The sequence below is a fragment of the Alteromonas sp. KUL106 genome, assembly GCF_009811415.1.
Classification (GTDB): Bacteria; Pseudomonadota; Gammaproteobacteria; order Enterobacterales; family Alteromonadaceae; genus Alteromonas.
This window is the reverse complement of the sequence record NZ_BLIG01000017.1, coordinates 1-43,314: the sequence shown is the minus strand read 5'-3', so window position 1 is coordinate 43,314 and position 43,314 is coordinate 1. Positions and strand designations below refer to the sequence as shown.

The 43,314-nt window shown below is 44.9% G+C and carries 40 protein-coding genes and 2 tRNA genes; 32 read left to right on the top strand and 10 right to left on the bottom strand.

Going from position 1 to position 43,314, the window contains the following annotated elements:
• The 3 genes from GVO63_RS06400 to GVO63_RS06390 all read right to left on the bottom strand — a co-directional run.
• Window positions 1-252: efflux RND transporter permease subunit (locus GVO63_RS06400; protein ID WP_159578572.1), on the bottom strand; the 252-nt coding region annotated here is incomplete at its 3' end.
• Window positions 245-1,300, bottom strand: a complete 1,056-nt coding sequence (locus GVO63_RS06395; RefSeq protein WP_159493358.1) for an efflux RND transporter periplasmic adaptor subunit — start codon at window positions 1,298-1,300, stop codon at window positions 245-247. The genes GVO63_RS06400 and GVO63_RS06395, both read right to left, overlap by 8 nt.
• Before the next feature lie 140 nt (window positions 1,301-1,440).
• On the bottom strand, window positions 1,441-3,225 hold the full coding sequence (locus tag GVO63_RS06390; protein WP_159578570.1) for an ABC transporter transmembrane domain-containing protein: 1,785 nt from the start codon (window positions 3,223-3,225) through the stop codon (window positions 1,441-1,443).
• A gap of 381 nt (window positions 3,226-3,606) precedes the next feature.
• Here GVO63_RS06390 and rpsP point away from each other — a divergent pair, with 381 nt between their 5' ends.
• The 5 genes from rpsP to GVO63_RS06365 all read left to right on the top strand — a co-directional run bounded on the left by rpsP (window position 3,607) and on the right by GVO63_RS06365 (window position 6,497).
• A complete protein-coding gene (gene rpsP, locus GVO63_RS06385; protein ID WP_105931878.1) occupies window positions 3,607-3,858 on the top strand; it encodes a 30S ribosomal protein S16 in 252 nt (83 codons plus the stop codon).
• Between the two features lie 23 nt (window positions 3,859-3,881).
• On the top strand, window positions 3,882-4,403 hold the full coding sequence (rimM, locus tag GVO63_RS06380; protein WP_159493356.1) for a ribosome maturation factor RimM: 522 nt from the start codon (window positions 3,882-3,884) through the stop codon (window positions 4,401-4,403).
• Window positions 4,404-5,165, top strand: a complete 762-nt coding sequence (trmD, locus tag GVO63_RS06375) for a tRNA (guanosine(37)-N1)-methyltransferase TrmD (protein ID WP_159578568.1) — start codon at window positions 4,404-4,406, stop codon at window positions 5,163-5,165.
• Window positions 5,166-5,183: 18 nt separating this feature from the next.
• Window positions 5,184-5,543 (top strand): 50S ribosomal protein L19, encoded by a 360-nt coding sequence (gene rplS / locus GVO63_RS06370; protein ID WP_024015986.1) that lies wholly within the window; start codon window positions 5,184-5,186, stop codon window positions 5,541-5,543.
• A gap of 303 nt (window positions 5,544-5,846) precedes the next feature.
• The gene (locus tag GVO63_RS06365; RefSeq protein ID WP_159578566.1) at window positions 5,847-6,497 is read left to right on the top strand and encodes a trimeric intracellular cation channel family protein; all 651 of its coding nucleotides are present in this window, start codon (window positions 5,847-5,849) and stop codon (window positions 6,495-6,497) included.
• 84 nt (window positions 6,498-6,581) lie between these two features.
• Here the strand turns inward: GVO63_RS06365 and GVO63_RS06360 are convergent, their stop codons facing one another.
• A complete protein-coding gene (locus GVO63_RS06360; RefSeq protein WP_159578564.1) occupies window positions 6,582-7,298 on the bottom strand; it encodes an enoyl-CoA hydratase/isomerase family protein in 717 nt (238 codons plus the stop codon).
• 651 nt (window positions 7,299-7,949) lie between these two features.
• On the opposite strand from GVO63_RS06360, the gene GVO63_RS06355 reads away from it, so the two are divergent.
• Window positions 7,950-9,038, top strand: a complete 1,089-nt coding sequence (locus GVO63_RS06355; RefSeq protein ID WP_159493352.1) for a 3-deoxy-7-phosphoheptulonate synthase — start codon at window positions 7,950-7,952, stop codon at window positions 9,036-9,038.
• Between the two features lie 42 nt (window positions 9,039-9,080).
• Entirely contained in the window at window positions 9,081-10,235 is a 1,155-nt protein-coding gene (tyrA, locus tag GVO63_RS06350; RefSeq protein WP_159578562.1) for a bifunctional chorismate mutase/prephenate dehydrogenase, read from the top strand.
• Between the two features lie 61 nt (window positions 10,236-10,296).
• Here the strand turns inward: tyrA and pheA are convergent, their stop codons facing one another.
• From pheA to yciH, 3 genes are all read right to left on the bottom strand, one after another.
• A complete protein-coding gene (gene pheA / locus GVO63_RS06345; protein WP_105931885.1) occupies window positions 10,297-11,478 on the bottom strand; it encodes a prephenate dehydratase in 1,182 nt (393 codons plus the stop codon).
• A 312-nt stretch (window positions 11,479-11,790) separates the two neighbouring features.
• Complete coding sequence (locus tag GVO63_RS06340) at window positions 11,791-12,591, bottom strand: response regulator (protein ID WP_159578560.1); 801 nt, start codon at window positions 12,589-12,591, stop codon at window positions 11,791-11,793.
• Window positions 12,592-12,651: 60 nt separating this feature from the next.
• Window positions 12,652-12,984, bottom strand: coding sequence for a stress response translation initiation inhibitor YciH (yciH, locus tag GVO63_RS06335; RefSeq protein ID WP_159493348.1), 333 nt, complete (start codon window positions 12,982-12,984; stop codon window positions 12,652-12,654).
• 170 nt (window positions 12,985-13,154) lie between these two features.
• Here yciH and GVO63_RS06330 point away from each other — a divergent pair, with 170 nt between their 5' ends.
• The 8 genes from GVO63_RS06330 to GVO63_RS06295 all read left to right on the top strand — a co-directional run bounded on the left by GVO63_RS06330 (window position 13,155) and on the right by GVO63_RS06295 (window position 22,264).
• Complete coding sequence (locus GVO63_RS06330; RefSeq protein WP_159493347.1) at window positions 13,155-13,460, top strand: STAS domain-containing protein; 306 nt, start codon at window positions 13,155-13,157, stop codon at window positions 13,458-13,460.
• 21 nt (window positions 13,461-13,481) lie between these two features.
• Window positions 13,482-15,158 carry a fused response regulator/phosphatase gene (locus GVO63_RS06325; RefSeq protein ID WP_159578558.1) on the top strand — a complete coding sequence of 559 codons (1,677 nt, stop codon included), beginning with the start codon at window positions 13,482-13,484 and terminating at the stop codon, window positions 15,156-15,158.
• Between the two features lie 155 nt (window positions 15,159-15,313).
• Window positions 15,314-15,760: a TerB family tellurite resistance protein gene (locus GVO63_RS06320; RefSeq protein WP_159578556.1), complete on the top strand. Its 447-nt coding sequence runs from the start codon at window positions 15,314-15,316 to the stop codon at window positions 15,758-15,760.
• 167 nt (window positions 15,761-15,927) lie between these two features.
• Window positions 15,928-17,997 (top strand): EAL domain-containing protein, encoded by a 2,070-nt coding sequence (locus tag GVO63_RS06315; RefSeq protein WP_159578554.1) that lies wholly within the window; start codon window positions 15,928-15,930, stop codon window positions 17,995-17,997.
• 600 nt (window positions 17,998-18,597) lie between these two features.
• Window positions 18,598-18,879 carry an EF-hand domain-containing protein gene (locus tag GVO63_RS06310; RefSeq protein WP_236552073.1) on the top strand — a complete coding sequence of 94 codons (282 nt, stop codon included), beginning with the start codon at window positions 18,598-18,600 and terminating at the stop codon, window positions 18,877-18,879.
• 62 nt (window positions 18,880-18,941) lie between these two features.
• On the top strand, window positions 18,942-20,339 hold the full coding sequence (locus tag GVO63_RS06305; protein ID WP_159578574.1) for a sensor histidine kinase KdpD: 1,398 nt from the start codon (window positions 18,942-18,944) through the stop codon (window positions 20,337-20,339).
• A 3-nt stretch (window positions 20,340-20,342) separates the two neighbouring features.
• The gene (locus GVO63_RS06300; RefSeq protein WP_159578552.1) at window positions 20,343-20,927 is read left to right on the top strand and encodes a hypothetical protein; all 585 of its coding nucleotides are present in this window, start codon (window positions 20,343-20,345) and stop codon (window positions 20,925-20,927) included.
• Window positions 20,924-22,264 carry a sigma 54-interacting transcriptional regulator gene (locus GVO63_RS06295; RefSeq protein WP_105931894.1) on the top strand — a complete coding sequence of 447 codons (1,341 nt, stop codon included), beginning with the start codon at window positions 20,924-20,926 and terminating at the stop codon, window positions 22,262-22,264. The genes GVO63_RS06300 and GVO63_RS06295 overlap by 4 nt, the downstream gene beginning before the upstream one ends.
• Before the next feature lie 78 nt (window positions 22,265-22,342).
• Here GVO63_RS06295 and GVO63_RS06290 read toward each other — a convergent pair whose 3' ends face one another.
• Both GVO63_RS06290 and GVO63_RS06285 read right to left on the bottom strand, forming a co-directional pair.
• Window positions 22,343-22,834: a GAF domain-containing protein gene (locus tag GVO63_RS06290; RefSeq protein ID WP_159578550.1), complete on the bottom strand. Its 492-nt coding sequence runs from the start codon at window positions 22,832-22,834 to the stop codon at window positions 22,343-22,345.
• A gap of 291 nt (window positions 22,835-23,125) precedes the next feature.
• A complete protein-coding gene (locus tag GVO63_RS06285; RefSeq protein WP_159578547.1) occupies window positions 23,126-23,977 on the bottom strand; it encodes a DUF72 domain-containing protein in 852 nt (283 codons plus the stop codon).
• Window positions 23,978-24,224: 247 nt separating this feature from the next.
• Here GVO63_RS06285 and aspS point away from each other — a divergent pair, with 247 nt between their 5' ends.
• The 15 genes from aspS to GVO63_RS06210 all read left to right on the top strand — a co-directional run bounded on the left by aspS (window position 24,225) and on the right by GVO63_RS06210 (window position 36,346).
• Window positions 24,225-25,985 (top strand): aspartate--tRNA ligase, encoded by a 1,761-nt coding sequence (gene aspS / locus GVO63_RS06280; protein ID WP_159578537.1) that lies wholly within the window; start codon window positions 24,225-24,227, stop codon window positions 25,983-25,985.
• 3 nt (window positions 25,986-25,988) lie between these two features.
• Window positions 25,989-26,429 (top strand): dihydroneopterin triphosphate diphosphatase, encoded by a 441-nt coding sequence (gene nudB / locus GVO63_RS06275; protein WP_159494379.1) that lies wholly within the window; start codon window positions 25,989-25,991, stop codon window positions 26,427-26,429.
• A complete protein-coding gene (ruvC, locus tag GVO63_RS06270; RefSeq protein ID WP_014948862.1) occupies window positions 26,429-26,947 on the top strand; it encodes a crossover junction endodeoxyribonuclease RuvC in 519 nt (172 codons plus the stop codon). The genes nudB and ruvC overlap by 1 nt, the downstream gene beginning before the upstream one ends.
• Before the next feature lie 36 nt (window positions 26,948-26,983).
• A complete protein-coding gene (ruvA, locus tag GVO63_RS06265) occupies window positions 26,984-27,604 on the top strand; it encodes a Holliday junction branch migration protein RuvA (protein ID WP_159578536.1) in 621 nt (206 codons plus the stop codon).
• 68 nt (window positions 27,605-27,672) lie between these two features.
• A complete protein-coding gene (ruvB, locus tag GVO63_RS06260; protein WP_159494381.1) occupies window positions 27,673-28,677 on the top strand; it encodes a Holliday junction branch migration DNA helicase RuvB in 1,005 nt (334 codons plus the stop codon).
• Window positions 28,678-29,278: 601 nt separating this feature from the next.
• A complete protein-coding gene (gene ybgC / locus GVO63_RS06255) occupies window positions 29,279-29,677 on the top strand; it encodes a tol-pal system-associated acyl-CoA thioesterase (protein ID WP_159578535.1) in 399 nt (132 codons plus the stop codon).
• On the top strand, window positions 29,667-30,356 hold the full coding sequence (gene tolQ / locus GVO63_RS06250) for a protein TolQ (protein ID WP_014948866.1): 690 nt from the start codon (window positions 29,667-29,669) through the stop codon (window positions 30,354-30,356). The genes ybgC and tolQ overlap by 11 nt, the downstream gene beginning before the upstream one ends.
• 29 nt (window positions 30,357-30,385) lie before the next feature.
• A complete protein-coding gene (gene tolR, locus GVO63_RS06245) occupies window positions 30,386-30,805 on the top strand; it encodes a protein TolR (RefSeq protein ID WP_159494383.1) in 420 nt (139 codons plus the stop codon).
• A 7-nt stretch (window positions 30,806-30,812) separates the two neighbouring features.
• A complete protein-coding gene (gene tolA / locus GVO63_RS06240) occupies window positions 30,813-31,694 on the top strand; it encodes a cell envelope integrity protein TolA (protein ID WP_159578534.1) in 882 nt (293 codons plus the stop codon).
• 4 nt (window positions 31,695-31,698) lie between these two features.
• On the top strand, window positions 31,699-33,054 hold the full coding sequence (gene tolB / locus GVO63_RS06235) for a Tol-Pal system beta propeller repeat protein TolB (RefSeq protein ID WP_159578533.1): 1,356 nt from the start codon (window positions 31,699-31,701) through the stop codon (window positions 33,052-33,054).
• A 40-nt stretch (window positions 33,055-33,094) separates the two neighbouring features.
• The gene (pal, locus tag GVO63_RS06230) at window positions 33,095-33,661 is read left to right on the top strand and encodes a peptidoglycan-associated lipoprotein Pal (protein WP_159494386.1); all 567 of its coding nucleotides are present in this window, start codon (window positions 33,095-33,097) and stop codon (window positions 33,659-33,661) included.
• Window positions 33,661-34,455 carry a tol-pal system protein YbgF gene (gene ybgF / locus GVO63_RS06225; protein WP_159494387.1) on the top strand — a complete coding sequence of 265 codons (795 nt, stop codon included), beginning with the start codon at window positions 33,661-33,663 and terminating at the stop codon, window positions 34,453-34,455. The genes pal and ybgF overlap by 1 nt, the downstream gene beginning before the upstream one ends.
• A 292-nt stretch (window positions 34,456-34,747) precedes the next feature.
• Window positions 34,748-34,823 (top strand) — tRNA-Lys (locus GVO63_RS06220).
• A 255-nt stretch (window positions 34,824-35,078) separates the two neighbouring features.
• A complete protein-coding gene (gene nadA, locus GVO63_RS06215; RefSeq protein WP_159494391.1) occupies window positions 35,079-36,134 on the top strand; it encodes a quinolinate synthase NadA in 1,056 nt (351 codons plus the stop codon).
• A gap of 122 nt (window positions 36,135-36,256) precedes the next feature.
• Window positions 36,257-36,346 (top strand) — tRNA-Ser (locus GVO63_RS06210).
• Between the two features lie 193 nt (window positions 36,347-36,539).
• On the opposite strand, the gene GVO63_RS06205 is transcribed toward GVO63_RS06210, so the two are convergent.
• Window positions 36,540-36,974, bottom strand: a complete 435-nt coding sequence (locus GVO63_RS06205; protein ID WP_159578532.1) for a hypothetical protein — start codon at window positions 36,972-36,974, stop codon at window positions 36,540-36,542.
• Between the two features lie 449 nt (window positions 36,975-37,423).
• Here GVO63_RS06205 and GVO63_RS06200 point away from each other — a divergent pair, with 449 nt between their 5' ends.
• Both GVO63_RS06200 and GVO63_RS06195 read left to right on the top strand, forming a co-directional pair.
• Window positions 37,424-39,937, top strand: a complete 2,514-nt coding sequence (locus GVO63_RS06200) for a TonB-dependent receptor (protein ID WP_159578531.1) — start codon at window positions 37,424-37,426, stop codon at window positions 39,935-39,937.
• A 475-nt stretch (window positions 39,938-40,412) separates the two neighbouring features.
• Window positions 40,413-43,314, top strand: a 2,902-nt coding sequence (locus GVO63_RS06195; RefSeq protein ID WP_201281882.1) for an invasin domain 3-containing protein, incomplete at its 3' end; no start/stop codon positions are given.

Here is a 43,314-nt window from a genome sequence, read left to right as displayed (position 1 = left end):
GACCCGAGCGACCGCCCCTTCAAGCCGGCCTGTTACTTCTGCGTCCACCGTTTCGGGCGAAGCGCCAGGGAACTGAGCGGTGACAGTAACGCGGGGTGTATCGACGTCAGGAAGTTCACGCACCTCAAGCCCGCTAAGCGCGGCAAGACCTGCAATGGCAATTAATAAATTCAATACAACAATTAGAACGGGACGTCGTATTGACAAAGAGGGTAAATCGTTCACCGAAGAAGCTAGATTAGGATCACTCACCTTGAGGCCCTCCGGCCAATTCAGTCGTTATTTCCTGACCAGTGCGCAAACGCTGGACACCTTCAGCAATGAGTTTATCGCCTTCTTTAATTTCACCAGAAACTAATATCGTGCCTCTTAACCTTTGATGAACGCTAACGTCTACCTTTTTGGCTTTTCCATCCTCAGCGAGCCAGATATATGCGCCGGTAGCGCCCCAAAGTAGCGCAGCTTCAGGGATGGCGGCATAGCGATCGCCTTCGATGCTTAAGTTCACGCGAAAACTCATGCCAGGACGAAATTGATCAGATGAATTATCCAGTAGTGCCCTTGCACGAAGGGTGCGGTCTGCTTCGTTAATGCGAGAGTCAACCTGAGCAATTTCAGCATTGACAAGCGTCTCTCTATCACTCCATGGCTCGAGGGTAACATTGGGTGCGTTGAGTAACACCGGCAACGCCGCTTCGGGCGCTTTGAAGTTAATGAAAAGTTTGCTCCTGTTATCCAATGTAGTGATAACCGTTTGCTCGTTAATGCGATCACCCACTTCAATATCAGTAATGCCGACAACGCCATCAAACGGAGCAATAATATGTCTGTCTTCCAAGTCGGCCTGAGCTTCTTCCAATGCGACTTCTGCAAGGTCACGCTGTGTGCGAGCTAGATCCAGTTCACTGATAGGCACCGCGCCTTGCTTATAACTAGAAGCAAGCCTTTCTACCGTGCGTTGTGCATCTTCTAAATTTAATCTGGCGCGTTTTAGCGACGTTTGCTGACGTCGGTCATCCAGACGAACCAGCACTTTACCTTTCTCAACCGCTTGGCCGGGAACGAAATTAATTTCAGTTACTTCGTCAGAGACAGCAGGATACAAAATAATCGAGCGCACGGCTTCAGCACTGCCAACAGCCTCGACTTTGCGGGATTCGTTCATAAATTCTATGGGCTTAGTGACAACAAGCTTTGCTTGTCTATCGCCCATAAACTGAGCATTGGCAACTGGTGTTATTAAAAGAAGAGCACAAAGACCTATCGCTGTCTTCATTGCACCGTTTACAGAATTTTTCATTTTAAACCCGAAGCGTTATTGAACTCGCCCATCGTTGTTATTTTTTTGACAGCGAGCTCTTTGTTGTTTTCTTACCAACGTGTCTAATTATTAGACTATTGGTTGACCTTACATTTGTACCGTATAGCACCATAGGCGGTTCAGCTAAGCAATTGCAGTTCAGCGTATTCCTTATACAAGGTATCGCTTTTCATCAAAGACGCATGATCACCACTTCCCACCACCTTACCTTTATCCATCACTAGTATTCGATCTGCATGTTGCACGGTTGCTAGCCGGTGGGCGATGACGATACTGGTTTTTCCAACCATTAACCGGTCTATAGCTTGCTGAACCATACGTTCACTCAAGGCATCAAGCGCGCTGGTAGCTTCGTCTAGAAGTAAAATGGGTCGGTCTGCCAAAATAGCGCGAGCGATGGCAATGCGTTGCTTTTGCCCGCCTGAGAGTTTTACACCTCTTTCGCCCAGTTGTGTGTTGTAGCGATCGTCAAGGTTATCGATAAATTCGTGGGCGAATGCTTGCTTGGCCGCGTTTATTACAGCGTCATTGGTTGCTTGTGGATTACCATAGCGAATATTTTCTAAAACCGTATCTGCGAATACCACCGGTTCCTGTGTCACAACTGCAATATGCTGGCGTAGAGTGTCTAGTGGCATCTTATTGATGGGGTGGCCATTAAATAAAATTTGCCCAGCGGTAGGGTCGTAAAAACGCATTAATAATTGAAAGAGGGTGGTTTTACCAGCGCCACTGGCCCCAACTAATGCAAGGCGCTCTCCGGCCCGTATATCAATAGTCAGGTTAGTAAATAGCGGTTTACTATTTGGGTACGAGAAATTCACATTTTCCAACTGGATCCTTGGCGCTGCTTTAGGCACGTCAACGTTTGCTGAAGATGACTCTGACGTCATTTTCGTGCCAGCATTAACGTGTTTAATTGTAGATTCAGTGGTCATTAATTCAAACAAACGCTCACTAGCGCCAACGCCGCGCTGCACTTCGCCTATGACTTCGCTGATAGTGGCGACACTGCCACCCGCCATAACAGCATAGAAAAGAAAGGCTGAGAGCTCGCCTACTGTCATGGTCCCATCAAGTACTTGTCTTGCGCCTACCCAAGCAATGAAAATAATAGCGGTCATACTGATGCACATAATGCAGCCGATAAGCAGCGAGCGATAGTGAATACGCTTTTTGGCCACGTCCATGGCAAGCTCGACCTTTTTAGAGAAATGCAATCGTTCGGCATTTTCAGCGGTATAGGCCTGTACGGTCATTATTTCGTGAAGGCTTTCATCAATTCGTGCACCTAAGTCTGCCACTTTGTCTTGGCTTTCCTTTGCATATCGACGCACCTGAGGCGCCAGTACCTTGATAGGAACCAATACAGCTGGAACGGCGACAATGACACAGAAGGTAAGAAGGGGACTGGAAAACGTCATAAGCGCCAACGCGCCCAAGAAAGTCACTACAGAACGCAGTGTCATCGACAAACTCATTCCCACCACGGTTTGAATAATGGTTGTATCACTTGTGAATCGAGAAATAACTTCGCCAGTTCTCAGCTCGGCAAAAAATGAAGGCGGAAGAGACAGCAAGTGCGCATATACTTGGTTTCGAATATCAGCACTAACGCGCTCGCCAAGCCAAGTCATTAAGTAGAAACGTGCGTATGTTGCCAAACAGGCCACGATAGTAATAGCGAGCACTAATACTGTAGCTTCGTTTAAGGTATCAGCTGCATTTTCAACGAAACCGCTGTCGATAGCGTACTTAATGCCTTGCCCAAGTAAAAGCCATGCAACGGCTGCGGTAAAAAGGGCTATTACTGCGCCAACAACTCGCGCTTTATACTGAAGTAAATGTGAGCCAATCCACTGTAAAACTTGCTTTGTTGATACGGTTGCTAGCGGTGTTGTCAAAATTACCTCGTTGTGCGCGTGACTTCTTTATGGCGTTGTTTTTACAACGTTACTTATCATTCATGCTTTGATTATACGTTAAAGGACGTGCATTGGACGTGAGTAATGCGATTACAGTGACAGTATTTACGCTAAGATGTGAATCGAGTAGCGCTTCTCAGGTTTATTGTTTATGAGTGCGCAGTTCGTGCTCAGCGTTAACGCCTGTTTGGGTGCAAATACAGCGCGAATTACCCAACTAAACAAAGGATAAATCAGGTTTTTACTTGCATTGGGCGGTGATATCCGTATAATTCGGCGGCCTTCTAGCTGGCGTCTATTTTTTAGACGTTGTTTGAAGGCTTAAGTTAACGGTAACGCTACAACGAGTTTGAGGCATTTATGGTTACTATTCGTTTACAGCGTGGTGGCGCGAAAAAGCGTCCATTTTATCAACTAGTGGTGGCTGATAGCCGTCGTGCAAGAAACGGTCGTTTCATTGAAAACATCGGTTTCTTCAACCCAACTGCACAAGGTCAAGCGGAACGTCTTCGCGTAGATCTAGAGCGTGTAGATTACTGGGTTGGCGTAGGCGCGAGCTTATCAGATCGCGTTTCTAGCTTGGTAAAAGAAGCGAAAAAATCTGCAGCGTAAGCTGTTATTAACTGGTGGTATAGATGAGTCTAGCGTCTGACAAAGTGATTGTTGGCAAAATTGGCGCACCTTACGGTGTTAAAGGTTGGGTCAAAATCAACAGCTATACAGAAACGCCAGAAGGTATATTTGAGTACTCGCCGTGGTTTCTTGGCGAAGAAAATGAATACCAAATTGACCAGTGGCGACCGCACGGTAAAAACCTCGTTGCAAAAATTGTGGGCGTTGATAGTCGGGATGATGCCGAGCGCATCAAAAACTTGGATATCAATATAAATGCTTCACAGCTGCCTGATTTAGGTGACGAAGGAATTTATTGGCGTGAGCTCACCGGCATGAAAGTGGTAACAACGCAAGGTTACGACTTAGGTGTGGTGAAAGAAGTGTTTAATACAGGTGCTAATGACGTGATTCATGTCAAAGCGAATGTGGGCGATGCTTTTGGTCAAAAAGAAAGACTATTACCTTTTGTGTTCGACGACGTCGTACAAGAGGTGGATAAGGAAGCGAAGGTCATTAAAGTTGACTGGGACCCGGGGTTTTAAGTGACTCCGGAAAAGTGGTTCGGTGTTGTTAGCCTGTTTCCAGATATGTTTGCCCCATTTACCCAACAGGGTGTTATTGGTCGAGCAGTTAAGTCTGGAACCTTATCGGTTGACACCTTCAACCCCCGTGACTTTACTCATGATCGCCATCGTACAGTAGACGATCGCCCCTACGGAGGCGGACCCGGTATGCTTATGATGGTAAAACCGCTAACTGACGCAATACAAGCCGCCAAGAAAGTGGGCGGCGAAACAAGTAAGGTGATCTACTTATCACCACAAGGGAAACCCTTTGACCAAGCTGGCGTTCAGCGCCTTGCTAAGATTGACCGCACTATTTTAATTTGCGGTCGATATGAAGGTATCGACGAACGGGTAATCGAAAGCCATGTAGATGAAGAAGTTTCTATTGGTGATTACGTGTTAAGCGGCGGTGAACTACCCGCAATGGTCCTTATGGACGCAGTTGCACGGTTGGTTCCCGGTGTGTTGGGGCATAAAGCTTCAGCGGTTGAAGATTCTTTCACTGACGGTCTTTTGGATTGTCCGCATTATACGCGGCCCGAAGTACTTGATGGTCAAAAAGTTCCTGATGTGTTGTTAAGTGGGGACCATGAAAAAATTAGGCAGTGGCGATTGATGCAATCAATAGGTAGAACCTGGCATCGTCGCCCTGATTTGTTAAATCACCTAGCTCTGACTGAGGAGCAGCAGCGTTTGCTTGAATTATTCCAAGCGCAACTGCAGCAAGATGACAGTTAACTAGGACGAGAGGATATGATGAGCAAAGTCAGTCAAGATATCATCAAAAAAATCGAAGAAGCACAGCTAAAGACTGATGTTCCTGCGTTTGGTCCAGGTGACACAGTAGTTGTTAAAGTTCGCGTTACCGAAGGTGACAAAGAGCGTCTTCAGGCTTATGAAGGTGTTGTTATCGCTAAACGTAACCGTGGTCTGCACTCGTCTTTTACCGTGCGTAAAATTTCTAGCGGCGAAGGCGTTGAGCGTGTGTTCCAAACACACAGCCCGGCAGTTTCTTCAATTGAAGTTAAACGTCGCGGTGCGGTTCGTCGTGCTAAGCTTTACTATCTACGTGAGCGTTCAGGTAAATCTGCACGTATCAAAGAGAAGCTTAACTAAGATTACTAATCCTTGCGTTATTGTTAACTTCGAAAAAGCCCGCATTAAGCGGGCTTTTTTGTGGCCAAAATTCGATCCTTTTAAACCGTTTATACCCATTCGCATAGATAATTGCCCACTCAGAAGGGCGAGTTCAAAATGTCCGTACTCTTTGTTATGTCACCTCGTTGTGGAACCACTATACCTGCGGTAACACGCCGCGATTTCGCACAGTTTAAATCTCGCTGAGTGGCTAATGATCTATGCGCTATCCAGACTGGTATGAACTATTACAAATGTTAATATTTTTTAATAGAGAAAGGGATGAGTTCAGAATACTTTGTGGTGCTGGGAATTATTGGTGTCGCATTTTTCGCGGTATCTGGGGCATTACTAGGCCATGACAAGAATATTAATGGTTTTGGCATCGTCGTTGTTGGCGTAATGACGGCATTAGGCGGTGGTACGTTACGTGACCTATTGTTGGGTAAGCCTATCTTCTGGGTTGAAACATCTGAGTATTTAATTGCAACCTATACTGCTATTTTCGCCACTGTTCTGTTAATTCGATACTTACCTTCTCCTTCAAACTTCTATTTCATTATTATAGATACAATAGGCCTTGCCATCTTTAATGTCATAGGTATAGAGAAAGCATTGATAAGCGGTACGGGCATGATAGTCGCATTAACCATGGGGATGACGACGGGCATTTTTGGCGGCTTGATGAGAGATGTGGTCTGTCGAGAAGTGCCTTACGTAATGCGAGGCGACGTATATGCGAGTGCATGCTTTGCGGGAGGGCTTTCTTATGCCGCGCTCTTTGCATGTGATATCCCCTATATTTGGTGTATTTTGGGCTCTATTTCTGTCACCGTTTTACTGAGGGTGTCGTCTCTACATTGGGGGCTGAAAGTTGACTTGTTCAGGAAGCGAACGCCTAAATCTAAAAAGAAAAGCGTCACCGAGTCGTAGCGCGCGTAATAACGGTTTTTATTTGAAGGTACCAAAAACAGTGAAACCTAGAATTACAGCTTCACTGTCAATATTTTTTGCGTGCTATGCCATGAGAGATAGGGCTTCTATCAATGGCTTATTTTCGCTATCGATTGTGTGGATAATATGTTTGTGCAGACGCTTTTTGTGTTCGCCAAAAATACCTCGCTTTTTATCAAAGGTTTTCGCGTAATTCAGCGCACCTTCTAGCAATGTTTCTTGTGTGTCGTACGCCTTTTCTACGACATGGTCTTGCTCTAACTCTTTACCTGACACACGTCTTCCGGAAAGCTTCATTTCGTTGAACCTATGGTATGGCATTGCTTTTTTAACAAATTCAATCATGCCCGGGAGGAAAGGAATAGACAGGTCCACTTCAGGGAAGCAGAAGAACCCTTTGTCAGCCCGCATGAACCGAAAGTCGCAAGCGCACGCTAAAATAGCACCGTTGCCGAAGGCGTGACCATTGATGGCGGCAATGACAGGGAGCGGGTAGAGGAGTAGGGTTTTAAATACGTCGTCCATATCGTGCATAAACTGCTTGATCTCGTCTGAACGTCCCGCTTTCATAGCTGGCATCAACCAGTCGGTATCAATACCTAAGCTAAAACACTTCTCGTTGTTGGATGTGATGACCAAGGCCTTGCAGCCTTCATTGCTCTTAATGGTCTCTAATGCAGATAGCATCTCTTTTGCGAAAAGCGGATTATGGCGGTTTTCACCATTTTGCATGGTTAGTATGGCAACGTCGCCAGCGTAGGTAATGGCTAAATTTTGCATTATGTTCTCATTATTGTTTCGTTGTCACAATGATACAAAACCCAGACAGCGAATGAAAAATTTAGCTTATTTATGTTGGTCAATTATTAAAGCGGAATAGGCAATAAAATTTATTCAACATAATGTCCGATCATGCCTTACTGACAGTCTTCGCAAATGGAAAGTGAAGGTGCATCTTTTTTATGAGGAAAAGCAATACGTAAAATACCGAGTAAATTTGTCGCCATTGAATGGAACTAACGGCACAAAGGGTTGGTAAGTGATGTATAGGCAGTAGCCTTAAGGTCGCTAACAAAAGGCTCTTTGAAATAGCTGTATCGCTATTTATGATAGCGCGGTAATTCGCGTGTGAGGCCCAGATTAAACTCAGGCAAAATGGCGTATAGAAATTAAACCTCACTACCGATTAAAAATTGTGCAGGCCGTGTTTTAGGTTGCAATTTAGTCATGTTCATTCGCTTCGAATATACCCTAGATTAAACTATTATCCGTTAATGCTTGCTTAGCTATGCTTTAATTGTTAAAAAGTCAATGACGTTAAAGAAATATAGAATAAGCTTGCTGTATAATAAAGTTTACACGCAGATTGGAAACTCTTTTGGCGTTTTATTTTTAATTTTTATTTGTAGTTAAGAGAGTAAGAGAACTCCCATGATCAAGGACACTGTTAATAATGTTCACGTAAGTACAGAAGATGTGCTTATTACACCTGACGCGCTAAGCGCTGAATTGCCTGTTTCGGAAAAAGCACTCGCCGCTATTTCTGATTCTAGAAAAATTGTTTCTGATATTATTCATCGTCGCGACCATAGATTGCTTGTCGTGTGCGGCCCTTGCTCAATACACGATGTGGAAGCGGCAAAAGAGTACGCACTCAAGCTTAAAGAGCTGCATGAATCATGCAAAGATACCTTGTTTATTGTAATGCGCGTGTATTTTGAGAAGCCGCGCACGACAACAGGGTGGAAGGGGCTTATTAACGACCCGCATATCGATGGTACCTTTGACATTGAAACCGGCCTTCGCAAGGCAAGAGAGCTATTGATCTGGTTAGCTGAGTTGGAATTGCCTGTAGCCACTGAAGCCCTTGACCCGATAAGTCCGCAATACTTGGCTGAGCTGTTTAGCTGGGCCGCCATTGGTGCGCGTACGTCAGAATCTCAAACTCACCGAGAAATGGCCAGTGGTCTGTCGATGCCTGTCGGTTTTAAAAACGGAACAGATGGTAGCCTGGATATTGCCATTAATGCACTTAAATCTGCGGCCTCTGGGCACCGCTTTATGGGTATCAATAAGCAGGGCCAAGTAAGTGTAATCGGTACCAGTGGAAACCCTGACGGTCACATTATTCTGCGTGGTGGCAAGCAGCCTAATTACGACTCTGTTTGTGTATCTGAGTGCGAAATTGAATTGCAAGATGCCGGTCTTACTGCAGGATTAGTTGTTGATTGCAGTCATGCGAACTCTTCGAAAGATTACCGCCGCCAACCTCTGGTCGCACAGAATGTAGTGAATCAAATACTTGAAGGCAACCAGTCAATTATTGGCGTCATGCTTGAGAGTCATTTGAAACCTGGAAACCAAAAAGCCGAAGGTAAAAAACCTGAAGAGCTTGAATACGGCGTTTCTATTACCGATGGATGTATCGACTGGGAAACTACAGAAAACTTAATTGCTCAAGCCAGAGATAAATTAATAACTGTGTTACCCTTACGTCAAAATAAGCGCACGGTGGCATAAGCTAACTTAAACCCGTGCCATTTGATTCAAGGACAAGACATAATGGCCGATTTTTCGCAGCACTTAAAAAAGCTAGATACGCTGCGTGAAGGTATTGACGAGCTGGATTCCCAGCTCGTCGAATTACTCGCAAAACGCAATCAAATTACGACCCAAGTAGGACAAATCAAAGCCGAAGCTGGCATGCCCGTTTACGTGCCAGAACGAGAAAAGGCGCTAATCGCATCTCGTCGCGCGCAGGCTGAAGCGCTTGGGGTTTCTCCTGATTTAACTGAAGATTTACTGCGTCGTGTAATGCGTGAGTCTTATCATACTCAAAACAACAAGTATCGCTGCGTAAAGCCAGACTTAGATAATGTGGTTGTTATCGGTGGTGCAGGCGCCCTCGGCCGGGTTTTTGTCAGTTTATTCGAACGAAGTAACTACCATGTTTCGGTTGTCGAAAAGGACGACTGGGAAAATGGACGTGCTGCGTCAGTGTTAAGCGCAGCTTCCTTGGTTATTGTCGCGGTACCTATTAACTTAACCGAAGCGGTAATCAGTAGGCTTACCATGTTGCCTAAAGACTGCGTGCTTGCGGATATCACCAGTGTTAAATCTAAGCCGTTGGAGGCAATGCTTGCGGTACACAGTGGCCCTGTTGTAGGGCTCCACCCTATGTTCGGTCCTGATGCGCCTGGAATGATCAAACAGGTTGTTGTGGTATGCGACGGTCGGCATAATGATAAGTATGGCTGGTTGATTGAACAAATGCGGATCTGGGGGGCCACTATTCATGACTCCAGTGCACAAGAGCACGATCAAGCCATGGCATATATTCAGGTTATGCGCCACTTCAATACATTTGTATATGGTCAGCACCTCAAGGGTGAGGATCCGAGCTTAGCGTCTCTGACCATGTTTAGCTCACCGATTTATCGGTTAGAGCTTGCGATGGTAGGGCGTTTGTTTGCTCAGTCTCCGCAGCTCTATGCGGATATTATTTTCAACAACCCTGATAATTTCGCGCTTTTGCGTCGTTTTCATGAGCGATTTGGTCTCGCGCTGTCACTTCTGGAAAGCGGCGATAAGAAAAGTTTTGTTGAACAGTTTATGAAAGTCGGGGCATGGTTTGGTGATTACGCTAAAAAGTGCTTGGTCGACAGTAAACAAATGTTATTGAAAGCGGATGATGGACAGCTTTTGAGAGATAAGTAACTAACTCCATTCCCCCCTAACCAGATAAAGAATGGCGAGCATATAAGCTCGCCTTTTTGATTTAGTTGGCAAGGGCGCTTGCTGCTGCCACTTTTGTGGGGCTTATTTCTTCGCTTGGATAGCAGCCAAGCACCTTGATGTAGCGAGTGATCCCGCGTAGCGCGTCCAGCGCGTTTTGTACTGGACCATCTTCAACGTTGCCTTCTACATCAATATAAAACATTTCTTCCCACGGGTTACCCGGGATAGGGCGAGACTCTAACTTGGTCATGTTAATACTGTTTTCTCGAAGTACTAACAAGGCTTCAACCAATGCGCCAGGCTTTTGAATAGTCGACATGACAAGTGTAGTCTTTGCTGGAACCTGAAGCGGAACCACAACAGGATTGCGCGCCACAACGATAAAGCGGCTGTGGTTTTCTTTTTGATTTGCCAAGTTACTTTTTATGGCCATTAAGCCGTATAGATTTCCACCGGCCTCACTTCCTATTGCCGCCACATCATCTCGCTTAAGCTCGCTTACCGTCAGCATCGCAGATGACGTGCTGTCCATAGTTTTTACCTCCACATTGCCTAGCTCAGCGAGGAAATGGCTGCATTGGGTGAAAACCTGTGGGTGGGCGTACAAGGTTTTAATTTTATCTATGCTCGTATTAGTCCCTACCAGTAGCGTATGGCGAATAGGGTGCGTGAGCTCACCAATAATACTTAATTGGGTATGTTGCAGCTGATCATACACTTCGTTGATACTACCGGAGGTCGTGTTTTCAATAGGTAGCACCGCATAGTCAGCTTCAGTACTTTCTACTTTATGAATAATTTCAGCAAAACTTTGGCAGCCAATTTCTAAAAGCTCGCCAGGTCGACGAGAGAAGTATTTTTGCGTTGCAAGGTAGGAATATGAACCTTTGTCGCCTAAAAATGCAACACGGTTAAGCGGAAGCGTGCTGCCAGGGTTAGCGCGCTCTGCTAGCATAGCTTGTTGATTTAATACCGAGTCTTCAATAATGACATGGAAGATTTGCGTTACGTAATGTGGGTCTAAACCAATGCCTTGACCCTCTTTAATCAAGCGAACTAACAGTTGCTCTTCTCGCTTCTGATCTCGCACAGGTATATGGTGTTTTATTTTTGTTTCAGCGACTTCGTTAGTTAGCTTTCTGCGCTCTGCAAGTAAATTAAGTAATTCACTGTCCAACGCGGTAATCCGCTCTCTAACAGTATCTAATGCATTGTCTGACATAGTGTTCTCGTGCGTAATCAGTAATAAAATTCTGTTAAAAAAAAACCTCCCGAATGGGAGGTTTTGTGCATGTAGCTGCGCCTCCCTAATTAAAGGATGTAAACGCAAAAAAGAAAATTGCTACGTGCTTTATATTCTGTTTCATAGGTTGAATGTATGTTGAACACTCATGTGTGTCAACCCATTTTTACATATGGCCTATAGCTTTTTGTTATGTGGGCTTGAAAAAGTAATGAAAATAAGCAAGCCGTAAAAATCAGGTGAGCAAACTTTTACGGCCTAAGCAGGGGGTAACAGCTTTAAATTGGCGACCTAATTGCCTAAAAGAGCAGAGAGCATTTGTCTGACTTCATTTGGCTCAAAGGGTTTGTCGCATAGCGCATTTACCCCTGTTTGCTGAATATTGGCCATATGCGCACTGTCTGCCGATTCAGATGTCACCATGATGATGGGGATATGTGTAGTTTCCGGATTGAAACGAATAAATTCAGACAACTCACGACCATCCATCTCTGGCATGTTGTAATCGGTAACAACAAGGTCAAAAGCTTGGTCTTTAATAAGCGTCAATGCGGTCGCGCCATTTTCTGCTTCTTGAATGCGTTGGAGGCCCATTCCCTCCAGTACACGCCTTATGTGGTTTCTTGCTAACTTACTATCGTCTACAAGTAATACACGCACATCGTGAACATCGAACAGCTCAAGGTCTAACTCGTCGTGATTGATTAAATCTAAGCTTGCATTCAGTGCACGAGATAAGTGAAGTGGCTCGAAGGGTTTGGGTAGGATAGCTGCTACACCTGCCTGCTTAAATTCTTCCAGTTTGCTCAATCGGTTTTCACTCGAAACAAGCATAAAAGGGATACTCTTGAAATCATCGTGTTCTTTGATGAATTTTAATAACTCTAGCGCGGTTCCGTCTTCGTAATACATGGCACTAACGATAAGATCGGCGCCATGAGCTTTCACTGCAGATCGGGCTTCAGAAAGGGTACTGACAGGGTCAATTTCCTTAACGTTTTCCTTCAACAACAACGTCGTAATAATTTTCCGCTGAGTATCAGAGGGTTCAACAAGAATAATATGTAAATCAGAAATTGACAGCTTTTCCATTTCAGACTCTTTTTGTTATATGTTTATGAAAAAGGGCACACTCGCAACTATTGTGACCAACTAGCCACCTGCAAGCTTAACTTTGTAACCCTTGTCTGTAAGTAGTGAGCGCAATTTTTCTCTGTCATCGGTTTGAACTTCGATTACACCGTCTTTGACCGCGCCACCACAACCACATTTCTTTTTAAGCTCTGAGCCAAGTTTTTTCAGCTCATCGGAGGGGAGATCTAAGCCCTTAATTAAGGACACGCCTTTCCCTTTTCGCCCTTTGGTTTCTCTGTGAATACGGACGATACCGTCTGAAGATACCGAGCGTTGCTCTGTTTTCTGCTCAGGCTTTATTTTGCCGCTTTCAGTACTATAAACTAAAAGTGCGTCTTGCCAGTCTTGCATAAATACCTCAATAAAATTCGTCTTTCCATCTTAATTCGGCCTAAAACAACTTAATTATACAAAAGTTGTAGACACCAGTGATGGCGATGTAGAAAACTTCAACTAAGATAAGGATAGCAAAGATAAAAGCATCAGATGAAGCATTTATGCTCACATTTAAGGGAACGCGTATGGAAATAACGTCACGATTTGAAAATCAAGGGAAAACATTAGTCATCGATGTAGGCGCTAAATTTGATTTCAGTAAAGTAGAGGTCTTTAGAAACGCCTATCGCGACCTTGATAGCAATGTTTCGCACATTAGCGTCGATTTATCGCGGACAGAGTACATGGACAGCTCTGCATTGGGCATGTTGCTTAATATGCAAAAATCATTAGCGGGCAGAGAACTCAGCTACAGTATCGAAAATGCGCGCCCTCAAGTGGCTAAAATTCTGCAAATATCTCGTTTCGATAAGAAATTTGACATCAAATAATCACTAAGAGATCCACACCACGTGAAAATTCTTATTGTCGATGACGAGAGTATAAATCGTACTTTGTTGACAAACATGCTCTACAGCGCAGGCTATAAAAATTGCATAGAAGCTGTGAATGGTATTGAAGCCATCAAGCTGTTTGACGAGGAACAACCTGATCTGGTGCTTCTCGACGTTGTAATGCCAGGGCTATCTGGTTTCGATGTTGCACCAAAAATTCGAAAGCGTGCGAAAGGTACTTATCTCCCGATTCTTTTTATCACTGCACTTGAAGATAAAGAGAGCTTAGTTCGCTGTCTTGAAGTGGGTGGTAATGATTTCGCCACTAAGCCTTTCGACCGTCATATTCTCATTGCAAAAATAAGGGCGCATCTGCAAATACGAGCATTGAGTGAGCACGTTGAGCAGCAAAACCAAGCGCTGCGTTTGTTCAATCAGCGCGTCGCGCGTGAGCACGCTATAGTCGAGCATATATTCAGTCACGCTATCGTTAATCGTCCTGAAGTTTTGTCGCATTTTGACTTTTTGTTACAGCCTGCTGAGACCTTCAATGGCGATCTCTTTTTGTGTGAAGCCAGTCCCAGTGGCGGAATTTATTTTGTCGTCGGGGATTTCACTGGCCACGGCTTAGCATCAGCAATAGGGGCGTTACCCGTAACGCGAGCATTTAGAGAGCTGGCTCAGCAAGGTGTTTCCATTGCCGAAATTACCTCTGAGCTAAATCGAATTCTCATTACTTTTCTTCCCAACGACATGTTTATGGCTGCAGTTATTGGCGAGATAAATGCTTCGGGTAATCGTGTCCACCTTTGGCAGGGAGGCATGCCTGAGGTAATCGTCCCTGCGAAAACGGATATCGCCATGCGCAAAGTACCGTCTCGGCATATGGCGCTTGGGATCTTAGACGAGAATGAACTCAATACTGATTACGATACGATTAACTTAGGGCACAATGAACAGCTCGTCATTTGCAGTGATGGTTTGATTGAAATAGCAAATAAGAACGGAGAAATGCTGCTTGAAGAGGGGTTAGTCAATATTATCAAAGTGCAGATGCAAGAGCAGGGAAAAGTAGATGCGAAATCGCTGTTTCGTCAAGCGAAAGCACACGGTTTCTCATCGTCTTTAGATGACGATGTTACCTTGGTTATTTTCAATGCTAAGCCTGTCAATATTTCCACGGTTCGCAAGGTTGATGAGGGCTTACCTTCTGTCCATGAAATAGCTCTGAGCGCCCCACATTTAAAACAGCCTGATATTCTTCAGCGGGTTCTTCAGTTGGCAGGTCAATGCGAAGGGATACAAAATATCCGTTCGATTGTCTATACCGTTCTCTCTGAGCTTTTCAACAATGCGTTGGATCATGGCATTTTAAAGCTTGAATCTAAAGTGAAGACGGATAGTGCTGGTTTTCATCAATATTATACAGAGCGCGAGAGGTCATTAAACGCGCTCAGCTACGGCCGAATCAACATTCGAATCGAATCGTTACCCATAGATGGTAAAGTACTCTTACAAGTTGAAGACAGTGGCGAAGGATTTCGTTGGGATAGAGGCCGAACCTTAATTGGTCACGGCAATGCGAAAGAAGAGAGTCATGGGCGCGGATTGCCGCTAATACATGCTTTGTGCGAAAAGGTATGGTTTGAGGACGGGGGCAAAAAGGTGCTTTGTCTTCTCGATACCCAAAGCTAAGCTTACTCTCTCGTCATTGTGCCTAGGGTCAAAAGCTCTTAGCAGCGCATATGTCATCTAACGAATTGGTTAACTAATCGAATTTCTCTTTCCCTCAGTAAAAAAATAAAGAAACTATCGCTCAATGTCGCTGCGCATTTTATTACTGAGGATTTATGCTGAAATCGTTTTTAAAGTTTTTTGAAGATTCACAAAAAAATAGAGAGTCGACCTACACAGTGGAATTGGCTACGGCGGCTTTACTCAGTGAAATTGTTAATGCTGACAGCGAAGTAACTGACGATGAAAAGCGAGAATATGAAAACCAGCTAAAAAAGCACGTGAATGTCGATGAAGATGCAATGGCGGCTCTACTGAAGCGAGGTCAAGAAACATCGGAAGAAGCGGTAGATCTTGTCCATTTTACGCAAGTCTTGAATAAACACTGTAGCGCAGATGAAAAGGTCAGCGTTGTGAAAAGTTTATGGGTGATCGCGTATGCAGATGCGTCGCTCGCTCCGCTTGAAGAAAGCACAATTAGACAAATCGCAGATCTACTATACGTGTCGCACAGCGACTTTATCAAAACAAAGCTCTCTGTTGTCGAGGGCATGACGGGGTGAATATATAAAGATAAGTGATAAACGCTTTCTAAAAAATCCATTTTACTTTCTTTGCGCCTGCCTTACTATTGTGAAAAAAAATGTAAGCGACAACGCGGTGGCGATGATATTTTCGTGTTGCCATGTGTTTGCTAGAGAGAATTAAGTAGTAAGCAAAGGACACACGAGTGTTTAATACCCTGAAGATTTCTATCGGTCTTGTGATCGTAGCGACAATGTCGATATTGACCCTGTCTATCGGCGTTGTAAACAGATTAGATAGCAATGAGTCAGTTATTGATATTGTAAAAGATAACACTGCTGCGTTGAGTAATTCTATGGCGCTTCAAATTGCGGTGTTAATGGAAAGAAATCCAGGGAACCATGCGCTTCTTTCCTCAGTGTTCCAGCCCCTAAAAGCGCATGAACATCTGCTATCTGCAACGCTTTACGACAACGACTTTAACGTTATATCGACTATTTATGGCGAGCGTGTCAATGAAATAGAGGCTGAGGTTGTTCCCCGGTTGCCAGAAAATACACCTTTTGGCATTACGCAATATGAAAATGTACTGGTAGCCCATCAGGTTGTCGGAAGTAGTCTTTACCCGATGGGGCATGTTGTCTTGTACATAGATGTCGCGCGTATAAAATCAGAAGAGGCGACTCTCGCCATCCTGAAGCAATTACCCATTATTCTTGTCGTCTGGCTTTTATGTACAAGTGTCTGCATTTTTATCTTATATCGATTAGTGTCGCCTCTCACATCACTTTGTCGGTTTACTCAAGAAGTCTTTGAATCGAAAGACTACGCCTTGAGAAACTCGTTAAATGCATCAAATGAAATAGGTCAGCTAGCCCGCAACATAAACAATCTATTAGATGCGATCGAAGTAGAATTACTGGTTAATTTTGAGCAAAAACAAACGCTGGTTGACCAGCAAGAAACCATGTCGCGGCTTGCTAATTTCGATAGCTTAACCGGGTTACCTAATAGACAATTTGTACTCGATAATTTGAGATTGGAGTTGGCGAGAGCAAAGAGAAATGAAGAAGATCTCCTTCTATTGTTTTTCGATTTAGATGGTTTCAAGGGCATTAATGATTCGCTAGGGCACGAAACAGGGGACCTGATTCTCATAGAAGTGGCCGATAGAGTGCAATGTTTACTGCGAGACGGTGATCTGTTCGCACGATTAGGTGGTGATGAATTTCTAGTTCTTCCTGATAGAGATGCCTCTACTAAGCACGCGCAAAGTTTAGCAAATCGCTTAATTACCGCTTTTGACGAACCTTTTGAGCTTCGTGGTCTTTCTTTAACGGTAGGATTGAGCGTTGGCATTGCTAAGGCGTCAGATGCAGCATACGACCTTAGTGAACTGATGAGTAACGCAGACCTTGCCATGTATCGCTCTAAAGCTAGAGGTAGAGGAAGCTACACCTTATTTACGCCGGATATGGTGGAATCGCATAAGCGAAAATTACTGCTGGCTAATGGAATTGAAAAGGGCCTAACAAACGATGAATTTGTGCTCTACTATCAAGTGAAAGTCAATAATGGCGGCAGGGTAATAGGCGTAGAGGCATTGATTCGCTGGCAGCACCCTGAATTTGGACTTGTCATGCCGAATGAATTCATACCTATCGCTGAACAGGGGGGCAAGATAACGGCAATTACGCGCTGGGTTATAAAGCGTGTCTGCATTGATATGCCTTCCTTGAAACAGTGGGCTTCAAGGCCTTTTAGGGCTTCAATAAACTTGTCTGGGCACGATTTACGTAGCACTCAGCTTTTTGACTATATCTACAATACCTTTACATCGCATAACGTTAATCCAGAAAATTTTGAGTTCGAGGTGACAGAAAGTGCTTACCTTGAGAACTTTGCGCTGTCGAACAAATTTTTTAGACGGATAGGAAATATGGGGTGTGCAATTGCTCTTGATGATTTTGGTACGGGTTACTCATCGTTAAGCTACCTCACCCAAATCACCATAGATACGTTGAAAGTCGATAGGCAATTTGTAATGGAACTTCAAACGTCAGAGCGCAGTCGATTAGTTACAGGCGCTATAATCGATCTTGCTAAACGTCTTTCGTTATCCGTATGTGCTGAGGGAATAGAGAATGTTGAGCAATGGGATTATCTAAGAGAACATGGATGTGACAATGTTCAGGGCTTCCTATTCAGTAAACCGATCCCTTTATCCGCACTCATAGACTCTCCTTGCCACTTTACCACTGAAGAGTTCGTCTGATTTTCAAAGCCAATATAGTAATACCAATCCGCATAGATAATTACCTTCTCAGAAGGCGCTGGCCAGTTTCCTAGCCAAGCGTGGGAGTGCAGGAATGGCTGTTCCCTTTCACATTCCCAGAATGAAGCGAGGAAGCTTACCAGACTTTCCCGAAGGGCGAGTTTACAATGTCCGTGCTCTTTGTTGTGTCACCTTGATGTAGAACCACTATACCTGCGGTAACACGCCGCGATTACGAACATTTTAACTCTCGCTGAGTGGGTAATTATCTGTGCGGACTGGTATAGTGCTAACCCCCAGTACTTTTACAAAAGAAGTGTTTCTTATTTGCAACATATTGTCTGTTTGCTCAGCGATGATACTTCAATTTATTTGAAAAGGGATTGATTTATATAGGCTTTGTCTTTTTGGTCTGAAAATCGCATATTTGTCATCGCGAGTATGTTTGTTATCGCGAAAAAGAAACATTGGCAATTATATTACGTGGTTAATTGAAGACGAGTGGTACTATTTACACACTTTTTCTACTCTTAGTTATAGGAAGTTGAAGATAGAAGAAGTGTTTAGAGAAGGATTTTATAAGCATTTTGCGGAGGATTCATGATGAAACGTCTCGAAAAAGTTTTCATAGCACTGTGTGCTATAGCTGCAGTACAAGCTATATCGGTTGCGGATGCACATGCCAACCCAGCACTCACGCTCTTACAACAATTAGACACAAACAAAGATGGTCTTATTTCACTTAAAGAGGCGGTGCGTCACACCGGGCTTCTAAGAAATTTTGGGTTGATTGATGACAACGAAGACGGGAAGCTTTCGGAATCTGAATTAGCGAAAAGTAAGCTGACGCCCGGAAACGAAAACCTCACAGCAAGTGAGTAACCAAAGTAGATAAAGTTAGAGAGGAAAAAGTTCTGATAAACAAGGTTTCGTTTAGCAAGCGAATAGTCCAGCTAGGTTCGCTAAGGCAGTTGACGTTAGTTAGCTTTTTACTGGCCCTTATTCCTCTTATCGCCCTACTTTGGCAAAGTCAGAGTGACTTGGCCAAAGTAGGGCAAATGACAACGCTAGAAACCCGGTTTGTAGTGGATGTTGTAAGTGATATGCAGCGACTTGACAATGCCGTTGTAGACGTCGAGCGCAGTATTCGTCAGTTTGCGGTTTTGAGAAGCGATCAAGTCGCCTCACTTTCAGACAATGCAATTGAGCAGTTCACGCTTGCTGCCGATAATTTATGTCAAGCATTGTCGGTCCCCGCAACGTGTTCACGTTTATCTGGTCAGCTCAACCAATTAGCTGATTATCGGACTATTGAAGATCAATTACTGTTAAATGCCTATTTGGCCTCGATTGGCGATAGCGTGGAACAGCTTCGCGACGATGTAGAAGCGGTGATTAACCAACGGGTTCAAGTTCAGCAGGACGATCTTAATGCCATGCAAGCTAAACAGGCTTGGTCTACTGCCATGCTGGTGAGTGTGTCTTTGCTTCTTATATTGTTGGGCAGTCAGCTGATCGTTAATCCCGTCAATAATCTCAAAAAGATCATCAGGATAATGGCTCATAGCGACGGCGAACTGCCGCCATTATCAAGTCAAGCGCCAAGAGAGCTCATCGACGTCGAAAAAGATCTACACTGGCTCTATGACCGTCTGCAGCAGTTGGAGCATATAAGAACGGCCCTATTGCGTCATGCAGCGCATGAATTGAAGACGCCACTTGCCAGCATTAAAGAGGGCTGCAGTTTACTATCGGAAAACGTGGTAGGGGAATTAAACACCGGTCAGAGAGAGGTACTCTCATTATTAACAGCAAGCACCCAGCGTTTAAATACGCTGGTGGAGAAGTTACTCGATTACAACCTGCTTTTGCAGCAAGCTCAGCCAAAAATGGTAGAAAGCGACGCGAAAAAGTTAGTTTCAGCCTGTTTAGAAGATTATGCATTAGCGATTCAGGATAGAGAAGTAGATGTAAATATCGTGTCAACTAAGGTAAACGTCGACGAGGAGTTATTTAGACGAATACTTGATAACTTGGTGTCTAATGCCGTGGCTCATGGCGCCGTTGGTAGGCCAATCAACGTACATCTTTACAAAGAAAAAGAAAATTTAGTACTCGATGTTGCAAATCGCGGTAAGCGAATCGCGCCAGAATCGGTACCGACCTTGTTTGAACCCTTTATTCGAGGGCCTGAGCCAAGAAATGACAATGTCATAGGAACTGGTTTAGGGTTATCTATCGTTGCCGATTGCGCTCGACTAATGCATGGTGATGTACGCGTGGTAGATGTAGACTATGCAGATGTTTGCTTTAGAGTGACCATTCCGCAGCAGGAAAAATAAAAAATGAGAATAAGTGGTTTAATTGTCGCCTTACTGGTGCTGACAGGATGTCAGAGCTTATCCAGAAACAACGACAGCACAGGTGAACCTGAAAAGGTAACATCTGTCGTTAAAGTAGATCGCGGTTTTTGTCTGTTTGATGAACCGCCCCCAACCTTTGAAAATAATTGCGATGCGACTTATTGGGTCAATAAGTGGATTGAGGCGGCCAATCAGCCATGGTTAGACCGCAAGCAAACGTTGAGTGTCTTGGGTAAGTCGTATTTCGATACGCTACACGCATACATACTAACGCTGCCAAATGATACTCCTTATCAAGATAGACTAAGAGCACAACTGGCGTTAGACGACATCGCGGGTGATTTTACTCCATCGGCACAAGAATTAATTAAGGTCGTTGCGAGCACGCAAAACAATCAGGTTATGCAGTTAGAATCTGCGATGGTTGTACTTGAGCAAGAAAATACATCTAGGGGTGAGAAATTAAAAGCGCTCGAGAAGGAAGTGCATAATCTACGCAAAAAATTAGAGGAATTGTTGCAAATAGAAGCGACATTAATGGATAAAAACAGGAGTACACAACAGTGAGCGAAAAGGCGAGTAGTAATCCTAACTTATTGTTGGTTGATGATGATAAAAGTTTATTGCGCTTATTAACCATTCGTTTAGAAGGCGAAGGGTATGAAGTCACGGCGGTTGAAGATGGTCAATCGGCACTGCGAAAACTTCAAAACGAAAGTTTTGATGTGGTGTTAAGTGATTTGCGCATGCCTGGCTTGGATGGTCTCAGTCTGTTTGAAGAGATCATGGGAATCAGAAAGGACATTCCGGTAATTCTCATGACCGCTCATGGCACAATTGCCGATGCAGTAGCTGCAACACAGCGTGGAGTCTTTGGTTTCTTACCTAAACCGGTGGATCACGACGAATTACGCGCCTTATTGCAAAAAGCGCTTAGCCAATCCCAAGCGGCACAGCCAGGGGACTGGGCGAAAGATATCATCACTCGTTCTCCTGAGATGTTGAACGTATTAGATCAAGCGTTTCGCATTGCGAAACGGGAAGTGTCCGTGCTTATCAGTGGAGCAAGTGGAACGGGTAAGGAATTACTGGCTAACGCAATTCATAAAGCCAGTAACCGCAGCGATAAACCGTTTGTCGCGATAAACTGTGGAGCATTGCCAGAAAACTTGCTTGAATCAGAGCTTTTTGGTCACGCGAAAGGTGCGTTTACAGGCGCAGTCGCCGCGCATCCGGGACTATTTAGAGAAGCTGATGGTGGTACGTTGTTTCTAGACGAAATTGGCGATATGCCAATGACCTTGCAAGTGAAGTTGCTGAGAGCACTACAGGAGCGTCAAATACGACCAGTGGGCAGCAGCAAACACGTCGATATTGATGTACGTATTATTTCAGCGACGCATAAAGATCTGCATAAAGAGATGGAAGAGGGGACCTTCCGTGAAGACTTGTATTACCGACTAAATGTCGTGAACTTAAAGCTTCCATCACTTAAATCAAGAAGTGAAGATATTCCTCTTCTTGCCAGGTCGTTACTTCAACAGAGTGCTCAGCGACACGGCGTAAACGCAAGTCAGTTCTCTGATGATGCGATGCAGCAGTTAGTCACCTCATCTTGGCCAGGTAACGTACGTCAGCTGGTTAACGTGGTTGAGCAGTGTGTTGCATTAACGCAGACACCGGTAATACCGCTGCATTTGGTTGAGCAAGCCCTTTCTGCTACCAAGCAAAGTTGGCCAACGCTCACAGAAGCGCGCGATGCTTTTGAACAGCAGTATCTGCACAAGCTTCTTAAAATGACCGATGGGAACGTAACCCGCGCGGCGGAGCTTGCTGGTAGAAACCGCACAGACATGCATAAATTGATGAAAAAGCATGAGTTAGATGCGGCCGATTTCAGATAGCAAAAGCGAGTATTGCATGTAACAAAACGCATCACTTTTCGTGATGCGTTTTTGTTTGGTCAACATAAAGTTGGCGTTTTACAGATAGGCAGGTGAATACTCTGAAAATATTATGGTTTCAGCGGTGCAAGCATGGCCTTTCAAGGTTTCTATTTCATCCTTTGAGAAGTCTCTTGGCTCATCAAAAAGAAGGCATAGCGTACCCAATTCATAGCCGTCCTTGTTTCGTAAAATGGCACCTGCGTACGCTCTAATGAAAGGGGGACCAGTTACCAATGGATTATTGGCAAACAATTTGTCAGCTTTCGCGTCAGGAACAATCAAATACTCTTCTTCAGCAATCGCATAGGTGCAAAACGAAATATTGCGTGGTGTTTCTGTTGCATCCATACACTGGCGAGATTTAAACCATTGACGGTCTTCTGCAACAAGACTTACCAGGCACGTTTTAGCATTGAACTCTGCCTGCACGGCTTTGGTAAGTTCATCAAGTTGCACGCTGGGAGCCGTATCTAAGATATCTAACGATTCCAGCGCAGCAAGGCGCGCTTGCTCATATTCATGCTTCATTGAGGTCATTTCACGTTAAAATGGTGCAATATCAAGATTATTAAAACCAACAGTTTACCGTTAAATTAGAAAATTTCTATCCATATGAAAAGTAATCCAATATATCAGTCCGCATAAATAATTCTCCACTCAGCGATATTTAAAATGTTCGTCATCGCGGCCTGTCAACCCAGTCCGCAGATATTTGGCTCTTCATCAAGGTGACACAACAAAGAGTACGGATGTTTTAAACTCTCCCTTCGGGGAGTTCGGGCAACTATCTATGTGGACTGGTGTTAGACAGCTGTTTTATTAAAACAAAGGGTTTTGTGCTGGCTGGTCTCTAATAGCAAGGTTGTTGATGACAGGAAAGGGTTCGCCACGATTGTATAAATCAATAAACTGCTGAGCTAACCAGGGAGCGTCTTTGTTGTCTGGGCGGTGACAAAAAAAGTACACGTCTTTTCCTTCACTTTGCCACTGTTTCACTTTTTTCACCCAAGGTAACAAACAGCGTTGGTTGTCATCGTCTACATCGTTGCCGACAAAACGCACAATGGGCGTATGACCTGTAGCGATAACGTTTACTGGTACCCGGGGCTTTTTCTCTCGCACTTCCTTTAGCATTGCACGTCTATTTATTCCCCCTGCGTCTAAAGACCCAGTAAATAGTGCCCGCGTATCCATAATGATTCTATTCGCACCATGGCGAATCAGAAGTTGGTTTAGTGCTTTTTCCTCATCACCCTTAGCGAAAAACGCCAAGTGACGCACTTCAACCGCGACGTTTAATTCTTGGGGTAACGCCGCTAAAAAGGTATCTAGAACGGACAGCTTTTCTGGCCCGAAGGTAGCAGGTAGTTGCAGCATCATGGCCCCTAACTTTTCTTTTAATGGGCTTAACAAAGCGAGCTGTTGGGCAACCTCGTCGTCACAATGCTGTAGTTGATGTACGTGGGTAATGTTCTGGTGAAATTTAAAGGTAAATCTAAAGTGATTGGGAACTGAATTGCACCATCTCGTTACCGCGTCTTCATGGGGAAGGGAATAAAACGTGGTATTCCCCTCTACCGTATTACACTCCTTGGCATACAGCGACAATCCATTGTCAGACTTGGGGTAATTAGCAAACCATGTGCTTGACCAATGGCTGTGTTGCCACATTGGCAATCCAATATAAAGATTTCCTTGTGATATGGCGGATTTGTGCATATTTGTCATTGGGCTTTATCAAGCATTTGTTTATACTATGCGGCCTTTAAATCATTACATTATGCATGTTGTGGGCGGGCCAGCTAATTGGCCAGCAAGTTTACGCGATTTTTGGCAAAGTCTTAAGTCTAAAAAACGCGGTTTTGAACGCCAATTCACTGCATGCGAAGCAAGAAAAAAACATCAGGGGTCAAGGACCATGCGCACAGATTACTGTGGGAATATCGATTCATCATACATTGGACAAGAAGTTACCCTTTGCGGGTGGGTTAATAAGCGTCGCGATTTAGGCGGTGTTATTTTCATCGACTTACGCGACCGCGAAGGTATCGTACAAGTGGTGTTCGACCCAGATTTACCAGACGTGCTATCAGTAGCTAACACGCTACGTAGTGAATTCTGCGTAAAGCTAACCGGTAAAGTACGTGCGCGCCCTGAAGGTCAAATAAACAAAGACATGCGCACTGGCGAGATTGAGATCCTAGGCACAGGCCTTGAAGTGATCAACAAATCTGACGTACTTCCACTGGACTGGAACCAAGAAAACTCAGAAGAACAGCGCCTTCGTTACCGTTACCTAGACCTTCGCCGTCCCGTAATGAGCCAACGCTTACAATTCCGTGCAAAAGTAACCGGTGCTGTACGTCGTTTCCTAGAAGAAGAAGGTTTCCTTGATATCGAAACGCCTATTCTTACTAAAGCAACGCCAGAAGGCGCTCGTGACTACCTAGTGCCAAGCCGCACGCACAAAGGCGAATTCTTTGCTCTACCGCAGTCGCCACAGCTTTTCAAACAGCTTCTGATGATGTCGGGCATGGACCGTTATTATCAAATCGTTAAGTGCTTCCGCGATGAAGATTTACGTGCCGACCGTCAGCCAGAATTTACACAAATCGATATTGAGACCACGTTCTTAGATGCCGACGGCGTAATGTCTATTACCGAGCGCATGATCCGCGACTTGTTCAATAAAATGCTAAACGTTGACCTTGGCGACTTCCCGCGCATGACGTATAAAGAGGCCATGACGCGCTTTGGTAGCGACAAGCCAGACCTGCGTAACCCGCTAGAGTTAACAGACGTTGCTGACTTGCTTGCGAACGTTGATTTTAAAGTATTCAGCGGCCCAGCGAACGACCCGAAGGGGCGCGTTGCGGCTATTCGCGTACCAGGTGGGGCATCACTTTCACGTAAGCAGATTGATGACTACACCAAATTTGTAGGTATTTACGGGGCGAAAGGCCTAGCATGGGTCAAAGTTAACGATGCTGGCACTGGGCTTGAAGGTCTGCAGTCGCCAATCCTTAAATTCCTAACGGAAGACATCACTAATGCCATGCTAGAGCGCACTGGCGCACAAAGTGGCGATATTTTATTGTTCGGTGCAGACAGCTACACAGTAGTTACCGAGTCAATGGGGGCACTTCGTCTTAAGCTTGGTGAAGACTTTGAGCTTCTTGAAGGCGAGTGGAAGCCTCTTTGGGTTGTTGACTTCCCAATGTTTGAGGAATTTGACGGTCAGCTTCACGCTATCCACCACCCGTTCACTGCGCCACGTGGTTTAACACCAGAAGAACTGAAAGCTAACCCTGCTGAAGCCCTATCTGACGCTTACGATATGGTATTGAACGGTGTTGAATTAGGCGGCGGTTCTGTACGTATTCACAATGAAGACATGCAGTCTACGGTATTCAATATTCTTGGCATTGACGATGAAGAAGCGAAGAACAAGTTTGGCTTCTTGCTTGACGCACTGCGCTTTGGTGCGCCGCCGCATGCAGGTCTTGCGTTTGGTCTAGATCGCCTAGTAATGCTTATGACTGGCGCAACATCTATTCGTGACGTGATGGCATTCCCGAAAACGACCACCGCAGCGTGCCCGTTAACATCGGCGCCTAGCCCTGCAAATCCACAGCAGCTTGAAGAGCTCGCTATTGCAACGGTGAAAAAGCAATCGTAATTTATGGCGTATAAGAAGCCTGAATCTGCACTGGTAGTGTTGTACGACCAACACTACCGAGTGCTGCTCTTACAGCGACAAGACGATCCTACCTTTTGGCAGTCGGTAACGGGCGCATTGGAAGAGGGAGAGTTGCCTTTAGAAACTGCGTACCGTGAAGTGTCTGAAGAAATTGGCATCGATGCCAAAGCGCACGGGTTTGTGGTTAACGACCACAATAAAAAAAACCAATATGCAATTCGTAGCCGCTGGCTACATCGCTATCCTCCAGGAACTGTGTACAACACAGAACACGTATTTTCCCTTCAAATAAACAGCGATTTGCCCATTATTTTGACCGAACATTTGAAGTACGAATGGGTGTCGAAAGACGAAGCGCTCGCACGTTTATGGTCTCCTTCTAATAAAGATGCGGTATCTTTGTTTGTACCGAGTGTGCCTTAATGGTTATACTGGGTATAGATCCAGGTTCTCGGATTACAGGCTACGGTTTAATTGCGCGTAAGCAAGGAAAACTGGTGTATGTAGCAAGCGGATGCATCCGCGTTGGAACGGCAGATTTGCCCTCTCGTCTTGCTAATATTTTTACCGGCGTTGGCGATATTATTCGTCAATATAAACCCGACCAGTTTGCTATTGAGCAAGTATTTATGGCGAAAAACCCTGACTCAGCATTAAAGCTTGGTCAGGCCAGAGGTGCCGCTATTGTGGCAGCCACGCAAGCGCAACTACCAGTTGCTGAATACAGTGCAAGGCAAATTAAGCAATCAGTAGTAGGCAAAGGTGGCGCAGATAAAACGCAAGTTCAGCATATGGTTAAACACCTGCTTAACTTAAGCGGTACGCCACAGGCAGATGCAGCCGATGCATTAGCCGTTGCCTTGTGTCATGCGCACACCGAGCAGAGCCTGATTAACATGGCAGGGCAAGCCCGAAAAACCGTTCGTGGCCGTTTGCGCTAGCACTGCCTAAAGCTCACGCTTTAACAGAGATGACTCATGATTGGACGAATTCGTGGTACGTTGGCTGAAAAGCAGCCACCAGAAATTCTTGTAGATGTAGCCGGTGTCGGTTATGAAATTCACATGCCCATGACCAGTTTCTACCAGCTTCCCGCTGTAGGGGAAGAGGTGGTGGTGTACACGCACTTTGTGGTTCGTGAAGACGCCCAGTTGCTGTTTGGTTTTGCTGATAAAATGGAAAGGGGACTCTTCCGCGAGTTAATTAAAGCCAATGGCGTCGGCCCGAAATTAGGCTTGGCGATTTTATCGGGCATGTCGGCAGGACAGTTTTTGACGAGCGTGCAAAATGAAGACGTATCTGCTTTGGTTAGCCTGCCTGGTATAGGCAAGAAAACCGCAGAACGTTTAGTGGTAGAGCTCAAAGACCGATTGGCTAAATTTGGTAAAACGCAGAGCATTGTTATGCCACCCCCTAGTAGTGACTTGTTATCGGGGAACAGTATTGTAGCGTTGAATGACGTCCGTAAAGAGGCGCAAAGCGCGCTTATTGCGCTAGGTTACAAGCCTGCCCAAGCAAGCAAGTTAGTCGACAGCGTTTACAAAGAAGGCATGGAGAGCGAAGCCCTTATTCGCGAAGCATTAAAGGCGGCCCTATAATGGCGCTTAACGAAGACAGACTCTTTTGATCAGACTGTCTTCACGTTACCGATTAAAGTAGAACTATCATGATTGAAGCCGACAGACTGATTACGCCTGAAGCCAGTACCGAAGACGAGGTCATCGACCGCGCTATTCGCCCTAAAATGCTGGCAGACTATACAGGGCAACCTCACGTATGTGAGCAGATGGAGATTTTTATTCAAGCGGCGCGCAATCGCGATGATGCCCTCGACCATCTTCTGATTTTCGGCCCACCAGGACTGGGTAAAACCACCCTTGCAAATATTGTGGCTAATGAGATGGGCGTAAACATTAAAACTACGTCTGGCCCTGTGCTGGAAAAAGCCGGCGATCTTGCCGCACTCCTAACGAATCTTGAGCGCAACGACGTATTGTTTATCGATGAAATACACCGTTTAAGCCCCGTGGTTGAAGAAATTCTTTATCCTGCTATGGAAGACTATCAGCTGGATATCATGATAGGCGAGGGGCCAGCAGCTCGCTCAATAAAACTAGACCTACCCCCTTTTACTTTGGTGGGCGCAACGACGCGCGCAGGATCCTTGACGTCGCCATTACGCGACCGTTTCGGCATAGTGCAGCGTCTTGAGTTTTACAATGTAAAAGATCTCACAAGTATTGTCGCGAGAAGTGCAAGCTACCTCAATTTAGAAATGAATGAAGAAGGTGCACAAGAGGTTGCCCGTCGCTCAAGAGGTACACCACGTATCGCAAACCGCCTGCTTAGACGAGTGAGAGATTATGCAGAAATCAAAGCAGACGGTACGGTAGGGGCTGACACGGCTGCGAAAGCACTGGATATGCTAGATGTAGACAGAGAAGGGTTCGATTATATGGACCGCAAATTGCTTACTGCTATTATCGAAAAGTTTGATGGTGGTCCAGTAGGCTTGGATAATTTGGCGGCAGCCATTGGTGAAGAGAAAGAAACCATAGAAGATGTCATTGAGCCGTTTCTCATTCAACAAGGTTTTTTGCAGCGTACGCCCCGTGGTCGTATTGTTTCGCAGCGTGCCTATCTTCATTTCGGTTTCGCACCGTCTGAGTAATTTATTGCTCTCTCGTAAGACCATAAGATTTGTTTTAGAGGCCTAGCTGGAACGCTGGGCTTTTTTCGGTTGAGCAGGCGTGCTTTCGAGCTGTAAAAATTGCGTCCTCATTAAGAACCCATAGGCGTAACAGCCCGCTTGACAGTACGTACCGAGTTTTTTAGCGCGAGACGCGAACAAGTGGTCGATGTAAATTGTTAGTGTCAATGCTCAAGTAAGTGTCGATTACAGGTGCTTAATTGTAGGCAAAAAAAAGCCCGCTCAGTGAGCGGGCTAAAACAACAAGTGTTGAAGGAAATAAATCCAGGGAACTCATGTCTAACAGGAGAGTTACTCTTGCATGACCGTGCTTTGCACCATCACGCTCTGTACGACTGATGCTGTGCATTATAGGGAGAGCAAAAAAAACTACAATTGAGTAAAATTGTGTTTTTAAATTAGAAAAACTAATGTGTTAATCGAGTGTTTAATATTGGTATAATTTAGTTTAAAAGTTAGCTTTATTGGGCTTTGCGGGGTGTTTTTGTTCTGCATTTTGTCGCGAAAAATAGTTGCTTTGACCTCGGTATGGATTAATTAATTTAAAGGTGAAGGAATAGTTATGCATTTACATCAGGTAAGAGTGTATTACGAAGATACTGACGCAGGCGGTATTGTGTATTATGCGAATTACCTAAAGTTTATGGAGCGGGCCCGAACCGAGTGGCTTCGCGAGTTGGGCTTTGAGCAAGATACATTGATGGAACAATCCATCGCTTTCGTCGTCAAACACGTTGAAATGCATAATTATGCGCCCGCGCGGTTTAATCAGCTGTTGAGTATTGAAACTCGCGTTGTAGAATTAAAAGGCGCTAGTATGACGTTTCAACAAATTATTAAAAATGAACAAGGCGTTATCTTAGTAACAGCAAATATTAAGGTTGCCTGCGTCGATTTGGCCATTATGAAGCCAAAAAGATTACCACGTACTTTGTTAGGGGAAATTTCGCGTGTCATCTGATCTCACTTTTATTGGCTTGTTTTTACAAGCAAGCTTTATTGTTCAACTTGTTATGCTTTTACTGCTTAGCGTGTCAATCGCCTCTTGGACGTTTATATTCCAGCGCAGCAAAGCACTTTCAGCGGCACGCAACGAAATGCGTCAGTTTGAAGATAAGTTCTGGTCAGGCGCCGACTTAAATCGCCTTTATCAAGAGCTCTCTGCGAGAACAAACTTAACAGGTATGGGCAGCATCTTTTGCTCCGGTTTTAAAGAGTTTGTTCGCCTGCGCAAATCTAACACTGCCACCAACGGCATTGTTGACGGCACATACCGTGCGATGCGCGTTTCTATGTCACGTCAAGTTGAAGAATTAGAAAGTCGTTTACCGTTTCTAGCCACAGCAGGCTCTATTAGTCCCTACATCGGACTGTTTGGAACCGTGTGGGGGATCATGAATGCCTTCATCGCTCTTGGTGAAGTGCAGCAAGCGACACTGGCTATGGTAGCACCTGGTATAGCAGAAGCACTTATTGCAACAGCGATTGGTCTATTCGCAGCCATTCCTGCAGTAATCGCATACAACCGTTTTAGCCATCAGGTTGAAAAGTTAGAAAATAGCTACGGAAACTTTATGGAAGAATTCTCAGCAATTCTTCATCGCCAAGCGGTTGCTGCGCAAGCACAACAACAAGCCTAAGCGTTTACATTCCAAACGGAGGACTTGTTATGTATGTAAGAAAACGCCGCAGGCCGGTATCAGAGATAAACGTAGTGCCCTACATCGATGTGATGTTGGTATTGCTCATCATCTTTATGGTAACGGCACCGCTTATTTCTCAGGGGGTAAAAGTAGACCTGCCGAAAGCCAGTGCTAACCCGATTGAGCAGGAAGATACACCGCCGATAATTGCGTCGGTAGATGTGAAAGGCCGCTATTTCCTCAACGTGGGAGAAGATCAGGAATCACCAATCAGCAAAGATGAGCTTGGCGCTATTGTAAAAGCACAATTGACCAAAGAGCCCAACACACCCGTTGTAGTTAAAGGCGATGGACAAGTAGCCTATAACGAAGTCATTCAGCTAATGGTGTTGTTGCAGCAGGCGGGTGTACCTTCAGTAGGGTTAATGACGGATCCGGTTGAGTAATTTAGATATGTCGAAACCCGAAGTGTCGAGAAACACGTCAAGCGCGAGCCAATCTAACGCTTCATACAATGGCGCTAAAAGTGATGTGAAGGAGACAAAATCAAGCAGCATAAGCCCAGAGCAAATGGGGTTATACAAATCTATTGGCCTGCACATCTTTATCGCTGCGCTGTTGCTAATTAGCGTCAGTTTTTCACCTGATCCTTTGCCGAGCATGCCGTCAAATGCGCCGGTGATAGAGGCGACTTTTATTGATGCGCAGGCGATTGCAGATCAAAAAAGAGAGCAGGCACAAGCCGAAGCACAAGCAAAGGCCGAAGAGCAGGAAAGGCAAAGAAAAGCACAAGCGGCGGCAGAGAAAAAACGTCAGCAACAGCTAGCGGCCAAGCGTGCTAAAGAGAAGCGTGAAGCTGAGGCTGCCGAAGCGAAGCGCCAAAAAGACTTAGAACGTTTGGCTGCGCAAAAAGAACAAGAGCGCAAAGAACGCGAAGCAAAAGCGAAAGCTGAAGCCGAGCGCAAGAAGAAAGAAGCGGCTGAGCGCGCCGAGATGGAAAGGATCATGCAAGAGCAGCTGGCGAAAGAGCAAGCGGCTCAGCAAGAGCGTAGGCGAAAACAGGTATTGACTGAAGTTGAGCGCTATACAGCGCTAATCCAGCAAACCATTAAGCGTAACTTGTATTCAGACGACAGTTATCAAGGAAAAACCTGTCGGTTGAATATTCGGTTAGCAACGACAGGGTTTGTGACGAGTATTCGTGTGTTAGGCGGCAACGACGCGCTGTGCCGAGCGGCTGAAAGTGCGGTTCGCAGGGCCGAAAAATTACCGGTATCTGATGCGCCAGACGTTTACGAGCAGTTAAAAGACATTACTTTAAAAGTGGAATTATAGTGGTATGAAAAAACTAGGTTTATGGATAGCGCTCATTGCGACGGCATTCAGTGCCAACGTGTTTGCATCCTTAGAAATTGTGATAACCGAGGGCGTAGACAGTGCACGCCCCATCGGTGTTGTGCCATTTAAATGGAAAGGTCAGGGCAGTATGCCTGGTGATATTTCTAAGGTGGTAATGGCTGATTTGATGCGAAGTGGTAAGTTTAACCCAATAGCTGTCGACAAAATGCCACAGTATCCAGAAACGGTGGAGCAGGTGTCTTTCACTGCATGGGCAACCTTAGGTGTAGACACGGTTTTAGTAGGAACTATTGAGCCACAAGGGGGCGAGCGTTACCTTGTATCCTACGAGTTGATTGATGTACTTAAAGGGCAAGTTGACAATGGGCAGGCCAAGGTACTGAAAGACGGCAATTTAGTGTCGAGTAACGATCATGTCCTCGCTGCCCGTCAGGCGGTGATAAACGGCCGTGACTTTCGTCAATATGCGCATCGAATTAGCGACATTGTTTATGAAAAATTAACCGGTGTTCGCGGTGCGTTTTTAACGAAAATCGCGTATGTGATTGTTCGCGACCGCGACACAGTAGAAAAGCCTTATCAGTTAGTGATAGCAGACTATGATGGTGAAAATGAGACGCGCCTGCTGTCTTCGCCTGAACCACTCATGTCTCCCGTATGGTCGCCAGACGGCGAGCAGCTTGCCTATGTAAGTTTTGAAAACCGCAGACCGCAAATATTCATTCAAAATATTTACACCAGCGAGCGTACGCGCATTACAGATTTCCCCGGAATAAACAGTAGCCCAGTGTTTTCTCCAGATGGCAAGCAACTTGCTATGGTTTTGTCGAAAGATGGAAACCCTGAACTCTATGTGATGGACTTAGCAACGAAAAATCTTCGCCGAGTCACTTGCAATAGAGCGATTGATACGGAGCCTGCGTGGCTTCCAGACGGCAGCGGTTTAATATTTAGCTCGGAACGGGGTGGTAAACCCCAGATATATAGCGTAAATTTAAATTCTGGGAAAGTAAGGCGAGTTACCTTCGTAGGTGAACAGAACCTTGGCGCAACAGTTTCCCCAGACGGTAAGCAAATGATTATGGTTAACCAAACCAATGGGAACTATCACATTGCGAAGCAGTCTTTGGATGGTGGCTCACCTCAAGTACTGACACGGACGTACTTAGATGAATCACCGAGTGTAGCGCCGAACGGAAGCATGATTATATACAGCACCCTTCACGAGGGAACCCAAGTGTTGTCGTTGGTTTCTCTAGACGGGCGTTTTAAAGCTAGGTTACCAGCAGCCAATGGGCAAGTTAAATCGCCAAGTTGGTCACCATTTTTGTTCTAACAATTTAACGACTAAACAATAAAATTTAAGGATTAGTAGGATGCAAATGAATAAAGTGATGAAGAGCTTCATTATCGCATTGCCAGTAGTGACAATGATGGCATGTTCTTCAGGCCCTAGCGAAGAAGAGTTGGCAGCAGAGCGTAACCGTCTTGCGCAAGAACAAGCGGCAGCAGAAGCCGAAGCGCGTGAAGCAGAAGCGCAACGCGTTAAGGCTGAAGCGGCTCAGCGTATGAAGCGTCAAGAAGAAATGGTTCAGCAAGAAATGGAAGCGCTGAAAAACGAACAAACCGTTTACTTTGACTTTGACCGCGCAAGCATCAAACCAGAGTTCCAACGTGTTCTAGACAAGCACGCGGCGTTCTTGGTGAAAAATCCAGGCACCAAAGTGACTATTGAAGGTCATACTGACAGCCGTGGTACGCCAGAATACAACATTGCGCTTGGAGAGCGTCGTGCACAGTCTGTTGAAACTTACCTACTTAATGCTGGCGTAAGCAGCAGCCAAGTAACAGTAGTTTCATACGGTGAAGAAAAACCAGCAGTGATGGGGTCTACTGAGTATGCATTTGCTCAAAACCGTCGCGGAGTGGTTGTTTACCGCTAATGACTTTTCTAACGAATAAGACATTAAAAATGGGCGTCACGTTATGTGCCGCCCTTGCTGTTTCTACCGCATTTGCCCAAGCGCCTGTGGTAGACGCCAACGGCGGCAGTGAATTAGAACAGCGCATTGTTGTGCTAGAGCGCATTGTTAAAAGCCGAACAGAAATGCAGCACAGGCTTCAAACGCAGCTAGACAACATGCAAATGGAAGTCGACCAGCTTCGCGGTGCGGTTGAAGTCAATACCAACGAACTTCAGAAAGTACTTGAACGTCAGCGTGAGCTCTATCTTGAGATAGATAAGCGGGTAGAAGCACTCAAGCAAAGCGGAACGTTCCAAGGTAGTGCCATGCCTAGTGCAGGTGTTGACTCGGGCTCTGTGAGCTCTCCAGCGCCAACTACGCCACCGTCAGTCCCCCAAGCTGGAGAAGACGAAGCCTATGAAAATGCGGTGAATCTGATCCTTAAGTCTCGTGAGTACGATAAAGCCATTCCTGCGTTTCAATCGTTCATTTCGCGCTTTCCTAACAGTGGTTACGCCCCCAACGCCCACTACTGGTTAGGGCAACTGTTGTTTAATAAGCAACAGTGGAGTGAAGCAAGTGAGCAATTCAACATTGTAGCTAATCGCTTTACCGATTCAACGAAGCGTCCCGACGCCTTGTTAAAACTTGGTGTTATCGCTGAGCGGACGGGAGACAGTGCGACAGCGCGACAGCTGTTCCAGCAAGTTGTCAATGATTACCCAGATTCTTCGGCGAAACGCCTAGCTGAATCTCGGTTAAATAACTTGTAATGAATAAAGCCTCTTTTAAAGAGGCTTTTTTGTGAGTTAACGAAAACTTTTTCTCGAATAATTGCGTTTAAACCGCGAGAATCTTCTGCACCAAATCTTACTTTGTGTCGTAGAAAATCGACCAAACTTAGTTGGTACTGGTATAAATACCCAGCGATTTGTTTTCATTTTGACCGTTTAGTCGTAATTTGACAGAAAAATGAAAATAAAAAGACGTTATGGGTTGCGTCGAATAAAAATCTGAGTATTATATGCCGCCGTTGCCAAGACACAGGCAACAGCAGGAAAGAAAGGGTCGTTAGCTCAGTTGGTAGAGCAGTTGACTTTTAATCAATTGGTCGCTGGTTCGAATCCAGCACGACCCACCATCAAGTTGATAAATCTAAAAAATTTCTTTCTTGTATTTTCACCACACACTGTCCACATCTTAATTTAAAACAACGTTCAAGTCTGAATCTACACTGAGTTGAAATACGCTTTGATCCGGTTTGCCTAACCCTCGGTACTAGTACAATTGAGCACAACTACGACTATTTAATTACGCTTAGGTTGATTAGGTAGTGTGTAATTTTCATGACAGTTGGGTATAATTCGCCCCCTTGTCGCAAAAGAGATGTAGGTAAATGTCAGTAGCATTTCGCGTGGATCAGGTAGAATATCCGTTCCCAGCAAAACCACAGCCATTATCAGAAGCAAGAAAAGCGGAGTTAAAGGCTGAGATTAAAGCTTTACTAAAGGCCCGTAATGCCGTGCTTGTCGCACATTATTACACCGACCATGAAATTCAAGCGTTAGCTGAAGAAACTGGCGGTTGTGTCGCTGACTCGTTAGAAATGGCGCGCTTTGGTAGAGATGCAGGTGAGCAAACCCTAATTGTTGCTGGCGTTCGTTTTATGGGCGAAACGGCAAAAATCCTTAGCCCAGAAAAAACGGTGCTAATGCCAACGCTTGAAGCGACGTGTTCACTTGACATCGGTTGCCCGGTAAAAGAGTTCAGTGAGTTCTGTGACCAGCACCCTGACCACACTGTAGTGGTGTATGCGAATACATCAGCAGCGGTAAAAGCGCGCGCTGATTGGGTGGTAACGTCAAGCATCGCGCTTGAAATTGTTGAACACCTGGATAGCCAAGGCAAAAAGATTATATGGGGGCCTGATAGACACCTAGGCTCTTACATCGCAAAGCAGACCGGTGCTGACATGTTAATGTGGCAGGGCGAGTGTATCGTTCACGACGAGTTTTCTGCGCAAAAACTTGCTGATATGAAAGCCTTGTATCCTAACGCGGCTGTTTTGGTTCACCCTGAATCACCAGCGAGCGTGGTAGACATGGCCGATGCAGTTGGCTCAACCAGTCAACTGATAAAAGCTTCGCAAACCATGGATAACGATACCTTCATTGTTGCTACCGATAAAGGCATCTTTTACAAGATGCAACAACTCACCCCAGAGAAGACCTTTATAGAGGCTCCAACGGGCGGTAACGGCGCTACGTGTAAAAGCTGTGCTCACTGCCCTTGGATGGCAATGAACGGCTTAGAAGCGATTAAGGCGTCTTTAACGGGCGAAAGCGAAGGCCATGAAATCTTTGTTGATGATGCACTGCGTGAAGGTGCACTTATTCCGCTTGATCGCATGCTTAACTTTTCAGCTGAATTAAAAGCGAAGGGTGGGCTATAAGTGCACGTTTTATAAGCACTTGCTGAATATTTTCAAGCAAGTTCTTGATTAAGCGCGCCGCTTTACCTACTATACGCGCGCTCGAGGGATTTCGTAGTTGAAATCTCCTAGATACAAAATTTGGAGAGGTGGCTGAGTGGCTGAAGGCGCACGCCTGGAAAGTGTGTTTAGGGTTAAACCTAACGAGGGTTCGAATCCCTCTCTCTCCGCCAAATACAAAGAACCGGTTTAACGCCGGTTTTTTTGTGCCTAATGCTTTGCGCGTATTAATGGTAAAAGCTCACAACGCTTTTCTATCGCACAAAAAAAGAAACCCGCGTCTAAGCGGCGGGCTTCTCTTCAAACTCTTTTTAAGCAACGTTCACATCTTAACTTTTGTCACCTGTGAAGTCGCATTGCACCATTTTACTTCGCAATTTGCTGATGAAGCTTGATTAAGTCGGGAAGCTTTTTCGCATAAATCGCTTTCTTTGTGCCAGGGTGAAGTAACTGACTTACAAACGTGCGAAGGAAGCCAAGCACAAACGTTTGAACGCGGTCGGCATCTGCTTCACTTGGGTTAGCAATGAGCTTCTCTGTTTCTGCCTGTACCTTATGTACAATTGGGTCCATGGTGTCTTTACCTGCAACCAGATCGTTGCCTGTCACCGCGCCTTTACCTAGTAGGTCGCGCACTGCGTTATAAAGGTCTGCAGAAACCGCATTAGACTGCCCCCAGTTCGCAATATTGTACTCTTCAGAAATCTTGTCTAGTTCTGCGGTAGGGTCGCTTGATTTCAAAAGGCTTTCGATAAGCTTGTGTGCTTCAGTTTGTTTCGTGGGTGTTGATAGTTCTGACATGGTTTACTTCACTTAGTACTAAAAACGCGCTTTATAATTTTTTTAATACGCACTGTCAAGGTTGTTAATTTATAGTCTAATATAATCAATTGCTTATCGATTCTGCTTTAATGCGCAAACTTCAAGAGCGAAGATGCGAGAGTGAGTTGCAACTCCCTAATGGCGGAATGAACGCTAACTCATCGATTTCACTAATTCCTATATATTAAAATATTAAATATTTCCCCATATATTCATTTTAAACGGTATACATCCCCCTACATGACTGCGCTAGACGAACTTCTCATTATGTTATTTAGCGTCATTAAAATTAACGTGTTTTATACAGGCTATTTACATATGGAGAGCTACTTAGTTATTGTAAATTCGAATAAATTTTGAGCCATGTTGAATTTGTTGTGTAAGCAGAGGCTTTTTGATAACAATAACTAGCAAGAGAACACTAAAAAATGAGTAAACGCTTACCCTCGCGCTTTAACGCAAATCGGACTGCCACATTAGTTGCATTATGCCTTGGATTACAGTGTCAAGGTGTGATGTCACAGGAAAACAATGCGCAATCGGAAGACGAGCTATATGAACAAATACTGATAACCGCGTCTAAGCGAAGTACGGGGCTTCAGGAGACGCCCATAGCAGTATCGGTAACAAGTGGAGAAGCTATTGAGCAAACTCAGGTGCTTGATATTCAGGATTTACAGGCATTAGTCCCGACGTTAAGAGTAAATCCTTTACAACGTTCAGCAAACACTAACTTTTCAATCCGCGGGTTTGGTAATGGTGCCAACAATACCGGCATTGAGCCTTCGGTCGGCGTTTTTATTGATGGTGTATACCGCTCGCGGGCCGCAGCGCAAATTGGCGACTTACCCCGTGTCCAGCAGGTTGAGGTATTAAGTGGTCCTCAAAGCACGCTGTTTGGAAAAAATGCATCGGCGGGAGTGATAAGTATAAGAACTCAGGGCCCGTCGTTCTCCGAGGAGGGTAAAATTACACTCGGTGTAGGCAATTACAATCAGCGGTTGTTAAAAGGCTATTATACAAACGGTATCACTGACGAGCTTGCTTTTAGTTTATCCGGTGGAGTGAACAAACGTGATGGTTATACGGAAAGTGTTGTTGATGGAGTAGATAATTTAAACAATCGCGATAGGTGGAATATAAGAGGTCAGGCTCTTTACGAACCCACTTCAGATGTTAAGTTTAGATTTATTGCAGATTACAGCGAAATAGATGAGCGCTGTTGTACAGTAGCAGACGTTATCAACGGGCCGACAACGGCTGTTGTGCGCGCCTTAGGCGGGACTGTGTTAGATACCGATGATCCTTTTGCTTTTAAATCCGCACTAAATTTTAATCCTACTAATACTGTTGAAGATGGTGGCGTATCGCTGCAAGTAGACGTTGACTTTGATACGTTCGCACTCACCTCAATTAGCGCATACAGAAATAACAAATCGAACTATTTTGCCGATGTAGACTACACAACACTTGATATTTTGTCGGAGGAAGGGCACACAGATATAGATACCTTTACTCAGGAGTTACGTCTTACTTCCATTGGTGATAATACATTGGATTGGATGTTCGGTATGTTCTATTTCTCTGAAGAAGTAGATACGGGCGACACGTTGTTTTATGGAGAAAACATTCGGTCTTATTTTGACGTTTTGTTGAATTCAGGTGTAGCACAGGCCCTCGCATCGCTCCCGACGCCATTGCCGTTTGACGCTGTTTTTCCTAATGGATTTCTCGGTGCCTTTGAACCCCTCTATGGGCAAGCACCCGGCACTTTTTTTAATGCAAATCAGTTCGTAAATAGCGAGTTTTTACAAAAGAACGATGCTCTATCTGTGTTCTTTAATCTTGATTATCATATTTCAGATAAGCTTACGACAACGGTCGGCGTTAGCTATACGGAAGATGAAAAAGACGTATCAATTGAACAGATCAATAACGAAGTACTGTCATCTATCGACATCATCAATGGTCCAACTGTTTTTGGTGTGCCGTTATCCACAGCAGTGCCAGCGCTAGCTGGCTTTATACCTACTCTTCAAAGCGTTCAGTTTTTGCCGCCTCAGCTTATCTTTCCTAATGCGGTAGAAGATGGCAATACTAACGATGATAAGATAACGTGGAGTGCGCGTTTAGCATACGAGGTCAACCAAAACATTAATGTGTTTGCTACCGCCGCTACAGGCTTCAAAGCCTCGTCATGGAATCTTTCCCGCGACACGCGACCATTTGCTTATGACCAATCTGCACTTACGTCAGGAAATTTAGCCCGCGTCAATCAGACCTACGGCACCCGCTATGCAGGGCCTGAAGAATCAACGGTTTATGAGTTAGGCCTTAAGGCAAGGTTCAAACGTGGTGCATTCAACGTGACGTTATTTGATCAAACAATCGAAGGTTTTCAGTCAAGTACATTTGTTGGCACAGGATTTGTCCTCGCAAACGCGGGTAAACAATCCACCCAGGGAATAGAGTTCGATTCAACCTTGGATGTGACAGACAATTTAGTATTTACTTTTGCAGGAACAATTCTAGACCCCGTATACGACTCATTTGTTGGCGCAAATGGCATTAATGGGCCAACTGATCTATCGGGAGAGCAGCCATCAGGTATTCATGAACGAAGCTTTGTTGCAGGTCTGACTTATCATCTAGAATTTGAAAATGGTATTACAGGCTTTATTCGTAGCGATTATTTGCACGAAAGTGAAACTCAACTTGTTGAAAACGTTCCGCCCGAGCTCACCCGTGAAGTAAATATGCTTAACGCTAGTGCGGGCCTAACCTTTACCAATGGAATTAGTGTTCAACTCTGGGTGAGAAACTTAAACAATGATGAATATTACTTGTCATCATTTCCACCGCCTATTCAAGCTGGTAGTTTCAATGCTTACCCAAGCCAGCCCAGAACGTTCGGCGCAACCGTGTCTTACATGTTTGACTAGTATTGGGATGTTTTAAAGTGTGGAGCCAGCTATTACGAGTGAGTAGCTGGCTTTTTTATCGCGTGTTCTATTGTTTTCAATAACATTTTTATAGTCGCGAAGGCTTAATGAAGCGGCAGCTGATTTTGCAGTAGATAATTGCATAAAAGAGCAATTTTCTGGCCATGTTACCCTCCTCAGAAATTTTAGCTATCAGTATATAAGTAGCGTTGTTTTATCTATCTTTTTAAATTCATACGGTCGAGATTGTTCTTGTACTCTCCCTATGATTCAAATCAGGTTCGATATCTTTCCGTTTTTCTGCCTTTAAGTCGCTTTTTTTGGTTTTTTCACCTTGATTTTGAACAAAATAATCAAAATGTCGCAAAAGTCACAATAAAACTAAAAGTCATTATACTAATTGGCAATATGGTCGTTTTCTCCCCGGGAGTACACTTAAGGTACAAAAAAGTCAGATAAGTACAGAATGTTTACTATGAAAGCAGCAAAGGTTTTTGCGATAGTATTTTTGTCGTTCTTTAGTTCTTTAATTCATGCAAAGTTAAACGCTGAAGCGACTTTCAGCTATGGTGTAGTAGGTACATACACCAATAATGCACATCAACCCCAGGGAATTGTTTCCTTATCTGACCTAGATATTACTCATGTCAAGTTGACTGCCAATAGTGACGATGGAACATTTGGTGGAACCCAAGGTAACGATACCTCAGTTATTGCCCAATTCTTTTTTAGTAGCAGCCCAAGCGTTACAGTTGATGGTGCTATTAATTGGCGCCAATCGGACAACGGGCAAACCAATGGCATAGGGATTATTCTCGATAACGATGCTACTGTGATGGACGGCAGTGTTTACTATTTCAACCCGCCTGCTACATATTTACTCCGTCTATCTTCTTCTACCAAAGAATATACCAACGACAACTCAGCTAAAGGAAACGCCGCGAGGGGAGCCTTATCTTCTGTGATGAATGACTTGAACCTTGAAGCGGCATCGCAGGGTACAAGCGGCGGCACCGTAAGTGCCGCGTTCTCTGATGTTACGGTCAATCAAGTTTCGGTATTGGCTGATGGTAACGACATATCAACTATTGAATTACAGCTAAAGAACGATAGTGACGGGGTTTTACCGTTTACTGGCCAAAACGTAACATTCACCTCTACATTGGGTACTGTTGGTCCAGTGAGTGATGAAGGCAATGGGCGCTATACCGCAGTTATTTCCTCTGCAACAGCAGGCACAGCGTCAATATCTGCCTTCGTCGACGGCACGGAAATGGACGCAAAAGCGACGGTAGAATTTATTGCTGAGCAAGTAGTGACGTTCAGCGTTTCTGGCACTGTAATGAGAGGGCAAAGTAACGTAGGGGTAGAAGGTGTAACTGTTTACTTATTTGCTGCAAGTGATACCCAATTTTCTTCGCCTCTAGATACACAAACTACGGCTAGTGACGGAACATATGTGTTTGAAAACCTCGTTAATGGAAACTACAGCGTTCAGTTCGCATCAAATAACGGGCGTAAATTTAAGGCCCAGAGTAATAAAGGCAATAGAGGTGCATCGCCAAATTCGTCATCGAAACGTGTTAATACCGTTGAGAGTATTACGATTAATGGTGAAAACATTACTGAAGTTGATGCGATCCTGATTGACCCGGCCGGCGTTGTTTACGATTCTTCAACACGCCTTCCAATCGCTGGAGCGACGGTAACGTTTAACTATTTGGATAATGGAAACGTAACGTTGGTCCCTGACGCGTGGCTAGACTTGAACGCCGGAGGTGCGAATACGCAGGTAACACAAGCTGATGGTTTTTATTCCTTTGTACTAAACGGCAATGCTCCTCAGACTGCAACAGTTTATTCGATTGATGTAACGCCTCCGAATGGATACACGTTCGAAAGCAGCGTTATTCCCGCTTCGTCAGGGCCGTACGACTCAGGTCTTGGTGGTGGTTTAGTCGCAATACAACCACAAGATACTGCACCAAGCGTTAATGACGACACTACGTATTATCTGACGTTTGAACTCGTCATTGGCGATACGCTACAAACAAGCAGTAACGGAGTAATCAACAACCACATTCCCATTGATGCATATGTTAATCAGCCACCCGTTGCTGACGATAAGAGTATTGTAGTCGATTTTAATACTGCAAAAACGATCACGCTGACCGGGAGTGATATAGAGTCTGATGTACTTTCTTTCGAAATAGTCAGCCAGCCAAGTAACGGTACATTAAGCGGCAGTGGTGGAACGCGCACCTATACACCTAATCCAAACTATTCGGGCAGCGATTCATTCACGTTCAGAGCAATAGACCTATCTGGTTCCAACACCTACTCTCAGCCAGCTCAAGTAGAAATTGAGGTAAACGGCACTGATAACATTATTGCATCTGCACAGTTTACATGCGGTATCGTAGGGGAATACCAAACTGGTTCTCCAGCGCATTCTCCTGATGCAATTCAATCGTTCGCTTCTTTGTCTATCGACAAGGTTACTCTTGCCCCACTTACTGATAACGGGGTTTTTGGTGGAACGCAAGGAAACGATTACGCAGTGGCTGCTGAAGTCGTTTTTTCCGACGGAAACTCGGTATCTTTTAACGGAGCAGTGAACTGGCGAGAAGGTAATACCAACGCGATCGGCATTATAACCAATGAAGCTGTTAACGACGGGTTTATACTATCCCCGGGTTTCAGCAAAACCTACTTACTCTGCTTAGACTCGGCGCTTCCGAGCGATGTTGATTATGTTGTTCCCAACGACGTTAAAGGAAATGCAGCGAATAGTTCGACGCTTGTAGCTGCGAATACGCAAGCGGAGACCCAAGGTACTGCGGGGGGAGAAATAAGTATTGCATCAACCCAGGTACTTACTTCATCAGGTACGGCGCTTGCTGACGGCGTAGATTCAGTTGTCATTACAGTGTCGATTCATGATGCAAGTGGCAAACCCCTGAATGCTTTTGATCAACTGGTAACCATCAACACTTCTCTTGGTGCGCTGACAAGCGTTACTGATAACGGGGATGGCACTTATAGCGCTACATTGACTTCAACAGTATCAGGGTTGGCGACACTGACTGTTCACGTAAACAATACGCTTGTCACCGATTCCGAAACCGTCACATTTAACGCAATGCCGACTAATACCGCCCCGGTTGCAGTTGCGCAATCTGTTAGCACGTTAGAAGACACGTCGAAAACGATCACCCTGTCAGGCAGCGATATTGACAACGACACATTGAGTTATGTGGTGGTGAGTCAACCAAGCAACGGTACGTTAAGTGGCAGTGGTGCAACACGCACCTATACGCCAGACGCTAATTTCACGGGTACCGACAGCTTTACGTTTAAAGTGAACGACGGCGCAC

What these genes read in the sequence shown, in the direction of transcription:
- ybgC (WP_159578535.1), top strand. Translation starts at nt 29,279, where the DNA reads ATGCATTTACATCAGGTAAGAGTGTATTACGAAGATACTGACGCAGGC.
- rplS (WP_024015986.1), top strand. Translation starts at nt 5,184, where the DNA reads ATGAGCAAAGTCAGTCAAGATATCATCAAAAAAATCGAAGAAGCACAG.
- ruvA (WP_159578536.1), top strand. Translation starts at nt 26,984, where the DNA reads ATGATTGGACGAATTCGTGGTACGTTGGCTGAAAAGCAGCCACCAGAA.
- GVO63_RS06200 (WP_159578531.1), top strand. Translation starts at nt 37,424, where the DNA reads ATGAGTAAACGCTTACCCTCGCGCTTTAACGCAAATCGGACTGCCACA.
- GVO63_RS06285 (WP_159578547.1), bottom strand. Translation starts at nt 23,977, where the DNA reads ATGTGGCAACACAGCCATTGGTCAAGCACATGGTTTGCTAATTACCCC.
- GVO63_RS06395 (WP_159493358.1), bottom strand. Translation starts at nt 1,300, where the DNA reads ATGAAAAATTCTGTAAACGGTGCAATGAAGACAGCGATAGGTCTTTGT.
- tolA (WP_159578534.1), top strand. Translation starts at nt 30,813, where the DNA reads ATGTCGAAACCCGAAGTGTCGAGAAACACGTCAAGCGCGAGCCAATCT.
- rimM (WP_159493356.1), top strand. Translation starts at nt 3,882, where the DNA reads ATGAGTCTAGCGTCTGACAAAGTGATTGTTGGCAAAATTGGCGCACCT.
- tyrA (WP_159578562.1), top strand. Translation starts at nt 9,081, where the DNA reads ATGGCCGATTTTTCGCAGCACTTAAAAAAGCTAGATACGCTGCGTGAA.
- yciH (WP_159493348.1), bottom strand. Translation starts at nt 12,984, where the DNA reads ATGCAAGACTGGCAAGACGCACTTTTAGTTTATAGTACTGAAAGCGGC.
- nudB (WP_159494379.1), top strand. Translation starts at nt 25,989, where the DNA reads ATGGCGTATAAGAAGCCTGAATCTGCACTGGTAGTGTTGTACGACCAA.
- aspS (WP_159578537.1), top strand. Translation starts at nt 24,225, where the DNA reads ATGCGCACAGATTACTGTGGGAATATCGATTCATCATACATTGGACAA.
- tolB (WP_159578533.1), top strand. Translation starts at nt 31,699, where the DNA reads ATGAAAAAACTAGGTTTATGGATAGCGCTCATTGCGACGGCATTCAGT.
- GVO63_RS06290 (WP_159578550.1), bottom strand. Translation starts at nt 22,834, where the DNA reads ATGAAGCATGAATATGAGCAAGCGCGCCTTGCTGCGCTGGAATCGTTA.
- pheA (WP_105931885.1), bottom strand. Translation starts at nt 11,478, where the DNA reads ATGTCAGACAATGCATTAGATACTGTTAGAGAGCGGATTACCGCGTTG.
- nadA (WP_159494391.1), top strand. Translation starts at nt 35,079, where the DNA reads ATGTCAGTAGCATTTCGCGTGGATCAGGTAGAATATCCGTTCCCAGCA.
- GVO63_RS06320 (WP_159578556.1), top strand. Translation starts at nt 15,314, where the DNA reads ATGCTGAAATCGTTTTTAAAGTTTTTTGAAGATTCACAAAAAAATAGA.
- GVO63_RS06310 (WP_236552073.1), top strand. Translation starts at nt 18,598, where the DNA reads ATGATGAAACGTCTCGAAAAAGTTTTCATAGCACTGTGTGCTATAGCT.
- GVO63_RS06340 (WP_159578560.1), bottom strand. Translation starts at nt 12,591, where the DNA reads ATGGAAAAGCTGTCAATTTCTGATTTACATATTATTCTTGTTGAACCC.
- rpsP (WP_105931878.1), top strand. Translation starts at nt 3,607, where the DNA reads ATGGTTACTATTCGTTTACAGCGTGGTGGCGCGAAAAAGCGTCCATTT.
- pal (WP_159494386.1), top strand. Translation starts at nt 33,095, where the DNA reads ATGCAAATGAATAAAGTGATGAAGAGCTTCATTATCGCATTGCCAGTA.
- GVO63_RS06365 (WP_159578566.1), top strand. Translation starts at nt 5,847, where the DNA reads ATGAGTTCAGAATACTTTGTGGTGCTGGGAATTATTGGTGTCGCATTT.
- ruvC (WP_014948862.1), top strand. Translation starts at nt 26,429, where the DNA reads ATGGTTATACTGGGTATAGATCCAGGTTCTCGGATTACAGGCTACGGT.
- GVO63_RS06330 (WP_159493347.1), top strand. Translation starts at nt 13,155, where the DNA reads ATGGAAATAACGTCACGATTTGAAAATCAAGGGAAAACATTAGTCATC.
- GVO63_RS06300 (WP_159578552.1), top strand. Translation starts at nt 20,343, where the DNA reads ATGAGAATAAGTGGTTTAATTGTCGCCTTACTGGTGCTGACAGGATGT.
- tolR (WP_159494383.1), top strand. Translation starts at nt 30,386, where the DNA reads ATGTATGTAAGAAAACGCCGCAGGCCGGTATCAGAGATAAACGTAGTG.
- GVO63_RS06205 (WP_159578532.1), bottom strand. Translation starts at nt 36,974, where the DNA reads ATGTCAGAACTATCAACACCCACGAAACAAACTGAAGCACACAAGCTT.
- GVO63_RS06360 (WP_159578564.1), bottom strand. Translation starts at nt 7,298, where the DNA reads ATGCAAAATTTAGCCATTACCTACGCTGGCGACGTTGCCATACTAACC.
- ybgF (WP_159494387.1), top strand. Translation starts at nt 33,661, where the DNA reads ATGACTTTTCTAACGAATAAGACATTAAAAATGGGCGTCACGTTATGT.
- GVO63_RS06355 (WP_159493352.1), top strand. Translation starts at nt 7,950, where the DNA reads ATGATCAAGGACACTGTTAATAATGTTCACGTAAGTACAGAAGATGTG.
- ruvB (WP_159494381.1), top strand. Translation starts at nt 27,673, where the DNA reads ATGATTGAAGCCGACAGACTGATTACGCCTGAAGCCAGTACCGAAGAC.